Annotated in this window: 57 protein-coding genes (1 of these 57 cut by a window edge); 31 read left to right on the top strand and 26 right to left on the bottom strand. The window is 62.4% G+C overall.

Going from position 1 to position 56500, the window contains the following annotated elements; all coding sequences use genetic code 11:
• The 3 genes in view from EEB13_RS07130 to EEB13_RS07120 are tightly spaced (at most 51 nt apart) and all read left to right on the top strand, a layout consistent with a single transcriptional unit that may run on beyond the window.
• Positions 1-457: the 3' portion of a mycofactocin-coupled SDR family oxidoreductase gene (locus EEB13_RS07130; RefSeq protein WP_141484906.1), read on the top strand. Its footprint begins 335 nt before the window's first position; the window shows 457 of its 792 coding nt (coding positions 336-792); the start codon falls outside the window, past its left edge; the stop codon is at positions 455-457.
• Positions 458-461: 4 nt separating this feature from the next.
• Positions 462-1286, top strand: a complete 825-nt coding sequence (locus EEB13_RS07125; RefSeq protein WP_141484905.1) for a mycofactocin-coupled SDR family oxidoreductase — start codon at positions 462-464, stop codon at positions 1284-1286.
• Positions 1287-1337: 51 nt separating this feature from the next.
• Positions 1338-1640, top strand: a complete 303-nt coding sequence (locus tag EEB13_RS07120) for a hypothetical protein (protein WP_045064128.1) — start codon at positions 1338-1340, stop codon at positions 1638-1640.
• Between the two features lies 1 nt (position 1641).
• Here the strand turns inward: EEB13_RS07120 and EEB13_RS07115 are convergent, their stop codons facing one another.
• The 5 genes from EEB13_RS07115 to EEB13_RS07095 all read right to left on the bottom strand — a co-directional run bounded on the left by EEB13_RS07115 (position 1642) and on the right by EEB13_RS07095 (position 6197).
• The gene (locus EEB13_RS07115; protein ID WP_141484904.1) at positions 1642-3084 is read right to left on the bottom strand and encodes an FAD-dependent oxidoreductase; all 1443 of its coding nucleotides are present in this window, start codon (positions 3082-3084) and stop codon (positions 1642-1644) included.
• 67 nt (positions 3085-3151) lie between these two features.
• Positions 3152-3397, bottom strand: a complete 246-nt coding sequence (locus EEB13_RS07110; protein WP_033235695.1) for a hypothetical protein — start codon at positions 3395-3397, stop codon at positions 3152-3154.
• A complete protein-coding gene (locus EEB13_RS07105) occupies positions 3397-3783 on the bottom strand; it encodes a nuclear transport factor 2 family protein (protein WP_033235694.1) in 387 nt (128 codons plus the stop codon). Before EEB13_RS07105 ends, EEB13_RS07110 begins: the two co-directional genes overlap by 1 nt.
• A gap of 144 nt (positions 3784-3927) precedes the next feature.
• The gene (locus tag EEB13_RS07100; RefSeq protein WP_033235693.1) at positions 3928-4428 is read right to left on the bottom strand and encodes a flavin reductase family protein; all 501 of its coding nucleotides are present in this window, start codon (positions 4426-4428) and stop codon (positions 3928-3930) included.
• A gap of 167 nt (positions 4429-4595) precedes the next feature.
• Complete coding sequence (locus EEB13_RS07095) at positions 4596-6197, bottom strand: PQQ-binding-like beta-propeller repeat protein (RefSeq protein ID WP_141484903.1); 1602 nt, start codon at positions 6195-6197, stop codon at positions 4596-4598.
• A gap of 44 nt (positions 6198-6241) precedes the next feature.
• Here EEB13_RS07095 and EEB13_RS07090 point away from each other — a divergent pair, with 44 nt between their 5' ends.
• Entirely contained in the window at positions 6242-6853 is a 612-nt protein-coding gene (locus tag EEB13_RS07090) for a TetR/AcrR family transcriptional regulator (RefSeq protein WP_141484902.1), read from the top strand.
• A gap of 73 nt (positions 6854-6926) precedes the next feature.
• Positions 6927-7613, top strand: a complete 687-nt coding sequence (locus tag EEB13_RS07085) for a PadR family transcriptional regulator (RefSeq protein WP_033235691.1) — start codon at positions 6927-6929, stop codon at positions 7611-7613.
• Positions 7614-7649: 36 nt separating this feature from the next.
• On the opposite strand, the gene EEB13_RS07080 is transcribed toward EEB13_RS07085, so the two are convergent.
• Complete coding sequence (locus tag EEB13_RS07080; RefSeq protein WP_033235829.1) at positions 7650-8453, bottom strand: IclR family transcriptional regulator; 804 nt, start codon at positions 8451-8453, stop codon at positions 7650-7652.
• Between the two features lie 272 nt (positions 8454-8725).
• On the opposite strand from EEB13_RS07080, the gene EEB13_RS07075 reads away from it, so the two are divergent.
• Positions 8726-10066 carry an HNH endonuclease signature motif containing protein gene (locus tag EEB13_RS07075; RefSeq protein ID WP_141484901.1) on the top strand — a complete coding sequence of 447 codons (1341 nt, stop codon included), beginning with the start codon at positions 8726-8728 and terminating at the stop codon, positions 10064-10066.
• Between the two features lie 160 nt (positions 10067-10226).
• Here EEB13_RS07075 and bphC read toward each other — a convergent pair whose 3' ends face one another.
• The 5 genes from bphC to EEB13_RS07050 form a co-directional block, all read right to left on the bottom strand.
• Positions 10227-11138, bottom strand: a complete 912-nt coding sequence (gene bphC / locus EEB13_RS07070) for a biphenyl-2,3-diol 1,2-dioxygenase (protein ID WP_092802516.1) — start codon at positions 11136-11138, stop codon at positions 10227-10229.
• A gap of 18 nt (positions 11139-11156) precedes the next feature.
• Positions 11157-12338 (bottom strand): acyl-CoA dehydrogenase family protein, encoded by a 1182-nt coding sequence (locus tag EEB13_RS07065; RefSeq protein ID WP_033235689.1) that lies wholly within the window; start codon positions 12336-12338, stop codon positions 11157-11159.
• Positions 12339-12390: 52 nt separating this feature from the next.
• Positions 12391-13563, bottom strand: a complete 1173-nt coding sequence (locus EEB13_RS07060) for a Rieske 2Fe-2S domain-containing protein (protein ID WP_033235827.1) — start codon at positions 13561-13563, stop codon at positions 12391-12393.
• 106 nt (positions 13564-13669) lie between these two features.
• Entirely contained in the window at positions 13670-14878 is a 1209-nt protein-coding gene (locus EEB13_RS07055) for an alpha-hydroxy acid oxidase (protein ID WP_033235688.1), read from the bottom strand.
• 58 nt (positions 14879-14936) lie between these two features.
• A complete protein-coding gene (locus tag EEB13_RS07050) occupies positions 14937-15491 on the bottom strand; it encodes a hypothetical protein (protein ID WP_106939692.1) in 555 nt (184 codons plus the stop codon).
• A gap of 291 nt (positions 15492-15782) precedes the next feature.
• Between EEB13_RS07050 and EEB13_RS07045 the strand changes: the two genes are divergently transcribed.
• From EEB13_RS07045 to EEB13_RS07035, 3 genes are all read left to right on the top strand, one after another.
• Positions 15783-16607 (top strand): SDR family NAD(P)-dependent oxidoreductase, encoded by an 825-nt coding sequence (locus tag EEB13_RS07045; protein WP_141484900.1) that lies wholly within the window; start codon positions 15783-15785, stop codon positions 16605-16607.
• An 11-nt stretch (positions 16608-16618) separates the two neighbouring features.
• Positions 16619-18832, top strand: a complete 2214-nt coding sequence (locus EEB13_RS07040) for an arylsulfatase (RefSeq protein WP_141484899.1) — start codon at positions 16619-16621, stop codon at positions 18830-18832.
• Positions 18833-18940: 108 nt separating this feature from the next.
• The gene (locus tag EEB13_RS07035; protein WP_033235685.1) at positions 18941-20515 is read left to right on the top strand and encodes an AMP-binding protein; all 1575 of its coding nucleotides are present in this window, start codon (positions 18941-18943) and stop codon (positions 20513-20515) included.
• A gap of 154 nt (positions 20516-20669) precedes the next feature.
• Here EEB13_RS07035 and EEB13_RS07030 read toward each other — a convergent pair whose 3' ends face one another.
• Both EEB13_RS07030 and EEB13_RS07025 read right to left on the bottom strand, forming a co-directional pair.
• On the bottom strand, positions 20670-21338 hold the full coding sequence (locus EEB13_RS07030; RefSeq protein WP_141484898.1) for a response regulator: 669 nt from the start codon (positions 21336-21338) through the stop codon (positions 20670-20672).
• The gene (locus EEB13_RS07025; protein ID WP_261984458.1) at positions 21335-22978 is read right to left on the bottom strand and encodes a sensor histidine kinase; all 1644 of its coding nucleotides are present in this window, start codon (positions 22976-22978) and stop codon (positions 21335-21337) included. Before EEB13_RS07025 ends, EEB13_RS07030 begins: the two co-directional genes overlap by 4 nt.
• A 113-nt stretch (positions 22979-23091) precedes the next feature.
• Here EEB13_RS07025 and EEB13_RS07020 point away from each other — a divergent pair, with 113 nt between their 5' ends.
• Both EEB13_RS07020 and EEB13_RS07015 read left to right on the top strand, forming a co-directional pair.
• The gene (locus EEB13_RS07020) at positions 23092-24132 is read left to right on the top strand and encodes a Bug family tripartite tricarboxylate transporter substrate binding protein (protein ID WP_095886828.1); all 1041 of its coding nucleotides are present in this window, start codon (positions 23092-23094) and stop codon (positions 24130-24132) included.
• Positions 24133-24227: 95 nt separating this feature from the next.
• Positions 24228-25610 (top strand): CitMHS family transporter, encoded by a 1383-nt coding sequence (locus tag EEB13_RS07015; RefSeq protein ID WP_033235823.1) that lies wholly within the window; start codon positions 24228-24230, stop codon positions 25608-25610.
• Between the two features lie 6 nt (positions 25611-25616).
• On the opposite strand, the gene EEB13_RS07010 is transcribed toward EEB13_RS07015, so the two are convergent.
• Positions 25617-26801, bottom strand: a complete 1185-nt coding sequence (locus tag EEB13_RS07010) for a nitric oxide synthase oxygenase (protein WP_141484897.1) — start codon at positions 26799-26801, stop codon at positions 25617-25619.
• 236 nt (positions 26802-27037) lie between these two features.
• Here EEB13_RS07010 and EEB13_RS07005 point away from each other — a divergent pair, with 236 nt between their 5' ends.
• A complete protein-coding gene (locus tag EEB13_RS07005; protein ID WP_033235679.1) occupies positions 27038-28198 on the top strand; it encodes a globin domain-containing protein in 1161 nt (386 codons plus the stop codon).
• Between the two features lie 3 nt (positions 28199-28201).
• Here EEB13_RS07005 and EEB13_RS07000 read toward each other — a convergent pair whose 3' ends face one another.
• Entirely contained in the window at positions 28202-28948 is a 747-nt protein-coding gene (locus tag EEB13_RS07000) for an FAD-binding oxidoreductase (RefSeq protein WP_033235678.1), read from the bottom strand.
• Positions 28949-28964: 16 nt separating this feature from the next.
• The gene (locus EEB13_RS06995) at positions 28965-30143 is read right to left on the bottom strand and encodes an FAD-binding oxidoreductase (protein WP_233364085.1); all 1179 of its coding nucleotides are present in this window, start codon (positions 30141-30143) and stop codon (positions 28965-28967) included.
• 224 nt (positions 30144-30367) lie between these two features.
• On the opposite strand from EEB13_RS06995, the gene clpB reads away from it, so the two are divergent.
• The 5 genes from clpB to pyrE all read left to right on the top strand — a co-directional run bounded on the left by clpB (position 30368) and on the right by pyrE (position 36521).
• The gene (gene clpB, locus EEB13_RS06990; protein WP_033235677.1) at positions 30368-32920 is read left to right on the top strand and encodes an ATP-dependent chaperone ClpB; all 2553 of its coding nucleotides are present in this window, start codon (positions 30368-30370) and stop codon (positions 32918-32920) included.
• Between the two features lie 189 nt (positions 32921-33109).
• Entirely contained in the window at positions 33110-34006 is an 897-nt protein-coding gene (locus tag EEB13_RS06985) for a hypothetical protein (RefSeq protein ID WP_242484608.1), read from the top strand.
• 145 nt (positions 34007-34151) lie between these two features.
• A complete protein-coding gene (locus EEB13_RS06980) occupies positions 34152-35081 on the top strand; it encodes a hypothetical protein (protein WP_242484653.1) in 930 nt (309 codons plus the stop codon).
• Positions 35082-35130: 49 nt separating this feature from the next.
• Complete coding sequence (locus tag EEB13_RS06975; RefSeq protein ID WP_141484896.1) at positions 35131-35931, top strand: SDR family NAD(P)-dependent oxidoreductase; 801 nt, start codon at positions 35131-35133, stop codon at positions 35929-35931.
• 56 nt (positions 35932-35987) lie between these two features.
• Positions 35988-36521 carry an orotate phosphoribosyltransferase gene (gene pyrE / locus EEB13_RS06970; protein ID WP_141484895.1) on the top strand — a complete coding sequence of 178 codons (534 nt, stop codon included), beginning with the start codon at positions 35988-35990 and terminating at the stop codon, positions 36519-36521.
• A 43-nt stretch (positions 36522-36564) separates the two neighbouring features.
• Here pyrE and EEB13_RS06965 read toward each other — a convergent pair whose 3' ends face one another.
• Both EEB13_RS06965 and EEB13_RS06960 read right to left on the bottom strand, forming a co-directional pair.
• Complete coding sequence (locus EEB13_RS06965) at positions 36565-37014, bottom strand: MarR family winged helix-turn-helix transcriptional regulator (protein WP_033235673.1); 450 nt, start codon at positions 37012-37014, stop codon at positions 36565-36567.
• 63 nt (positions 37015-37077) lie between these two features.
• Positions 37078-37632 (bottom strand): TetR/AcrR family transcriptional regulator, encoded by a 555-nt coding sequence (locus tag EEB13_RS06960; RefSeq protein WP_141484894.1) that lies wholly within the window; start codon positions 37630-37632, stop codon positions 37078-37080.
• 64 nt (positions 37633-37696) lie between these two features.
• Between EEB13_RS06960 and EEB13_RS06955 the strand changes: the two genes are divergently transcribed.
• The 6 genes from EEB13_RS06955 to EEB13_RS06930 all read left to right on the top strand — a co-directional run bounded on the left by EEB13_RS06955 (position 37697) and on the right by EEB13_RS06930 (position 42463).
• Positions 37697-38377 (top strand): lysophospholipid acyltransferase family protein, encoded by a 681-nt coding sequence (locus EEB13_RS06955; protein ID WP_033235671.1) that lies wholly within the window; start codon positions 37697-37699, stop codon positions 38375-38377.
• A gap of 63 nt (positions 38378-38440) precedes the next feature.
• Entirely contained in the window at positions 38441-39151 is a 711-nt protein-coding gene (locus EEB13_RS06950; protein WP_033235670.1) for a lysoplasmalogenase family protein, read from the top strand.
• Positions 39144-39926 (top strand): SDR family oxidoreductase, encoded by a 783-nt coding sequence (locus EEB13_RS06945; RefSeq protein ID WP_141484893.1) that lies wholly within the window; start codon positions 39144-39146, stop codon positions 39924-39926. The genes EEB13_RS06950 and EEB13_RS06945 overlap by 8 nt, the downstream gene beginning before the upstream one ends.
• A 74-nt stretch (positions 39927-40000) precedes the next feature.
• Entirely contained in the window at positions 40001-40594 is a 594-nt protein-coding gene (locus EEB13_RS06940; protein ID WP_141485554.1) for a hypothetical protein, read from the top strand.
• Positions 40594-41274 carry a TrmH family RNA methyltransferase gene (locus tag EEB13_RS06935; protein ID WP_045064099.1) on the top strand — a complete coding sequence of 227 codons (681 nt, stop codon included), beginning with the start codon at positions 40594-40596 and terminating at the stop codon, positions 41272-41274. Before EEB13_RS06940 ends, EEB13_RS06935 begins: the two co-directional genes overlap by 1 nt.
• A 67-nt stretch (positions 41275-41341) precedes the next feature.
• Entirely contained in the window at positions 41342-42463 is a 1122-nt protein-coding gene (locus EEB13_RS06930; RefSeq protein ID WP_141484892.1) for a glycoside hydrolase family 76 protein, read from the top strand.
• Positions 42464-42468: 5 nt separating this feature from the next.
• Here the strand turns inward: EEB13_RS06930 and EEB13_RS06925 are convergent, their stop codons facing one another.
• On the bottom strand, positions 42469-43131 hold the full coding sequence (locus tag EEB13_RS06925; protein WP_033235666.1) for a DedA family protein: 663 nt from the start codon (positions 43129-43131) through the stop codon (positions 42469-42471).
• A gap of 31 nt (positions 43132-43162) precedes the next feature.
• Positions 43163-43897, bottom strand: a complete 735-nt coding sequence (locus EEB13_RS06920; protein ID WP_181317467.1) for a VTT domain-containing protein — start codon at positions 43895-43897, stop codon at positions 43163-43165.
• A gap of 182 nt (positions 43898-44079) precedes the next feature.
• On the opposite strand from EEB13_RS06920, the gene fbaA reads away from it, so the two are divergent.
• Entirely contained in the window at positions 44080-45117 is a 1038-nt protein-coding gene (gene fbaA / locus EEB13_RS06915) for a class II fructose-bisphosphate aldolase (protein ID WP_033235664.1), read from the top strand.
• Positions 45118-45197: 80 nt separating this feature from the next.
• Here fbaA and EEB13_RS06910 read toward each other — a convergent pair whose 3' ends face one another.
• The gene (locus tag EEB13_RS06910) at positions 45198-45983 is read right to left on the bottom strand and encodes a nuclear transport factor 2 family protein (protein ID WP_141484891.1); all 786 of its coding nucleotides are present in this window, start codon (positions 45981-45983) and stop codon (positions 45198-45200) included.
• A 123-nt stretch (positions 45984-46106) separates the two neighbouring features.
• Here EEB13_RS06910 and EEB13_RS06905 point away from each other — a divergent pair, with 123 nt between their 5' ends.
• The 3 genes from EEB13_RS06905 (at position 46107) to EEB13_RS06895 (ending at position 48669) form a co-directional block, all read left to right on the top strand.
• Positions 46107-46523 carry a DUF3151 domain-containing protein gene (locus EEB13_RS06905; RefSeq protein WP_033235662.1) on the top strand — a complete coding sequence of 139 codons (417 nt, stop codon included), beginning with the start codon at positions 46107-46109 and terminating at the stop codon, positions 46521-46523.
• Complete coding sequence (locus tag EEB13_RS06900; protein WP_033235661.1) at positions 46510-47655, top strand: FUSC family protein; 1146 nt, start codon at positions 46510-46512, stop codon at positions 47653-47655. The genes EEB13_RS06905 and EEB13_RS06900 overlap by 14 nt, the downstream gene beginning before the upstream one ends.
• Before the next feature lie 84 nt (positions 47656-47739).
• The gene (locus tag EEB13_RS06895; protein WP_095886820.1) at positions 47740-48669 is read left to right on the top strand and encodes a cation diffusion facilitator family transporter; all 930 of its coding nucleotides are present in this window, start codon (positions 47740-47742) and stop codon (positions 48667-48669) included.
• On the opposite strand, the gene EEB13_RS06890 is transcribed toward EEB13_RS06895, so the two are convergent.
• On the bottom strand, positions 48659-49123 hold the full coding sequence (locus EEB13_RS06890; RefSeq protein WP_033235819.1) for a pyridoxamine 5'-phosphate oxidase family protein: 465 nt from the start codon (positions 49121-49123) through the stop codon (positions 48659-48661). The two genes, EEB13_RS06895 and EEB13_RS06890, sit on opposite strands and share 11 nt — an antisense overlap.
• A 64-nt stretch (positions 49124-49187) precedes the next feature.
• Here EEB13_RS06890 and EEB13_RS06885 point away from each other — a divergent pair, with 64 nt between their 5' ends.
• Entirely contained in the window at positions 49188-50141 is a 954-nt protein-coding gene (locus EEB13_RS06885) for a helix-turn-helix transcriptional regulator (RefSeq protein ID WP_141484890.1), read from the top strand.
• Here EEB13_RS06885 and EEB13_RS06880 read toward each other — a convergent pair.
• Positions 50138-51079, bottom strand: coding sequence for a DUF808 domain-containing protein (locus EEB13_RS06880; protein ID WP_033235659.1), 942 nt, complete (start codon positions 51077-51079; stop codon positions 50138-50140). The two genes, EEB13_RS06885 and EEB13_RS06880, sit on opposite strands and share 4 nt — an antisense overlap.
• Positions 51080-51318: 239 nt before the next feature.
• On the opposite strand from EEB13_RS06880, the gene EEB13_RS06875 reads away from it, so the two are divergent.
• The gene (locus EEB13_RS06875) at positions 51319-51999 is read left to right on the top strand and encodes a class I SAM-dependent methyltransferase (RefSeq protein WP_033235658.1); all 681 of its coding nucleotides are present in this window, start codon (positions 51319-51321) and stop codon (positions 51997-51999) included.
• Positions 52000-52022: 23 nt separating this feature from the next.
• Here the strand turns inward: EEB13_RS06875 and EEB13_RS06870 are convergent, their stop codons facing one another.
• Positions 52023-53453 (bottom strand): MFS transporter, encoded by a 1431-nt coding sequence (locus EEB13_RS06870; RefSeq protein WP_141484889.1) that lies wholly within the window; start codon positions 53451-53453, stop codon positions 52023-52025.
• A gap of 58 nt (positions 53454-53511) precedes the next feature.
• Between EEB13_RS06870 and EEB13_RS06865 the strand changes: the two genes are divergently transcribed.
• Positions 53512-54009, top strand: coding sequence for a winged helix-turn-helix transcriptional regulator (locus EEB13_RS06865; protein ID WP_141485553.1), 498 nt, complete (start codon positions 53512-53514; stop codon positions 54007-54009).
• Positions 54010-54048: 39 nt separating this feature from the next.
• Here the strand turns inward: EEB13_RS06865 and EEB13_RS06860 are convergent, their stop codons facing one another.
• Both EEB13_RS06860 and EEB13_RS06855 read right to left on the bottom strand, forming a co-directional pair.
• Entirely contained in the window at positions 54049-54858 is an 810-nt protein-coding gene (locus tag EEB13_RS06860; protein ID WP_033235656.1) for an SDR family oxidoreductase, read from the bottom strand.
• Entirely contained in the window at positions 54855-55550 is a 696-nt protein-coding gene (locus EEB13_RS06855; RefSeq protein WP_245006078.1) for a hypothetical protein, read from the bottom strand. Before EEB13_RS06855 ends, EEB13_RS06860 begins: the two co-directional genes overlap by 4 nt.
• A 121-nt stretch (positions 55551-55671) precedes the next feature.
• Here EEB13_RS06855 and EEB13_RS06850 point away from each other — a divergent pair, with 121 nt between their 5' ends.
• Entirely contained in the window at positions 55672-56337 is a 666-nt protein-coding gene (locus tag EEB13_RS06850; protein WP_033235815.1) for a TetR/AcrR family transcriptional regulator, read from the top strand.
• The last annotated feature ends 163 nt before the right edge of the window (positions 56338-56500 follow it).

Here is a 56500-nt window from a genome sequence, read left to right as displayed (position 1 = left end):
CGACGTCAATCTGACCGGAACCTGGCACACCGTGAAAGCGTGTGTTCCGCACTTCGGCAACGGCGGATCTGTTGTTCTGGTCAGTTCGACGGCAGGAATCAAAGGCATTGCCGGAGCGGGTCATTACAGTTCCGCCAAGCACGCCGTCGTCGGACTGGCTCGAACCCTGGCCAACGAGTTGGGAGCGCAGAGTATTCGCGTCAACTCAGTGCATCCGGGTTCGGTGCGAACACCGATGATCATCAACGAACGGGTATTTGCGAACCTGTGTCCGGGCATCGAGAATCCCACGGAATCCGACGCCGCGGCCGTCCTGAGTGCTCGAAACTTGTTGCCAGTGCCGTGGGTTGATCCGGTGGACGTGAGCAACGCCGTGCTGTTTCTTGCGTCCGAGGAGTCCCGCTACATGACCGGTTGTCAGTTGGTGGTCGACGCCGGCCTGACCCAGAAGGTGTGAACTGATGAGACTCGAGGGAAAGATCGCGCTGGTCACCGGTGCGGCAAGGGGAATCGGACGGGCTCAGGCCGTGCGTTTTGCCGAAGAGGGCGCAGACATCGTCGCGGTCGACGTGTGTGGCTCGGTGGACACGACGCTCACGCCGCCGTCGACCGAAGCTGATCTTGCGGATACCGTCGCGCAGGTAAGGGCTCTGGGACGGCGCATCGAATCAGCGGTGGTGGATGTTCGTGATCTCGAGGCGCTGCGATGTGCTGTCGATTCGGCGGTCGGATCACTCGGTGGACTCGACATCGTCTGCGCAACAGCGGGTATCACGTCCTCGGACAGTGCCTTGGCGATGTCGGAAGACATGTGGCAGACGATGCTGGACGTGAACCTGACCGGCGTGTGGCACACCACTGTCGTCGCAGCGCCGCATCTGATCGCGCGGGGTGGGGGATCGATGACGCTCACCAGTTCCATCGCCGGGCTCAGAGGGCTCGTCGGTGTTGCGCACTACACGGCAGCCAAGCACGGCGTCGTGGGCTTGATGCGGTCACTGGCAAAGGAATTGGCGCCGCATAACGTGCGGGTCAATACGGTGCACCCCACCAACGTGGATACACCGATGATTCAGAACCCCGCGGTGAGCAGTAAGTTTCGCCCCGATCTGGAAAATCCGACGCGCGAAGAGTTCGCCGAAGCGGCGATGACGATGAACATGCTCGCGATACCGTGGATCGAGCCGGTAGACGTGGCAAACGCCGCGCTGTTCCTCTCCTCCGACGAGGCCCGCTACATCACGTCCGTCGCATTGCCCGTGGACGCGGGTAGCTCGTCCCGTTGAGATCCGTCACGGTGTGTAGCGTCGGTTCCACCTAACCGAAAGGCACACACCGTGACGGAACGACGCTATCTCGAAGTGACAGTCGGCCCGAACATCATCCTGGTGCTCGACCACCGCACCGTCGAGGTGTTCGACCGGACCGCGGCGAGCACCAGTGAGGTATGCCGCTGGCACGTCGAACACATTGGGGTGAAAGCAAAGCCGACGAAGTCAGGCCTGAAACTGACGATCGGCAATCGGCTTGCCGACGACTCCATTGCCGTCGCCGGAGCGCGTGCTTCTCTGACGGTTCCACCGGACGACGAGGCGGCCGTGATCGCGTTCTTCGACGCGGTCAAAGCCGCCCGCTCCTAGCTCAGGCGTCGGCGCTGACCCGGGTGGCCGCATGGGCACCGGCAACACGACCGAACGCGAGGGCGTCGGCGATGTGGAATCCGCCGTCTTTGGCTGCGCTGTACGTGGAACTGACGGTGCCTGCCGCGTAGAGTCCGGAAATCGGATTACCGGCAGTGTCGAGTACACGCGAGTGGCCGTCGCGGCGAGGGCCACCGTTGCTCCACCCCAGGAGCGGCGGCCCGGATACGGCGTAGAACGGCGCAGTGACAACGGGAGCCAACGTCGCGGGGTCCCGACCGAATGACTCGTCGACACCGGCAGTGCATGCCTCGTTGTAGCGTCGCACACTCGTTTCCACGACGGCGGGGTCCAGGCCCAGCTTGTCGGCGAGTTCGGCGAGTGTGTCCGCCTTGACGATCCACCCCTTGTCGATCTCGGTTTGGTTGTCTGCGCTCCACTCGTAGCCCTCGTCGAGAACTAGACGCCCGACAGCCAGTACGTCGCGGCCGGGGCTCAGTGGCCCGGCCAACCTCATGGATTCGTCGAACACGATGTTCATCGACCGCACCGGAAAGTGTTGGTAGGAACCTTCTTTGAACACATGGCCGTGGCGCATTTCGGCCGACTCGCAGGTGAATCGGCGTCCCTCCTGGCTGAGGAACACGTAGTTGTGTGCGTTCCACAATGCGAGGTAGTGCCCGGACGGATCGTCTGTGTCGCCGGAGATTCCGGTAATGGTCATCATGTTGTTCATGTGCCACAGGTCGGCACCAACTGCCTGGGCCATGCGATGGCCGTCGCCGGTTGCCGACGGTGATCCCCAGATTTTCGGGTTCTCGAGGCGGAGGTAGTCGCGGACCATGGCCGGGTTGGCCTCGAAGCCGCCGGTCGCCAGGATGACACCCCGACGCGCGTACATCTGCGAAGTTGTTCCACCCGAGACGGTTTCGACTCCGATCACTGCTCCGGACTCGTCCGTCAGCAGTGCGGTCGCCTCGGTGTCGAAGAGTGTTGTGATGCCGCGTTCCGCGAGGGCCGAGACGAGGAAGCGGTAGAGCAGTTCGTTGCCCATGGCCCCACCGATGGTGTCCATCCCTGCGTAACAAGAACTTCCGTCGAGCTCGGCGTACTCCGCCGTGGAATGGAACTCGCCGGACATCGACACCGGTGCATCCAGCTCGCGGAGCCAGTCCGAAAGCCCGTGTGTGTTCTCGGCCCACGCGTCGATCACGTCGTCGGCGACGGTGAACGAGCCGTTCAAGGCGCGCAGGAACGTTCGGGCTGCAGCGGGATCCTGGTTGACGAACCATCCACCGCCGGACAATCGGGTGTTACCGCCGGCGTTGTCAGGTCCGCACTTCTCCAGGATCACCACTGATGCGCCGTCAGCGTGTGCTTGCAAAGCTGCAGCCGATCCTGCAGCTCCCGAACCGATGACAATTACGTCGACATTGTTATCCATGTCACAAAGCTATGGCGCCGCAATTGCGTCGTATATGTAGCTTCCCAGTGAGCGAGAGAAGTCCTGTTCAGTACAGGGAGCCGGGAACGGGATAGCTGCGCTCGCTCATTTCGACGGCTCCGGCGTCGGCAAGGTCGTTGATGGTCTGACGCAACGACGAGCACGAACGCTGTGCATACGGATTATCCGACGGGCGCGCAAGTTCCGGGCAGACCTGCTCGGAATCCTCGAGCCACTGCACGCTGGTGTGCGCGTTGCTGTACTTCTCGATGAGTACTCGGTTGCCGCAATTGCGGCAGCTGACCTGCCGCATCAGCGTACGGCCATGTCCGACATCGCCCAGAACGCGCGCGTGCTGGTGATCTTGGCGTTCTCGTCGAAGGTCATCACGTCGATGGGGGAGACCTCGTAGATCTTGTCACCCATCGGTGTCACGACGCGGAAATGGAACGCCGCGCTGGAACCGCTGACACGCAGGGTCAGGAGTTCGATCTCCTGCGTGCGACCTTCGAGGGCACCGAAGAACGCGGCAATCGCCTCGCGGCCGACAACGGGTTCGCTGCCCACGGGATCCTCGAGAGTTCCGTTCTCCGCGTACAGGGCTGCGATGTCTGCGCTCGATCCGCGGGAGACCGCGTCGAGGTACGCGGTGACGGTCGCGGTGATCGCAGCGGTGATATCTGGTTCGACAGTAGTCATCGTCGTAATCCGATCAGTTGTGTCCCGGTGAGGTCGGCGGTGGGCGCCGACCTCACCGGACGTTATCGCTTCTGATCGTCCCTATCGTCGATCTCTCCCACGCAGCGGGACGTCCAGTTCAGACGTCCGTGGCTTGTCGGAGGCTTAGGCGTCGAAGCGACCGAAACCGCCACGGTAGAAGAGCAGCGGACCGTCGTGGCGCAGCACGGTCAGATCCGTGATGCGTGCAACGACGATGGTGTGATCGCCTGCATCGTGCTCGTTTTCGATGGTGGCTTCGATACGGGCCAGGGCGCCGTCGAGGGCAGGCGCGCCGTTGGAGCCTGCTTCCCAGTCGACACCACTGAACTTGTCAGTGCCGCCGCGAGCGAAAGCCGAGCACATGTCCTTCTGATCGTGCGCAAGAACGTTGATGCAGATAGATCCGGCTTCACGCAGTTTCGGCCAACTCGTCGACGTCTTGGCCGGGCAGAACGACAACAATGGAGGATCCAGAGAAACCGAGACCAAGGACTGGCACGTGAATCCGAGTGGGGATTCACCGTCGTGAGCGGTGATCACCGTGACGCCGGTGCAGAAGTTGCTCATCACGTCGCGCAGTGTGCGCCCGTCCAGCGCCGGCGGTGCGGCATTTTCTACGGACATGTGTTTCTCCTCGATCAAAGCTCGCAAACAGGGTGTGAGTCCCTACGATGTGGGGCAACGGCGAGGTAATCCAGCGCCAGTCCCACTCAATGGCAGCAAGAACACTTCTGCCCAGGATCCCGCTCCACCCGGTCGACTCAGCACTCCCGGTCAGTAGAAGCGCTGCCCTACGGGTTCGGGATGAACCCGTCGAGTCCGCCGGACGGTGCAATCAGTTCGAGTCCGTCCGGCAGCGTCGGGTTGATCATCGGCGCGAGTGGCGCAACGGCAGTCGACGTCATGACGCCCAAGGTCGAGAAGATTCGTCCGTCCGGAGTGACCGCCAAAATCCCTTCTGTGGTGTCGGTGGCGAAGCCGATGTTGCGCATGCCCTTTCCGGTGGCCGGATCGATGTCGACGATGGCGGACTTCACCGGCACCGAGACGGGGTAGCCCTGGATCGGGACGTCGTAGCCGTAGAAGACTTCGATCAGAATTGAGCCGTTCACAACCGTCGGGTTGCCGTTGCCGCGCACGATGGGCGCGCCGTACACGTCGCTGACTGGGAGCGTCGCGTTTGTCAGCTCGCTGAGATCGGCGTCCCAGAGCTTTGCGCCTGCGGCACTGTATGCAGAGAGGACGCCGGGATTGGTGAGTGCGTAGATAGATCCTTGCGCGTCCACGGCTACCGCGGCAGCGGCAGCGCCGGACGGAGCATTCCAGAGTTCCTTGCCGGATGTAGCATCGAACGCATAGAGGAGTCCCTCGTCGTCACACGTGTAGACGGTTTTGCCGTCGGGCGAGATAACGGGACTCGAACCGCTACCTGGGCCCATCTGCGCCGCAAACGCAATGGAAATCGAGCCGGGGGCACCGTTCTTCGGTGGGGTGATGTCGAGGCCGTAGAGCGCGCCCTTGTCTTGTTCCTTGTCGGTTGCCGCGACGTAGACGCGTCCGGTCACCGAGTCCACTGCGGGAGTGTTTGCGCTCTGGACTATGCCGCCCATGATGATCTGGAAGATGGGATCCTTGATGGCAGGGTCCATCATTCCGCCGGCCCACATGTTCGGTGACATCGGAGTTTTTGTGTGCCGCTTGGCTATTGAGCCGGGAAGCTGGAACACGGGTGCGCGCAGCTCTCCGGTGGCCCGGTCGACCACCATCACCTGACCGAACACGGTGGTGCCGAAAACTGCACCGTCCTTGGTGAAAGCGGCTGTGACAAAGGGATTGATCGCCCGCGATCCGTCGGCAAAGGGGTTGGGGCTGGGCGCTGCCGGTAGGTCGATGACCCAACGCAGGGCGCCGCCACTGGTGTACGACCACAGTTGATCGGCGTCGCTGACAAAGATGTTGCCGTCGGCGTCGATGATGGGGGAGGAGATGATCGCGGCCGAGTCGACGCCGGTCTTGCCGCTCCACGCCGGCGTTTCCCAGACGATGGTGCCGAACTTGTCGAGCACGTGGAGGTTGGCGCTGCCCTCGGCCTTGCCTGTGGTGATGGCCAGGTTTCCGTTGGGCAGCATTGTGGGAGCGGTGAGAATCGAGGCACCCTGCAGAGCTGTCCACCGGGTGTAACTCTGCGCGGGTTGAACCCCCAGTTGCTGACGACGATTGCCCGAATCGCCGTGCAGGGTAACCCAACCTGTGTCTGCATAGAAAGATGTGTCGGGTTCGAGGCTTCCGTCGATACTTCCGGTGCTGCTTCCGAACCCTGTCGCGAGCACCGTCGTAGCGGCAACGAGTAGGGATCCGAACCTGGCCGGGGTCATTGGTCTCAAGGGGCTCATTAATACTCCTTATTAGTAGTAATCGGAAAGGTACACTAAGCGCCATGAGTACGGGAGAGCTCTCGACCAAACAAAAACTTCTCGAAGTCGCGGAAGAACTCTTTGCCACGAAGGGGATTGAGGCGACCCTGGTCGGTGACATTGTTTCGGGTGCGGGCCAACGCAATCCGTCGGCGTTGCGGTATCACTTCGGCTCCCGCGAAGGCATACTCCAGGCGATTCGGGAGAAGTATCTGGTGCAGTTGGAGTCTCGACGAACCGTGATGCTGGCAAACTGGCAAGGCGATGTCACCCCGCGCGCGTGCGTCGAACTGATCGTGGCGCCGCTGGGGGAGATGCTCACCAGCGAAGCGGGCCGCAGATACCTGCGCATTCTCGGCCAGACCATTTATCAGCTCGAACCCGAGCAGATAGATCAGGTACCGCCGAAGTATCCCAGCCTCGTCAGATCCATCGAGTTGCTGCGCGAATCCATCGGCCACCTGCCCGGCCCGCTGGTGGACGAGCGTGTGCGCGGCGCAATTCTGCTTGCCACCGCAATGCTTGCCGTCCGGGCACGTGATCTGACCGGGCGCCGCCGATTGCCGCTCTCGGCGGCGGACTTTCAAGTGAACGTCATCGACATGACGACAGCAGCCTTGACCGCCAATTCGTGAAACTCTCCCGCTAAGCGGGCACCTCGGTTTGTGATGCACCTCACCTGGTCGTTCGATTGTTAGACTCCTGTCCGTGTCCGCAACCGAAGACGTGTCCAGAGGACTTCCCGCAACGAGTTGGGCGGTCCTCGGAACGCTCACGTTCGGTGAGGAGCTGACAGGCAACGATCTCAAGAAATGGGCCGACTGGAGTGTCGGGTTCTTCTACTGGAGTCCGTCCATCAGTCAGGTGTATGCCGAGCTCAAGAAACTCGAGAAAATCGGGTTCGTGGAATCGCGGGTCGTATCCGAACCGGGAGTGCGGGGTCGGCGCCTGTACGCGATTACCGAATCCGGAACCGAGGCAGTGCGCACCTGGTCACGCGAAGCTCCTGTGGAGGTTCCCGTACTCAAACACGGTGTCATGCTTCGACTTTGGATGGGGCATCTCAATGACCCGCCACGGCTCAAGGCACTTGTCGGTGCGCATATCGCCAATGTGGAGGAGCAACTACGACGCGCGGAGCTTCACGCAGACCACGCAGAAAACGAGCCCGCGTGGGCGTACTCCGTCATGACATTGCGTTGGTCGGTACGCTACTTCCGGGCTGAAATCGACCTTGCGCGTGAACTACTCGACGATATCGACCGGGCGTCGGCAGAATTTGCCAAGGTCGCCGAATATGATCCCCTCGGGTCGCCGATCCCGGTGTCGCCTGGCCGATGGAAGGACATCGAAGATCATGTCCTCTCACTCACCCAGGATCAGCGCGATATCTGAGTAACCAGCTGCCCTCGGTCATGACCAACGTGTTGCTCACGCCCTGGCAGCGGTTGGCAGGTTTCGAAGCAGCTGCCGACGCTGCAAAGTCGGTGTGACAGTGTGAGATCCACCGTCGATGGCACGCCAGATCGCAGACGCGGCCATGCGGACGGGTGCTGCACTGATGTGATCGTTACGTAGCGCCTTCGTCGGCCCACAAATCGACACTGCGGCAACTGCCCGTCCGGGCAGTCCGATCGGTGCCGCCAGACAGCTGAAGCCGGCCAACCCACTCCCACTTTCGAAGGCCACACCGGCCTCCCGAATCCGGGCACGCTGGGGATGCGTTGTGGATTGCGACTCGAATGCGAGCAGCGCCTGCCCCAAGGCAGTCGTGGGAGCATGACGCCGTTCCCCGACGCGCGTCGGGACAGCGGCGGCCAGGCGCCCGCCGATCTTCTCGAGATACACCACATCGGAGCCGTCGAGAATGCCGAGGTGAACAACAAATCCAGTGACGCGATACAGCTCGTGCAGCAGTGGCAACGCAGCTGTGTGCAGACGATCCTGGTGCACGGCGAGAGAGCCCAGCTCGACCAGGCGCATACCGAGCTCGTAGTCGCGGCCGTCGCGCCGTAGCCAGCGCATCGAGACCAGCCGCTCGAGTAGGCGGTGGGCGGACGACCGAGGAAGGCCGGTGCGGCGAACAATCTGGGCGAGCGTGAGGCGGCCAGGACCGTCGAAGGTGTCGAGGACGAGTGAGACGCGGTCGAGAACGGCAGTGGGTGTCGAGTCAACCCCCAGGTCAGCGGAATCTAGCTTCACGGTCGCTACTTGGGACTCCAGTGCCATAGTCATCGCGTCCACTACTCCTCTTCGATGAAAATCTGTGAGCTGGCTATTTCAATTAGAAATAGTGTCATATGACTCGCGATTTGTGAAGTGAATCACGTAAACGTCCTGCATCTGGGCGTAGGGGCGTGGCGCGTTCGGGTTTTTGTGGGCGCCATTCCTGTCGACTGGGCGATCCGGCGCGCATGCGTGTCGCTTCGGTTTCAGATGTGCCCGATATGTCTCTTGATTCGAATAAGTGTTCGAGTATCATTGTGGTCAAGGGTGGGGAGGCTCTGATGACCACGGTCAGCGATTTTGTTTCGGTGGGGGATGTTGTAGCCGGTTCGGCTGCGGGTGTGCGTGGCAGGTTGTGGCGGTTGCGTCCGGCCGAGGTTCGAGACGTTGCCGTCTGTGCGTCTGCGGAAATTCTTCGGCTGGAAGCGATTCGGGTTGCCGCAGTAGATGAGTTGGCGCTCAATCCTGATGAGCAGGTGCTGTGCTACCGCGGTGTTGGTCGGTGGTTGGCGGCGAACACGATGCTGCAGAACGCAGCCGGCAACAAAATCGCCGCCCTCGGTGCCGCGCTGCGGGGATTCCCGGACATTGCTGCCCAATTCGAGGCCGGTGATCTCTCGCTCGATCATGCGGCAATGATCGCCTCGTTCTGCGAATCACCACCAAAAGGCATGCCCGACAGGGCGTTACCGTCCTGTATGAAGACTCTGTTGGCTGCCGCATCCGGCGTGGAGACGACCACCGTCAAACTCCGCTACGCGATTGCAGTTCTCGAGCGGATCTTCGAATCCGACCAGGCACCGCCCGGTGAGGATGATGACCTCAATGTCTTGCGGATCGCGCCGACGCTCAACGGGCGGGTCGCTATCAAGGGCGATTTCGACGCGTTGACCGGCGAAATGCTGTTGTCGGCTCTCTCGGGTCTGTCGATGCCGAAACCGGCCGCCGACGGGACCCCGGATCAGCGGTCGGCTGCCAAGCGCACCGCGGATGCCTTCACGGAGTTGATCCGCCGCTACCTCGACAATGCCATGACCGGTGTTGATGGTGGTCAGCGTCCGCACGTGAACGTGCACATCACCGCGAAAGATCTTGCCGAGCATCGGGAATGCGCCACCATGCGTAGCGATGTCGCGGCGGATTTCGATGAGCCTGATCTCGAGGATCTTGTCGTCGGATACATGCCCTGGATGGGACCACTGAGTGTGAGCCTGACCCGCATGCTCGCGTGCGATTGCATGCTCTCCACCGTGTTGATGGACGGCAACGGCGCACCGCTGGATGCGACTCCACATAAACGCCTCGTCACGCCAGAACAGCGAACGGCACTGATCGCCCGCGACAAAGGTTGCGCCTTCCCCAACTGTGATGCCGTCCCGGCTTGGTGCGACGCCCACCACATAAAACCGTGGTCGGTCGGTGGCCTGACGGTGATGGACAACCTCACCCTCCTCTGCCGAAATCACCATCGGTTGATCCACAGCACCAGCGGGTTCCGCGGGATCTGGGAAATCAAGATGGGCGACGATCACAAACCGTGGTTCATCCCACCAGCTGCGATCGACCCGAAACAGCGACGCCGCCGCTCCACCACCCGCCAGGGACCAGTCCACCGAGACTGAATTCGGCTCTGCCGGAACTGAATACCGTGTGAGAGCTTCGCATCACCAGGAAAGACGATGTGAAGCCAACACGCATGCCTACGGGGTCCGACCACAGGAAAAGGGCTTGCGCACAAATGTGCGCAAGCCCTTCCCGGTAAAAATTTACATCGCTTGCAATTTACATCGCTGCCAGCGGTTCGCTGCCCGACCAGTCATGGCCCCAGTAACTGTCGGCGGTGATCTCCTCTGCCGAGTAGGAGTCCTGATCCACCTTCGATCCCTCGGTGCCGAACTCGATGTCCCAGCCGCCTGGCGCCCGGACGTAGAACGAGACCATCTTGTCGTTGGTGTGTCGACCCAGGGTCGAGGACACCGAGAATCCGTCCTTCACCACCCGGTCGAGTGCCTGGCCTACGGCGTCGAGTGTGTCGACCTCGACCATGATGTGAATCAGGCCGGGCGCGCCGCCGTGCGGGGCAGGGCACAGCGCCAAGCTGTGGTGGCGTTCGTTGACCCCGAGGAAACGGATGCGCAGGGGGCCGAACTCCGGCGGCGCGGGCAGGCGGAATGCGCCACGCGGATAGAAGCCGAGAACATCGGTGTAGAAATCGAAGCTCGCAGCGCTGTCCATGACCGGGAGAACAACGTGGCCAAGGCCCTGTGAGCCGGTGACAAATCGAGAGCCGAACGGCGTGACGACTGGGCTGTGATCGAGGATCGCGCCGTGGAAGATTTCCACATTTGCGCCGCCAGGATCGGTGAAGGTGATGACCTCTTCGACTCGGCGTGCGTCGGCCTCGGCCAGGGGAAGTTGCTCGACCGCGGTGCCGAACTTCTCCAGCGCGGCCTGAACGCGTCGTAGCGCATTGCGATCGGCCACCTCCCAGCCGATGCTGACGATCTCGTCGCGTTCGCCCTCGACGATGACGATGCGGGCGGCACGCTCGTCGAGACGCAGGTACAGCGCGTTCTCGTCCGGTCCGCTGCCCTTGGCGAAGCCAAGAACGTCGAATGCAAAAGTGCGCCAACGGTCCATGTCGTTGGTGGAGATCTTGACGTAGCCAAGTCCCTTGATGTCGGTGTGCGTCATCGTGTGTTGTTCCTTATGTCAGATCATCGCCCGCAGCGGGCCCTGCGGATCGGCGCCGAGGCGGCTGAGGGAGGCAGCGTGGAATACGGTGCCGGGGACGTGGATTGCGTGATGCTGGCCGGCATGAGCGTCGCGCCAGAAGCGCTGCAGTGGCTTGTCCATGCGAAGGGCGTTGCCGCCGCACCGCGGGTAGACCTGGTCGATGGCATTGATGGCACGCCATGCAGCCTGAACCTGGGTCTGCCGACCTTCGGCGCGCTGCTCGAACGTCACTTCCTTGCCTGCGTCCACGCGATCCCACATGCGATCGACATTGGCCAGCAGAGTATCTCGCGCCGCGCGAATATCGGCTGTTGCCTGGCCGATGGCGAAGAGCGTGTACGGATCATCCTTGATCGCGGTGCCCTGGGCATTGATGCGATCAGCCTGGTATTCGTTGGCGTGGAACAGCATTCCCTCGCAGATTCCGATGGTCGCGGCTGTGATCCCGAGTGGGAACATGTTCGACCACGGCATCAGGTACAGCGTCTCGGTGCGTCCGTACTTGCGTACAGCGGTACCGTCGATGACCTCGTCGCAATCCATGACGCGGTAGTCGGGAACGTATGCGTCCTTGACCACAAGATCTTTCGACCCCGTGCCGCGCAAACCCATGACGTCCCACGAGTCTTCGATGATCTCGTAGTCGGTGCGCGGAATGATCACGTGCAGCATGCGGGGCGGCATTTCCATGTTGCCGTCCTTGTCGCAGGCCATAGCGCCAAGGAACGCCCAATCACAATGGTCGGTGCCGGAGGAAAACTGCCAGCGGCCGGAGAACTTGTACCCACCGTCGGTGGGAATGCACATGCCGCCGGGCATATAGGGAGAGGCCATCCAGGTATCAGGATCGGAACCCCAGATTTCCTGCTGAACCTTCGGATCGGCAAACGCCAACTGCCACGGGTGAACTCCGACAATCCCGTGGACCCAACCAGCCGACGGATTCAGCGACGCCATCCGCATTACGGTTTCCGCGAACTCGCGCGGATGTGCCTCCATGCCGCCGTATTCCTTGGGCTGCAACATCCGGATCGACCCGGCGGCCTTCATCTTCTTGGCGGTATCGTCTGCCAACCGTCCGATTTTCTCGGCCTCGATACCTTCTTGGAAGATGTCGTCGGCCATCAAGTTGATCTGTTCGAGCACTTCGTAACTCATGGTCACCCTATGTTGTGTTGTGTCGTGTGGTCTCGGTCAGCACGGGCTCTGATCAGGACGTGGTCTGAGGTGCCTGGGCTTCCCGGGCTGCGACGTTCTCGGCAACTTCCTGCTTCCAGCTCGCCACCGCTCGGGTGGTGTCGATCTCGAACTCGAAGCGCTTGGTCATGTCTTCGGTGACGTCCTCGACATCGGTATAGAACTGGTTGTACCAACGCCGCAACTGATATACCGGGCCGTCTTCTTCGGAGAGAAGTGGATTGTCGATGGGAGCCTTGTTCTTCCAGATCTCCACGTCCTGAAGGAATCCCGTCTCGACGCCCTCGGTGAACTGCGCGGCCATAGCCGCAGTGTCCTCGTCGCTCATTCCGGGAAGCTTCTTCACCATGGCGCCGTACTGCAGCACGAAGGCGTTGTTCGAGATCGGGTAGTGGCAGTTGATCAGAACGGTCTCGATGATCTGACCGTTGGCCTCGCTCTTGAGCCAGTCGATCATGTACGACGGACCGAAATACGACGCGTCCGAACGAAGAACAGCGTTGGGATCGCCGTAGTTCGTGCCGCTGATGACATCCTCACGTCCCACCGACTCCATGTACTGGCTCGCGACATGACCTTCGAAGATGTTCTTGAAATACCGGGGGAAGGAGTAATGGATGTAGAAGAAGTGCGCCATGTCCACGACGTTGTCCACGATCTCGCGGCAATGCGAGCCTTCGATGGTGAGCGTGTTCCAGCTCCAGTCGCTCCACTCGCTGCTTCCGAACCCCTCGATCTCGGGGATGGTGACTTCTGCGGGCGGGGGATTGCCCTGGGGATCGTTCCAGACGAACAGCTGGCCGTTGCGCTCCAGTGTCGTCCATGCACGGGTCTTGGCCAGCGGCGGAACGCGTCGTGCGTACGGAATATCCGTACATTTTCCGTTACCGCCCCAACGCCAGTCGTGGAACGGGCACGCGATCGAATCGCCCTTGACCGTGCCCTGCGCCAGGTTGCCGCCCATGTGACGGCAATAGGCGTCGAGGATCTTGATGTCGCCCTTACTGTCGGCGAAAACAACCAGGCTGGTGCCGAAGATTTCGATCTGGTGTGGCGTTCCGTCGCGATACGTCTTGCTGAGTCCGAGGCAATGCCACCCCCGAGCAAATCGCGCCGGGGGAGCCGCCGCCTCGATTTCGCGAATTTCCTCGTCTGCCGTTGTGGGTGAGTCCGTGCTGAGCGACATGTCTTCCTCCGAGCCGCGTCCGACGACGCTGTCAGTGATGTGATCCACCCCATAGAACCGTTGGCGTGGTTGCCTCGGATACGGGCATTCCCGCTGGATGGAACACTTACTCTCGGGACCGGAAACTCGCCCCGCGTCGCATGATGTGGGAGCGATCGAGTTCGGCGATGTCACGTACGCCCATGAGCGTCAGAGTCCGAGCGATCTCCTCGCGGAAAATCTCGAGAACGTGCGCGACGCCGTCCTCACCGCCAACCGCCAGTCCATAGACGTACGGTCGGCCGATTCCGACCGCGGTCGCGCCGAGTGCAAGTGCCTTCACCACATCGCTGCCACGACGAATGCCGCCGTCCAGGTAGACGGGAACACCGCCGGATCCGCCCACTCGATCAACCACCGCAGGCAGTGCTTCGATGCTCGAGAGCGCGCTGTCGAGTTGGCGTCCACCGTGATTCGACACGACAATTCCGTCGGCACCCAGTCGGACAGCAGCAGCGGCATCATCCGGATCGAGAATGCCTTTGACGTACATCGGGCCGTCCCACAGATCGCGGATCTTCGCCAAGTCGTCCCAGCACAGTTCCGGTCGCAGGAGACTGACCTGCTTCTGCGCCGATCGCACTGCGGCGGCGGCGCCTCGCTCGTCGACCAACATGCGCGACGAGATTCGCTGGTGTTTGAGGAAGTTGTAGGCCCAGCGGGGTTTGCGGGCCGCGTCGAGGACGCGGGACGGCGAGAGAGTGGGCGGAATCCCCATGCCTCGCTTACGCTCCCCCTCCCGGTTTCCGGTCACCGGAACGTCAACCGTCACGAACAACGCGCTGTACCCGGCGTGGTGTGCGCGGTCGATGAATTTCTTCGCCAACGATTCCCCGGTGCGGACGCTGGTCCACGGGTAAAGCTGGAAGAAATGGTTCTCGGAGGTCGCGTCCGCGATCTCCTCCACGGTGTAACTGGATGCCGTCGAGATAACCGCGCGCGTGCCAACGCGTTCGGCTGCCCGAGCGGCAGCTCGTTCACCGGTCCACTGGATAAGTCCGGTCATTCCGGTGGGAGAGAGGAAAACCGGGAGATCGAGCGCTGTGTTCCCCACTTTGGCGGACAGCCCTTGACCTTCGTTTCCGGTCAAAACCCGGGAGCGAAGCGCCCACTTGTCGAAATCATCGACGTTGGCGCGCAGCGTCAGCTCGTCCTCGGCGCCGCCGTCGACGTACGCCCAGATCATCGCGGGCAGTGCCTTGCGGGCACGTTCGCGGTAGTCAGCGACGGTTATCGGTGACGTACGTGAGGACAGAGTGAATGCAATGGCCGACATGGAGACACTCAATCACCGGAGAATCGCCCGGTTGCTGCCTGATCCCGCTCGGTGGAACTTACCGATCCGAGTGAGCAGTCTCCGCCACGGTGACCCACGCCCTGCCCGCGGTTACGCCTGCGTCATCGGTTGCACTCACGATGAAATCGGAAACATACTCCGAATCCTTGAGATACCGGGCGACGGCAGTGCGGGTAAACGTGAGACGCGAGGCATCCGAGACGAAGATTCGGGTGCGGAATCGACGGACGCTGTCGGCATCGAACGAGGCGTCGACGTGCGCGGCCAGCGCGGACGAAGTGCTCGCGGCGACAGGACCTTTGATGTCGCAGGCGATTCCCGACGCGTACACCTCGGCAACCAAGTGCCCGTACACGTCGCGGTAGTCGATGGTCCGGGCGATCCGCGACGGGCCGCCGTCGGTGGACGGGATTCGTTCGAGTGAACGGATACTTCCCACAACAGTGTCCGTGGGGCGTGGCGGGCCGAAGAACACCACATCCTGTTCGTCTGTCGACGCGTCGATCAAGCCGGCGGATGCGTCGTACAGCGTCGAAAATGTCGGCAGCACCGCGTGCGCCAAGGGATTCTCGTCGACAAGCATTGCAGTCACGATAACCTCCGTTTCCCCCGGCCAGTCGGCCGTTCGAGTGGGTGATGGCAACGCTAGTGACCATCGCGGCTACCACAGCATTTGCTCCCGCTGATCGGGAATATGTGCAGAAGTGCCCTGTAGTGCGGCTGGGACGTAGCCGCGGTTTCGGTGGGCGAGACATCAGTTTCTGGTGGTATTGCGCTCGTTCCACCGTGCGGGAGATCCTCTGTCGAGCGGGCTGTAGGCCGAATAGTGTCACCCGAAAATTCGGCAGAGCAACGCGTCACTGCAGGTTGCGAAGGGAATGTGATGAAACTCGAAGAATTGCGCGACGGAACAGCAGTGATCACGGGAGCCGGAAGTGGAATCGGCGAGGGTCTGGCCCGCGAAGCTGTCAACCTCGGAATGAATGTCGTCCTGGCGGACATCTCCGCCGAGCGCCTCGAGGCTGTGGCGGCCGATCTTCGGGCAGACGGAGCCCACGTGCTGACCGTCCCGACCGATGTCACCGTCGCCGCAGATGTGGACGCACTGGCCGACGCGACCTACGCGGAGTTCGGTGCCGTGACACTCCTGGCCAACAATGCCGGCCTCGAATCCGTCGGGTTCACGTGGGACATTCCGGCTGACGAATGGCGCCGCGTCATCGACGTCAACCTGACCGGGGTTTTTCACGGCATCCGCTCGTTCGTCCCCAGAATGGGAGCCGACCCGCGGCCTTCCCACGTCGTCAACACCGTCTCGGTCGGCGGTGTGGCGATCACACCGAAGATGACGGCGTACGCGGCCTCGAAGCACGGCGTGCAGGCGCTCACCGAAAGCCTGTATCTCGAATGTGCCGAACAGTTTCCGCAGATCCGCGTCTCGGTATTCAGTCCGGGACAGGTTGCCACCAGGATTTTCGAGGACGTCGCGGTGCGCCCGCAGTCCGGGTCGGACACCGAGTTCTGGCGCGAGAACATCAGAGAAGGTATGTCGCCCGCGGCCGCAGCCAAAATCTACTTCGACGGTGTTGCGCAGGAAGAGTTCTGGATACTCACGCACCCCGATTCGTTCGACCGTCTGGCCGCAAAGCGGGCCCAGGTTCTGACCGGAAAACTACGTCCGGACGCACTGTTCGACGGCCGGAACTGAAAGGTATTGCTATGACGAACAAGGCACCTAACGTACTGATCGTCTTGGTCGATGACATGGGATTCGGCGCCACCTCGCCGTTCGGTGGGCCGATCGACATGCCCACGGCGCAGCGGCTCGCAGATGACGGCCTGAAGTACAACAGGTTTCACACCACCGCACTATGTTCGCCGACCAGAGCGTCGCTGCTGACCGGCCGAAATCCACACGCGGTGGGGTTCGGTACTGTCACCAACTTCGAGAGCACAGACCCCGGATACAACTGCACAAGGCCAGACAGCGCCGCAACGCTCGCGATGACTCTGCGTGAGAACGGATACAACACAGCAGCATTCGGAAAATGGCACCAAACTCCGGGTGTCGAAACGGGACCGGCCGGACCGTTCGATCGTTGGCCAACCGGGGAGGGGTTCGAGCACTTCTACGGATTTCTCGGCGGATCCACCGACCAGTACTACCCGGCTCTCTACAACGGCATCACCCCGGTTGACGCCCCAGCAGGTCCGGAGGAGGGCTACCACCTCTCCGAAGACCTCGCCGATCGCCTGATCGACTGGGTGCGCCACCAGCAAGCGGCCGCACCGGACAAACCCTTCTTCACGTATCTGGCTCTGGGAGCGACACATTCACCCCTTCAGGTCCCGGCGCAGTGGAGAGACAAATACGCCGGGAAGTTCGCGCACGGGTGGAACCGTCAGCGCGACATCACCGTGGCACGCCAGCACGAGTTGGGCGTCGTACCGGAAGACGGACAGCTGACGGCGTGGCTGGATTTCATTCCCCAGTGGGATTCGATGAGCGACGAAGACCGTCGCGCGGCGGAATTGCTCATGGAACTGTACGCAGGTTTTGCCGAGCACACCGACGCTCAGGTCGGACGGGTGATCGACGCACTCGACGACATGGCCGCGCTCGAAAACACCTTGGTTTTCTACATTCTCGGCGACAACGGTGCGGCCGGTGAAGGCGGCATGCTCGGCACCGCCAACGAGGGCATCCTGTTCAACGGCCTGAAGGACACGTCGGCGCGGATCATCGACAAGAGTGCGGAATTGGGTGGACCGACCACAGCGCCGCAATATCCGATCGGGTGGGCGCTGGCGATGGATACGCCCTACCAGTGGGTGAAGCAGGTCGCGTCGCATTACGGCGGCACGCGAAACCCGTTGATCGTGCACTGGCCGTCCGGCATCGACTCGGGTGGCGAGATTCGCGAGCAATGGCACTTCGTGTCCGACGTCGTTCCCACTGTTCTCGAGGCTGCGGGAATTGCGCAGCCAGAGACTGTCGGCGGCGTGGCGCAGCAGCCGATGGACGGAGTGTCGATGCTCTACAGCTTGAACGACCCGTCGGCGCCCGATCGGCGAACCACGCAGTATTTCGAAGTATTCGGCAACCGCGGGATCTACCACGAGGGGTGGGTGGCGTGTACCGCTCACCGCGTACCGATGCAGGCGGCATCCGGTGACAAGCCATTCGAAGACGATGTGTGGGAGCTGTACGACACGAATACCGACTGGACCGAGGCCGCCGACCTGGCGTCGACCCGGCCGGACAAACTTGCCGAGCTTCAAGCGGTGTTCGAACGCGAGGCGGTCCGAAACCAGGTCCTGCTCGACAACACTCGCATGCAGAGGATGCGCAAGGGGTCGGTGAAGCCGGCGCCGAGTTCGCACACCTATCCCGGGTCGATGCCACCCTTGCTGCCGGACGCGGCACCCAAACTGTTCAATCGTTCGCACGCGATCACGGCGAACGTCGAACTGTCGGAGGCGGGGCGAACCGGCGTTGTCGTGGCTCAGGGTGCTCGCGCCGACGGCGGATGGAGTCTGTATGTGCACGACGGCGCCCTGACGTACTGCAACAACGTCGCGGATCTGCATGTGCAGCACGTTCGTAGCCGGGTGGTGATCGAACCCGGCCATCACGACCTGCGGATGGAACTGCACTACGAGGGCGACGGATTGGGCTCCGGCGCGCAGATCGTGCTTCTGGTGGACGGCGCCGTTGTTGCGTCGGATCGGATCGAGCGGACGACACCGTTCTACATCGGCGGAACCGGCCTGCTGACAATCGGGCGATGCCACGGCGTCGCAATCAGTTCCGACTACACCGACCGAGATCGTTTTGTAGGGACGGTGCGATCCGTTCGGGTCGATCTGGATGATCTGCCTCCGCGCGAAACGGAAGCGGATCTCGCGCGGATTGCATTTGCGGTGCAGTAGGGCCGGAGGCCCCTCTGGAACCTGTTCCAGTTTTGTGCGATTGTGGATAACGTATTCGTGACCGGGAGCACATCTCGATGACGGCAGGCCAAGCAGAAGGAAGACCAGATGACAGACGAGTTTGCTGACCTCCACCGACCGATTTACGGTCCGGACCTGCTCATCACCGCCCTCGAACGGAACCACGACAAGCCGGCGCTGTACATCGGCGACGTTGTTCTCACCGGCGGACAGATGCGCGATCAGATCAGCTGCTTCGCCCAGGCACTCGCGTCGCTCGGAATCACCCAGGGCACCAGCACGGCGATGCTCTCCAAGAATCGACCCGAAGTACTCATCAGCATGGGCGCCACCATGATCACCGGTTGTCGCGCCAGCGCTCTCAATCCGATGGGCTCCCTCGACGACCACAAGTACATCGTCGACGACGCCGAGATCGAGACCCTCATCTTCGACCCCAACGCTTTCGAGGACAGGGCCGCCGAGTTGAAGGCGTCGTCGCCGTCGTTGACCACGATCCTGTCGATGGGCCCGTCGGAGATCGGCATCGACATTCTGGCTCTAGCGGCAACTTTCGAGCCGAAGCCGCTCAAAGCCGCGCACGTCGACGCCGAGGACGCCAGCAGCATGGTGTACACCGGCGGCACAACCGGAAAGCCGAAAGGTGTTATCGGGTCGTTCCGTTCGGGCGCGGCGCTCAACCAGATCCAGATGTCGGAATGGCAGTGGCCCGAGGAGAATCGCTTCCTCATCTGCACGCCGCTGTCCCATGCCGGTGCCGCGTTCTTCACTCCGACGCTCCTGCGCGGCGGCGCGCTGATCGTGCTGCCCGCCTTCGAGCCCGGAGCAGTTCTCGAAGCGATCGAGAAGTATAAGATCACGGCAACCATGTTGGTGCCCACCATGATCTACATGCTCATGGACCATCCGGATTTCGAGAAGCGGGACGTCTCTAGTCTGCAGACGCTCTTCTACGGCGCATCCGCGATGTCACCGGCCCGCTTGCAGGAAGGCATCAAGAAGTTCGGTCAGATCTTCTTCCAGTTCTACGGTCAGAGTGAGTGCGGCATGACCATCTCGGTGCTCCGCAAGGAAGAGCACCTCGCCGACGACCCGGTCCGACTTGCCACGTGTGGCCGCCCGGTGCCGTGGCTCGACGTCCGGCTGCTCGACGACGATCTGAACGAGGTGCCGCAGGGCGAACTCGGTGAGATCTGCGTCCGAGGTCCGTTGGTCATGAAGGGGTACTGGAAGAAGCCCGCCGAGACTGCAGAAGCCTTCCGCGGTGGCTGGCTGCACACCGGCGACATCGCGCGCAAGGACGTCGACGGGTTCCTGTCCATCGTCGATCGCAAGAAGGACATGATCGTGACCGGCGGTTTCAACGTGTTCCCGCGAGAGATCGAGGACGTGATCTCCGCGCACCCGTCCGTCGCGTCCGTGGCCGTGGTGGGTGTGCCGGACGACAAGTGGGGCGAAGCCGTCAAGGCGTGCGTGGTTTTGCGCGGCGGGCTCACCGTCAGTACCGAAGAGCTGGTCGAGCGGGTGAAGGCGGCCAAGGGATCAGTACACGCACCCAAGAGCATCGACTTCGTGGACAGCCTGCCGCTGACACCGCTCGGCAAGCTCGACAAGAAGGCTCTGCGTGCGCAGTACTGGGAGACCAGCGACCGCGCTGTGTAGTCGTAGGAGTGAGCTGGCAGTGGGAGTGAGCTGGCAGTAGGAGTGAGCACAGTTTTCCTCGAGTGAGCAGCCCCTGCAGCAGGATGCAAGGGCTGCTCACTTCGCAAAAAGGGTGCTAGCTCGCAGCGTCTCCGGACCTCAGCGTGTCCAGGTCTCAGCGTTTCCAGACGTAGCGTCGTTCCGGGCGGCCCACCACTCCGTACTTCAGGGACGTGGTGGACTGCCCGCTCGCGCACAGGTGCTCGAGGTAGCGACGCGCGCTTGCCCGCGAGATGCCGACGCGTTCGGAAATGTCTGTCGCCGAGACAGGTTCCGCTTCTCCGCGCAGTGCGGTCTCGACCAACTGCAGGGTCTCGGGACTCAGGCCCTTCGGCAGGGGTGCTGCCACAACACCGGCTACACCGAACGCTTCGTCGACGGCGGTCTGCTCGGCTTCACCCGCGCTGTCGAGGTTCGCGTACGTCGATCGGTACCGCTCGAGACGGTCACGGAGAACGTCGAATGTGAACGGCTTCATCAGATAATGCACGACGCCGCTGCGTAGTGCCTTCTTCACCGAGCCTGCCTCGCGCTCGCTGGTGATCACCAGAACGTCGAGTTCGGGCACCAGTTCCCGGAACGGAGCGATCAGATCGAGCCCTGTTGTTCCGGGCAGGTGGACGTCGAGAAGCACCAGATCGGGAACCAAATCTCCGACGGCAGCCAGCGCGGCCTCGGCGGAGTGCGCAACACCGCATACCTCGAAACCGTCTATCCGCGAAACAAATCCGCTGTGCACACGCGCGACCATGAAGTCGTCGTCGACTACCAGAACTCGGATCATTCGCTCTCTCCGTCATGTAGGACTGCGGTGAAGACGGTCCACTCGAGACCCTCCGCAGTGTGAGTGCTCACGGAGACGTCACCGCCGCGCCGCCGACATGTCAGGCGCACCAACGCCAACCCGAATCCGTGACCGTCGCTCGATTGTCCCTTGGTGCTCCAGCCCTGGCTGAACACCCGCTCTCGATTTTCGGGCGCGACACCGGGGCCGGCGTCCTCGACACGCACTTCGACGGAGGCGCCCAAACCGCGAATGGACAACCGAACCGTGCGCCGCTCCGTCTCCGACATTTCAGCGACGGCATCGACGGCATTGTCGACGAGGTTTCCGACCACCGTCGCCACATCGCGCCCGAGCGCGCGTTCGAGAGTGCCCAGATGCGAATCGGCAGACAAGTCGACGGTCACCAATCCCTGTGCCGCCGCGCCGATCTTGGCAATGACAAGCGCGGCGGTGCCAACATCGGCGATCTTGTCGGTGACCGCCGCGCTGATCTGCGCCCGCTCCATGGTCAAGCCTTCGACGTAGCCGACAACTTCGTCGTATTCGCCCAGTTGGATGAGGCCGGAGATGGTGTGCAGTTGATTGTCGAACTCGTGAATGTGAGCGCGCAGTGCGTCGGTGCTGGTTTTGGTGACGTCGAGTTCTTCCTCCACAGCCCGCAATTCGGTGCGATCACGGAACGTGGTGACCGACCCGATGGTGCGGCCTTTGGACTCGATGAGCACGGTGTTGAGAACTAGCAGCCGATCGCCGACCAGAACCAACTGATCGGATTCCGTTGTCCCGGAGGTCAGAACGCTCTGCAAGCGATCGTCGAGTCCTAGATCTCGGACGGATTTGCCCGCGCTGCCGTAGGCGATGTCGAGAAGTTGGTGGGCGCTCTCGCTCATCAGCACTACACGCCCCTGCGCGTCGAAGGCGATGACTCCCTCCTTGAGGCCGCGCAGCATTGCCTCGCGGTGGCGGACAAGATCGAGGATCTCGCCGGGCTCCATGCCAAGTGTCTGCCGTTTGACCCTGCGGGCCAACAGGATCGAGCCGACTGCGCCGATCACCGAAGCAACTGCGAGATACACCAGGAGGTTCGGCGCCGACTGCAGTAGGCGGGTCCAGATCGACGGGTACTCGATCCCGACTACGGCGCTGCCGATGATCGAACCCTCGTTGCCGAGAATCGGAACCTGCGCTTCGACGGCCTTGCCGGAGGACGTGTCGACCAGTCCCGTCTCGGACCGGCCCTGAGTCTGCGGCACGGCAGTGCCGACATCGCCGGGGCGGGTGGAAATGACAACGGTGCCCTCTCCATCGGCAAGAGACACGTACGTGACACCGGAGATTGCACGCACCGAATCGACAGATCCCTGCAGCCCCGAGCGGATACGGGTCTGAGCCCCGGGGAGTAGTTCTCGCACTGCCGGATTGGCGGCAAGCGACTCTGCTGCCGAAAGTGCGCGGCGCCCCTCCTCGCGCTGGAAACTCGCCGACGACTGCGCAAGCGAGAGTGCGGTCACGCAGAGAAGAACCGCCACGACGATCAGGAGTTGCAGTTCGAGTAGCTGTGTCGCCAATGTCTGTCGTCGACGGCGGAAGCGAGCGCGCAGCGGTATGCGTTCGGCCTGCGCGTTTCCTGTGGACACCTGCCAGACCATAGCGCGGTAGTCGGGCGCCGGGAAAGTGGCTGTTTGTGAGCACAATGAGCACAAAGCACTTTGCGTTCCCAATGGTGACTCCAGTCACAAAGTGCGCCAGTATGAAATCTGTTCACACATCGAACCAGGCAGGAAAGGGCAACATCATGAGTGCATCGACGCGGCTGAGCAGGCGTATCGCCCCGCTGGCTGCTTGCGCGATGGCTCTCGCGGCGGCGATCGGATGCACTCCGGTCGAGTCCTTCCTCGCTGGTGGCCAGGCAGGAGCCAGTTCCGAGGAATTGCGCATCCTGGTGCCGTCGGTTGCCGGTGGCGGTTACGACCTGACCGCCCGAACCATGGTGCAAGCCCTTGCCGACGAGGGAACCGCCACCGCCGACGTCGTGGTTCTGCCCGGATCGGGTGGCATCGTCGGACTCAACCGGTTGGTTCTCGAACGGGGGAACTCCGATCTCCTCATGGTGATGGGGCTCGGTGTGCTCGGATCCGTGGAAATTCTGCCGTCCCAGCACACGCTTGCCGACGCGACACCGATCGCACGGTTGATGGACGAACCGGAAGCTGTTCTGGTTCCGGCAGATTCGCCGTTCACAACCCTGGCGGATCTGACATCGGCGTGGACCCAAGACCCGTCGTCGATCTCGATAGGCGGGGGTTCGAGCGAAGGCGGACCGGACGGGCTGTTCCGGCTTCTCCTGGCGCGGGCCGTCGGCGTCGATCCGTCGCTGTCCCCGTCGCGCACGTACGACGGCGGCGGTGAACTGCTCCCAGCGCTATTGACCGGGCAGGTCGATGTCGCGGCAACCGGTCTCGGTGAATACCTGGATCAGATTGCGGCAGGAACGGTTCGGGTTCTTGCGGTCAGTTCACCGCAGCGCTCGCCGGCGGTGGACGCGCCCACCTTGGCTGAACTGGGCGTCGACGTCACCTTCACGAACTGGCGAGGCCTCATGGCGCCGCCTGGGCTGACCGACGATCAGCGACTGCGTCTGCAGACGCTGGTGACGGACTTGACGGCCAGCCCGCGATGGAACGAGCTTTCCCGCCGAAACGGTTGGAACAGTGCAGTTCTCACGGAACCCGAGTTCTCCGAGTTCCTGCAAGATCAATCCCGGTTTGTTGCTGCGACTTTGGACCGGTAGGGCGTCAACACCGAAGTTTCGTTTCACCCTCAGTAGGACATCAGCTGGATTTGCTGTGCCTTCTTCTCCTCGTTCCGTACGCAAAGGAGCTCACCATGCTCGTCACACTCGGCTTCCTCATGGTTGCGGTGTTCATGTTTCTCATCCTCACCAAACGTGCAACACCGGTGGTGGGGCTGACACTGGTTCCCGTGGCCTTCGGATTACTTGCCGGAGCGGGCCTCGGGATCGGCGACATGATCACCGACGGCATCAAATCGCTTGCCCCCACCGCGGCGCTCTTGTTCTTCGCGATCATCTTCTTCGGCATCATGATCGACGTCGGGTTGTTCGATCCGCTCGTGAAGTTCATTCTCCGGTTGGTGCGTGACGACCCGATGCGATTGGTGGTCGGCACCGCAGTTCTGGCGATGGTGGTCTCCCTCGACGGCGACGGTTCCACGACGTTCATCATCGTGACGTCCGCGATGTTGCCGCTGTACCTCAAACTCGGAGTCAGTCCGGTTGTGCTGACAGTGGTCGCCGGGCTGTCCAACGCGACGATGAACATCATTCCGTGGGGCGGTCCCACCGTCCGGGCCGCCAGCGCCTTGGGACTTTCGCCGTCCGATGTCTTTGTTCCGATGGTGCCGTCGCTGATCGTCGGATTGATCATGGTGCTCGGGTTTTCGGTTCATCTCGGGATCATGGAGCGTCGCCGGATCGGGACTTTGGTCCTCACTTCTGAACGCATCCTCGAAAAGGTCGGAAACGGAGGAACTTCCAGCGCCGGCAGTGATAACAGTGGCAATGCCGACGACAGTGACGACGGCGGCGACACCGGACGCTTCATCGACGGCCTCGACCCCAAGCGGGATACTTTGCGGCCGAAGCTCCTGTGGTTCAACGCCGCGCTGACGACTGTCCTTCTGGTTGTTCTCGTCATGGATGTGCTTCCCATCCCGGTGCTGTTCATGATCGCGTCGTCGATCGCTCTCGCGGTGAATTTCCCTGCCGTCAAGGATCAGGGTGAGGCGATTGCCCGGCACTCGGCGAGCATCGTGTCCGTTGTCGCGATGGTGTTGGCGGCAGCTGTGCTGACCGGCGTTTTTCAGGGCACCGGCATGGTCGAGGCAATGGCCGAATGGCTCCTGCAGGTCATTCCCGACGCGATGGGCTCCCACCTGGCCGTCATCACCGGCGTCCTGAGCATTCCGCTCACGTTCTTCATGACCAACGACGCCTTCTACTTCGGCGTACTGCCGGTGTTGTCGGAGACGGCGGCGCAGTACGGAATCGAGCCGGTGGAGATGGCTCGGGCGTCGATCACCGGGCAGGCAGTACACATGCAGAGCCCGCTGGTCCCGGCGATTCTGCTGCTCGTGACGTTAGCCGGTGTGTCTTTGGCGGATCACCACAAGAAGGTCCTGTGGCGAGCCGGCCTCATCTCGATCACGATGCTCGTGGTCGGAGTTGCGTTGGGGCAGATCCCGTTCTGAGCGTGATCACGTGTGGAAGGGGCATCGACCTTGGTCGGTGCCCTTTTTCTTCGTCACGAAGTTGGGGCGGATCGAGAGATCTGGCTCGTCGTAGAGGCGATGGAACGTCGGAGTGAGAGAACTGGACATCGGCGGGTTCACCCAGGACCAGTCCGTCGGGCACTTGCGTCCCGCCTTCTCTTCGCGCGCGATGTGGTCGATGAATTGTTTTGCGACAGTGTGGTGGTCGACCATGATGACGCCGGCCTTGCGATAGCTGTGAATAACTGCGCGGTTCAATTCGACCAGAGCACGGTCCTTCCACAGAGTGCGGTCGTGGCTCGTATCGAGTTCCAAATGCGCTGCCACGGCGGGAAGCATGTTGTAGCGATCGGTGTCGCTGAAGTTGCGTGCGCCCACTTCGGTACTGACGTACCAACCGCTGAACGGAGTGCAGGGGTAGACGATTCCGCCGATATCGAGATTCATGTCCGAGACTGCCGGAACGGCGTGCCATTTAAGGCCCAGGTCAGCGAACCACGGGTAGTCGGGATGCTCGATGGGTACCTCGAGGACAAGGTCTGCAGGCACGTCGAAGTACTGCAGTGGTTCGTCCGGAACCGAAATGAGCAGGGGTAGAACGTCGAACGGCGTTCCGGCGCCCTTCCACCCCATCGACGTAACCTGTTCTGTCAGGTCGACGTGCCACGGGTCGCCCAGAATTGTGCCGTCCGGCTGCCGGTAGCCGGCGTAGCGGATCAGTTGCGGGCTGAGGATGCGGTACTCCTGCCCGTCCTCGCGGGGAAGTGGTCCGACGGTGACGACGGACTGGAGTGCGCCGCCGTTGGTCGAGAGTCGCAGGTGTTCCCAACAGGCTTCCGCCAGTGCGTATGCGGTGACGGCATCGCGGGCGTCTATGAGCTTGAGGGTGCGCCAATGTGCGCGTCCGACGCACCGTGCGTGGTTGCGCCACGCGAGTTTGGCTCCGACCAGAAGTTCTTCGGCGGTGTGGGTGTACGTTCCGGTCCGATGCAGTTCCCGTAGCGCTTCGTGTCTTCTCGACGTCGGCAGGTGGCTCAGTTCCGGAGAGTCGAAGAACTCCACGCACTCGAGTTCGCGGCGTTGAAGATCGGTAGGCACCGGAGGATGTGATGCGAGCGGAGTTGAAGGAGCGCTACCTGTTGGCAATGCATCCGGTCGAACAATATCCACGGCACGACTCCTGTTTGGCTGGTTCGGATTTCGCTGGACGTTAGCTCAACTGTCGAGCGTGTCGAAACCCTTGCTTATTTTGCACCCCCCAGTGAAAAAGGGACGGGCGTACCGAAAAAATCGACGTGACGTGTGACATATATGGCCAAACATTTACGAGTTGGACATTTGTGACATAAGCTCCCCTCGGAAAGTTTGCGGCTGGTCTGCCGCGAAAAATCGGGACGAGGATAAGCGTGGATTCGCAAGCAATTTCTCTGGTCCGGTCGAGCTTCAAGTCCATCGTCGCTGAAGAAGGCGGCCCGGAGCGGCTTGCCCGGACCTTCTATTCGCTGCTGTTCGCGCGCTCACCGGAGACACGCGAGTTCTTTCCGGCTGCAATGGACGTGCAGCGTGACCGTCTGTTCACGGCGATAGCTTACGTTGTCGAACGACTCGACGAGACCGACGAAATTCTTGAATATCTCGCGCAATTGGGCCGCGATCATCGCAAATACGGTGTAACGGACGAGCATTACCAAGCCGTCGGCAATTCGATGATCGAAGCCTTCGAACTGTTCGGCGGCGCCGAGATGTGGACCGACGAGGTCGACAGCGCCTGGCGCAACGCCTTGGCTGTCATCTCCGCAGCCATGATGGACGCGGCAAACGCAGAAGACGGACCGCCCGCCTGGAGCGCCACGGTAATCGAGACGCGCACCGCGATCAGAGGAGTCGCGATCGTGCGACTCCAACTCGATCAGCCCATGGACTACCGACCCGGTCAATACGTCAGTGTGCAGGTTGGCGCGCGGCCCCGGATGTGGCGATACCTTTCCCCGGCCAATCCGCCGGACGGATCGGGAATCATCGAGTTCCACATCCGTCAGGTAACCGGCGGCTGGGTCAGCCCCGCAATGGTCACGCAGACCACCGTCGGAGACATCTGGGTGATCGGGTCACCGATCGGCGGTCTCGGAATTCCGGAGAACACCAAAGACTTACTGATGATCGCGTCGGGAACCGGCGTTGCACCGCTGCGCGCACAGATCCTGGAACTGATCCGTCGCGGCAATACTCGCAAGGTTCACTTGTTCTACTCCGGTGCGCATCCGTGCGATCTGTACGACCTCCCACATCTGTGGGCCCTCGCCGAGCGACATCCCTGGCTCACCATCGTCCCGGTCTCGGAAGACGACACCAATCCGTGGTGGCACACCGAGACAGAACCGCTGTCACCGATCGGAATGCCGAAGCGCATGACCGGAAAAGTCGGCAAGGTCGTCACATCGTTCGGGAACTGGGCGGGATGCGACATCCAAGTCGTCGGCAACGAATCCGTCGTGAACAGCACCAAATTCCGGCTCCGGGCCGTCGGCATCGACGCCGCGACCGTCCGCAGTGATCCCACGTACTGACCGTCAGTAAGGGTCGAAGCTTATGGCCTCGGCCGGAGTTCCCGTCGCAATCAGCCGATCTCGCGTCGAACGCACCATCGCAGCCGACCCACACACCAACACCTGGTGCTCGGTGAAGGCCCCGTACGACGAGACGACGTCGGCAAGCGTTCCCTCCACCAGATGATCCTCGCCGAAACCGATGTCGACGCCGAGCCTGTCGGCCCAGCCGTCGGGTGGGCCGGCGTCCGTGAGATCTTCGACGACGGGAATCGGTTGCAACCACGGCAGTTCGTGGGCGAGTATCCACAGCATGTCTGCCGCGTACAGATCGCGAAGCGTTCGACCGCCGAAAAACAGGTAGACCAGCGGCGGATTCGGCGACTGGGCCAGATCGAGGATGATCGACCGCATCGGCGCCAAACCGGTTCCGCCCGCGATCATGATGACGGGCGGACCGTTCTCGTCGACGGCAAGATTGCCGCGCGGATCGATGATCGTCCACATGTCGCCGGGTTGAGTGTCCTTGACTATCGCACCGCTCACCCAACCGCCGGGAACCGTCTTGACGTGGAACTCGAGCTTCCCGTCCTGCGACGGTGGCAGCGCGGGGGACAGCCGGCGAAGCAAGCGGGCATTCTGCGGCACGCTCACATCCACGTATTGACCCGGCCGGAACGGCACGACGTCGCCGATCAGGCGAACCACGGCCAGATCCTCACGCAGGCGGTGATGTTCGACGACAGTGCTGGTCCAGGATCGTGAAGTCATGGATGTCTCCTGAAAGTCAGTAGAGCGGGTCGTGCAGGATCTGGTCGATCGGAGTGCCACCGGCCCGCAACGCGTAGATCGTGGTCTTGATCATCGACGGTGACCCCGAGATCTGGATCTGACGGTCCGCCCACGAACCGAACCGCGCAACGACCCGACCGATAGGGCCGGTCAGGCGTGAATGCATACCGAATGGCGGCTCGAGTGCCGGCCCGCTGTGCCACCACGGATTCTCGGCTTCCTCGGACACCGGTACGACGGTCAGCCACGGGTTGCTGAGCGAAATGTGCCACAAGGTCTCGAGATCGTAGAGATCACACGGGTAGCGTCCGCCGACAAAAAGATGAACACGCGGATTCTGCGCTCGCTGAGACATTTCCATCACCTGAGCGCGCAGCGGCGCGATCCCGGTGCCCGAACCGATCATCAGGACGTCACGGTCGTGTGTGAAGTCCACTTCCAGACCGCCGAGCGGAGTGGACATGACCCATTGGTCGCCGACATTGGTCTCAGTGACGATTGCCGGGCTCACCCAGCCGCCCGAGACCTTGCGGACGTGGAACTCGAGTTGGCCGAAGGGATTGGTCGGAATGGCGGGGGAGTAGTACCGCCACATTCGGGGGCGTTGGGGTACCTGCACCCCGACGTACTGACCAGCGCCGTACGGAATGGGCGGGTCGGTTTCGAGGCGCACTATCGCAAGATCGTCGAGCACCCGTTCGTGGCTGACGACGGTTCCGCCCCACAGCGCCGGGGTTGTATCGGACTCGGCGCCTTCCGCCATCGTGCTCACGACGAACTCGGTGAACTCGGACCAGGCCTCTTCGAGTTCGGGTGTCCACTTGTACCGGCTGTGGGCGCTGGTCCCGTGCATCGATTTCACGGCGCGCCTCATCGCAACTCCGGCAGCCCGGTAGTGCTCGCGTTCGACACCGTAGCGACGATGGTCGAGGCCGAGTTGAGTCAGGAATTTCCGGATCCTGCGCTGCTGCGGCAGGTTCTTCACGACAAATTCGATAGCGGTGACAAACCTGTGGCCTTGGGATTCCATCCCGGCCGGGAACAATGAGCGGTACAGAGGATGTTCGGCAAAAAGGGCCGTGTAGAACAGAGCTGAAAAGTGGGCGCGAGAGTCGTCGTCGTCGGCCAGAGCGTCGAGGCTGGATTGCAGGCGGGCGATCACCGTCGGATCCAATCGACACCCCTTTCGCAACAGCTGCAACTCTCGTCCCAATTCTAGTACGGCTCGAATTGTTACAAACGATGGCGAACCCGCCTGGCCAAATCAAACTTGAGCGGAATAGACTCAAGTTTGTCCGCGTTGAGCATATTGACACGGCCGCACCACCACCCGGAGCGGCCCACAACTTCGACTTCGACGCGCTTGTGGCGACCGGAGCCCGGCCAGAAAGGTGACAAGTGGACTCGTTCACACCAACAACCAAGACCCAGGCTGCGATGACGGCTGCACTGCAGTCGGCGTCGTCGGCGGGTAACCCCGACATTCGACCGGCACACCTGCTGGTCGCACTCCTCGACCAAACCGACGGCATCGCGGGCCCGCTGCTCAAAGCAGTGGGCGTCGATCCCACCGTCGTGCATCGCGAAGCTCAGAGCATGGTGGATCGCCTGCCGAAAACCACCGGTGCGAGCTCCACGCCCCAGCTCGGGCGTGAAGCACTCGCGGCGCTGACCTCCGCGCAGCACCTCGCCACCGAGATGGACGACGAGTACGTCTCCACCGAGCACGTGCTGTACGGACTTGCCGACGGTGATTCCGACGTCGCGACCCTGCTGAAGAATCACGGTGCGACACCAATCGCGCTGCGTGAGGCGTTCACCACAGTTCGCGGGAGCGCGCGTGTCACCAGCCCGGAGCCGGAAGGCACCTACCAAGCGCTGGAAAAGTACTCCACCGACCTCACCGAAGCCGCACGCAGCGGCAAGCTAGACCCGGTGATCGGCCGCGACACCGAGATTCGACGTGTCGTGCAGGTGCTCTCGCGTCGCACCAAGAACAACCCGGTACTCATCGGTGAGCCAGGCGTCGGCAAAACCGCGATCGTGGAGGGCCTTGCCCAACGCATCGTCGCGGGTGACGTCCCGGAATCGCTGCGCGGAAAGACCGTCATCTCCCTGGACCTCGGGTCCATGGTGGCCGGTGCCAAGTATCGCGGTGAGTTCGAGGAGCGCCTCAAGGCAGTTCTCGACGACATCAAGAACAGCGCCGGACAGGTCATCACCTTCATCGACGAGCTGCACACCATCGTCGGCGCCGGAGCCACCGGTGAATCCGCGATGGACGCAGGCAACATGATCAAGCCGATGCTCGCCCGCGGTGAGCTGCGGCTGGTCGGTGCCACCACGCTCGAGGAATACCGCAAGTACATCGAGAAGGACGCCGCACTCGAGCGTCGCTTCCAGCAGGTACTCGTCGGTGAGCCCTCGGTCGAGGACACCGTAGGCATCCTGCGCGGCCTCAAGGAGCGCTACGAAGTGCACCACGGCGTGCGCATCACCGACTCCGCGCTGGTAGCAGCCGCTTCGCTGTCCGACCGCTACATCACGTCGCGGTTCCTGCCGGACAAGGCCATCGACCTCGTCGACGAAGCAGCGTCGCGTCTGCGCATGGAGATCGACTCGCGTCCCGTCGAGATCGACGAGGTGGAACGTACCGTCCGCCGACTCGAGATCGAGGAAGTGGCACTCGAGAAGGAAACCGACGACGCGTCGAAGGCGCGGCTCGAGAAGTTGCGCCAAGAACTTGCCGACGACCGCGAGAAGCTCAGTCAGCTCAGTACTCGCTGGCAGAACGAGAAGCAGGCCATCGACTCGGTGCGCGTGCTCAAGGAACAGCTCGAATCCCTGCGAGGAGAGTCCGAACGCGCTGAGCGTGACGGCGATCTGGGCAAGGCAGCCGAGCTGCGCTACGGCCGCATCCCCGCGTTGGAGAAGGAACTGGAAGCCGCAGCAGAGGCTTCCGGCGCCGCCTCCGACGGCGACGTGATGCTCAAGGAAGAGGTCGGTCCGGACGACGTCGCAGACGTGGTCGCAGCCTGGACCGGCATTCCGGCCGGCCGAATGCTGGAAGGCGAAACCGAGAAGCTGCTCCGAATGGAGTCCGAACTCGGCAAGCGCGTCGTCGGACAGACTGATGCCGTCGTCGCCGTCTCGGATGCGGTTCGCCGCGCCCGAGCAGGTGTCGCCGACCCCAATCGGCCCACCGGTTCGTTCCTGTTCCTCGGCCCGACCGGCGTCGGTAAGACGGAGCTCGCCAAAGCCTTGGCGGACTTCCTCTTCGACGACGAGCGCGCGATGATCCGCATCGACATGAGCGAATACGGTGAGAAGCACTCGGTGGCCCGACTCGTCGGTGCCCCTCCGGGATACGTCGGTTACGAAGCCGGCGGCCAGCTCACCGAAGCAGTTCGGCGACGCCCGTACTCGGTGGTCCTCTTCGACGAGGTCGAAAAGGCACACCCCGACGTGTTCGACGTCCTGCTCGCAGTGCTCGACGAAGGCCGACTCACCGACGGTCAAGGCCGCACGGTGGACTTCCGCAACACCATCCTGATCCTGACCTCCAACCTGGGATCCGGTGGAACACGCGAGCAGGTCATGGACGCGGTACGCCACGCGTTCAAGCCCGAGTTCATCAACCGTCTCGACGACGTGGTCATCTTCGACTCGCTCTCCGAAGAGCAGTTGGAGCACATCGTGGACATCCAGCTCGAGCAGCTGCAGAAGCGTCTGGCTGCGCGTCGACTCACCCTCGAGGTGAACGGGGCGGCTCGGATGTGGCTCGCGGTGCGCGGCTACGACCCGCTGTACGGCGCTCGGCCACTGCGTCGACTCGTCCAGCAGTCGATCGGCGACCAGCTCGCCAAACTGCTCCTGGCCGGCAAAGTCCAGGACGGAGACACCGTGAACGTGGGTGTCAGCGAGGACGCGGACCAGCTGGTTCTGTCCTGACCGTTCTGCCGCTGATGCGGTAACTGCAATGCCCCGTCGATCCATGCGGATCGGCGGGGCATTCGCGTTTTCTCTACCCTGGTTTTGTCGACGCTGGTTTTGTCGACGTTGTTTTTGTCTACGCTGAACGGCTGGATGCTCGTACGGCAGATGTGCGCACCCGTACGTCCGAAATGAAGGTGGCCAGGAATGACTGATCAGAACGATCCGCGTAAGTCGGACCAGCCGACCGAGCATTTCGAGATTCCCGAGCAGTACCAGAACCCCGAGCAGTACCAGAACCCACAGCAGTACCCCTACGGTGGGCCGGATCAGAACACCGAGTACCTGGGTCAGCCGAACCAGCAGGGCCAGCAGGGTCAGCCCAACCCGACGCAGGCGTTTCCGCCCTATAACCCGCAGTTCGATCCGCAAGCCCCACCGCCCGGCGCGACGCAGGCGTACCCGACATACAACGCGCAGCAGTACGGGCAGACGCAGCAGTACGGGCAGACGCAGCAGTACGGACAGACTCAGCAGTATCCGGTTGGCGGCGGAAGTGGCGGCGGGGTGCCGCCGGAGCAACCATTCTTGGACAGTGGGTCGCCGGATGGTGGGAAGCGACGCAAGCTCGGGACCTGGATCGCGGCGGGAGTTGTCGGCATCCTGGTTGCCGTCGTCGCGATCATCGGGATTTCGTTGTTCGGTTCCTCGGGTGAATCGGGAACGCAGACGGCATTTGTTCCGCCCACCAGCACGGTGGCGCCGACGACGCCCAAACCTACGACCACCGCACCTGCGCCGTCGCCTACATCCTCGCCGCTCGAAAACCTGCCTGGCGGACTCGGTGATGTCATCGGCCAAGCCGGCGGAGCTGTCGGCACAGTGGTGTCCAATGACGGCGGCACCCTGGTCATCAACTCGATCGGTGGATCTCAGACCACCATTCTCACCACACCTGAGACGACGCTGATCGCGTTCAACCGATCATCTGTTGCTGACCTGCAACCGGGTGACAACATCGTCGTCGACGGCACCCCGGTGGAGAACGGCACGATGACCGCAAAGACGATTCTCGATACTTCATTGCCGTCGTTCGGCAACTGAGCCAGCGTGTCGTCGCGCTTATGAGACTTGGATCGAGGGGTTTCGCCGCACCGAAGGTAACGCCGCCACACCGATCAGGTGACAGTTCTCGGGGTGTTGCGGGAGGTTGTCGTCGGAAGTCGCTAGGCTGGCTGTGATGACTGGAATGTGGTTCGGACTCGCATTAGTGGCACTCGCAGGCGCGGGTGCGCTTCTGTACGTCGATAGAACAAGACGTGATCAATCCGGCCGCGTACGTCAGATTTGGGCAAAAGCGCAGGGCTACACGTACACCGGTGCTGATGATCAGCTTGCCGGCGAGTGGCATCGCGCAGCGATGGCCAAGCAGGACTACCTGACCGCAACCGATGTTGTGCGTGGCACAAGACGTGGTGAGCAGTTTGTGCTCTTCGACCTCGAGGAAACAGCAACCATCGTGGCGGTTCGACGCGAAGTCGGGTCTGACGTCGACATTGATCTACGGCTCAAATCGACGGCACCGCCCAAGGACGGCGACCTCAATCTCCTGGGCGCAATCGGTCCGCGCGTCGTGTTTGCAACCGACCTCGAAATCGCTCGCCGGGTCTGTGACCAGCGCATGGTCGCCTTCACCGAATCAGTACCCCCGGCAATCAGCATGCTGTGGAGCGAAGGTCGCTGGACCCTCGGCTCCCTTCCGGTCTCGAGCACCGGCCGCGATTGGGATGCTGCCATCGAAGCTGTCGCACGGCTGTCCGGCATCCTGCACGTACTCCCTCCCGTCACGGATCCGCGTGAACTCGAAGTCGATCACGACCCGACCCGGCCCCGCCCCCGCAGCGACAAATCCGATGCACCGCTGAACCGCGAAGCGCCGCAGGCCGTTCGTAGTGCACCGCAGGCACCGCCGGTCGTTCGTGGCGCGCAGCAGGCACCACGCCGGGAGGCTCCGGAGTCGCAGCGTCGAGAGGCTCCAGAGTCGCAGCGTCGCGAGGAGTCGGACGTGCCCCGTCGAACCGCCCCGGAATTGCCCCGCCGGGAGTTTCCCGCCCCGTCGACCACGCCGAAACCCAACCCCGGCACACAGCGCTCGGGAACCGTACGCCCTGTCGATTGAGCCGCGTGTAAGCCCACCTTTCGAGGCCTGACGCACTAGCGTGGCCGGTATGTCGTCATCGAACTCGGATCGCCCTGCGCGTCCTGTAGCCCTGGTCACCGGTCCCACCTCAGGTCTGGGTGCCGGGTTTGCCAAGAAATATGCGTCGATCGGCTACGACCTGGTGCTTGTTGCACGGGACGAAGTGAGATTGCGTGATCTTGCCTCCGAGCTGTCCGCGATGTTCGGTACCGAATCCGAAATTCTGGTGTCCGACCTCGCCACGGAATCTGGCCGTGACGCGGTCGCCGACCGATTGGCCCGCGGCGTCGACGTTCTGGTCAACAACGCCGGGTTCGGTACCTCCGGTGAATTCTGGACCGCTGATCCAGCACTTCTGCAAGCTCAACTCGACGTCAACGTCACCGCCGTCATGCGCCTGACCCGTGCGGCGTTGCCCAGCATGATCGCGTCGGCGAACGGAACCATCGTCAATGTCGCAAGTGTGGCGGGATTGCTGTCCGGGCGCGGTTCGACGTATTCGGCCAGCAAGGCGTATGTGATCTCGTTCACCGAAGGTTTGTCCGGCGGCCTGGCCGGAACCGGCGTTCGGGTTCAAGCGCTGTGCCCGGGGTTCATCCGCACCGAGTTTCACGAGCGAGCCGGAATCGAAATGTCATCGATCCCGAAGCCGATGTGGTTGAGCGTCGATCAGGTGGTCGCGACGTCGATGAAGGACCTCGGCGACAACAAGGTCATCAGCATTCCCGGGATTCAGTACAAGATCCTCACCACTGCCGGGCGTCTGGTTCCGAAGGGCTTGGTTCGTAAGATGACCAACCTTGTCGGACGTGGGCGGGGTAGGACGTAGATACAGGTCGCGCGGAGATTATTGCCTCGGCGCTGTGGTCGGTAGGCTGAGCACTCATGAGCGATCGTGAGGATTTGGCTGCGCTGGTGCGCGAACTGGCTGTTGTGCACGGAACGGTGACGTTGTCTTCGGGCAAGGAAGCCGACTACTACGTGGATCTTCGCCGCGCGACGCTTCACCACAAGGCAGGGCCGTTGATCGGCTCACTGCTGCGTGAACTTGTTGCAGACTGGGATTTCGACGCTGTGGGCGGTTTGACGATGGGTGCAGACCCGGTCGCGATGGCAGTGATGCACGCGCCCGGCCGTCCGATCGACGCGTTTGTCGTCCGCAAGGCTGCCAAGGCCCACGGAATGCAGCGTCAGATCGAGGGACCCGATGTGGTCGGCAAGCGTGTTCTGGTTGTCGAGGACACCACGACCACGGGCAACTCTCCGCTCACCGCGGTGAAGGCACTTCGTGAAGCGGGCGCCATCGTGGTCGGTGTGGCAACCGTGGTGGATCGCGCGACCGGCGCCGACGCCGTAATCGGTGCAGAGGGCGTGGAATACCGCTCGCTTCTGGGCCTGGACGATCTCAACTTGGGCTAGCGCCCCCGTGCGCCTTTCTGGTAGTTCGCGCTACCGGAAAGGCTCACAGGGCCGAAGGCCTTGCCGACGTGATCATCGATCGCAGCTCGGCCAACCCCACGGTCAGGCGTTCGATCTGCTCGGGTTCGAGGTCCGCAAAATGCGGAATCAGGGCATCAGCGATGGCATGTCGACCGTCGGCTAGGGTCTTTCGTCCCACATCGGTCATCGCGACCAGTACGGCGCGGGCGTCGTCCGGATCCGGGCGCCGCTCGACCAACCCGCGCTCACCGAGTGTGCGCATCACCGCAGTTGCGGAGGGTTGTGAGCAGTGATCGATCTTGGCGAAGTCGCTGATCCGCATTTCGCCGTATTCCTCGAGCAACGCCAATGCGCGGAGCCAGGTCCGGGGGTAACGGTCGGCAGCAAGTGACGTCGCCATTTTTGTGAAGCGATGGGTATTGCTCACCAAGTCGACCAGTAGGTCGTGCAATCTCTGTTCCTGATCGGGCACGTTCGAATCCTTCCATAAGGTAATGATTGTGTAAACGAGTCTTTGGCGACAGTTGGTATTCGTTCAAGGGAGATGTGCAACCACAGTCGACCTGACCAATTCTTCGATGACGAGGTCTGGGGTCACGAGGCTCAGGCTGCGGTTCGCGGCCAACACTGCAATTCCGTGCGTTCCCGTCCAGATCTTCAGTGCAGTCGCGTTCGGATCCGAGGCTTGGTCTGCTTCGGCCAGAGTCCGCAGAGCCTCGAAGAGTGGAAGCGACGTTGCCCGGAGGTTCGCGCCGGCGCCTTCGAGTAGATCGTGGCGGAACATCAGCTCGAACATCGCCGGTCGCTCCTGCGCAAAAGCGACGTATTCGATTGCGGCAGAGATCAATCGGTGTCGCGCGGGCGTGGGTGCATCGAGTATCGGTGCGAGCCTTGCCCCCAAGTCACGTAGGCCCTGTGAGGCAATTGCCGCAAGTAGGCTGTTGTGTGTCGGGAAATAGCGTCTGGGCGCCCCGTGTGACACGCCGGCTCGACGGGTTATCTCTCGTAACGTCAGGGCGGCGAGGCCGTCGGTGTCGAGAATGTCGACGCCCGTGGCGACGAGGGTGTCGCGGAGTGTGGTGGCAGACATGGGAGACAGTGTCTACCATCTAGGACGGTAGACAGTGTCTACTCTCACTGATTGGGGTGTTGGCGTGCTGTATCGACTGTTCAAGTACATCTTGATAGGACCGGTTCTGTGGGTCTTCGGACGCCCCACGATCGAGGGGCACCGCAACATCCCGCGAAAGGGGCCGGTGATACTTGCCGGTAATCACCGGGCTGTCGTCGACTCGTTCTTCCTGGTTCTGAAAGTGCGCCGACGGATCACCTTTGTCGCCAAGAGCGAGTACTTCACCGGTTCCGGCATCAAGGGCGCGTTGCAGCGCTGGTTCTTCGGCGGCGCAGGTCAAGTTCCCATCGACCGCAGTGGCGCCGACGCCTCGCGGGCCGCACTGGATACTGCCGTCGGAATCCTCGAACGGGGTGGTGTGTGGGCGATCTATCCCGAGGGAACACGATCGCCGGACGGTCGCCTGCACAAAGGCAAAACGGGGGTGATCCGGGTTGCGCTGGAAACGGGTGTCCCCGTTATCCCGGTTGTTGTTCACGGCGGCGACGCGGTGAACCCGCCTGGCACCAGGATGTGGCGATTCAGCAAGGTGCACGTCAGTGTTGGCAAGCCGATCGACTTCTCCCGCTACCGAGAACTGCGGACCCATCAGGCTGTTGTGCGCGCGGCAACCGACGAGTTGATGGCGGCACTGTGTGAGCAGTCCGGGCAGGAATACGTCGACCTGTACGGGGCTGACGTCAAATCTCGTGATTCCCTCTGAATTACCCAGTACGGTCGTCTTGGACGCGTAACCAACTGCGCGCAACCAACAGGAGGACTGGGCATGGCAGGCAAGTGGGGCATCGAGCACGCGGTTTTTGCGGCGGCAACGGCGGCAACGGTGGCTGGGGCGGTGCTCGGCAACGAGCGTGTTCAGCAGATTGCCAAGCCGTTGATTGCGCCGTCGCTCGCGGTCAGGGTGCTGCGCAAGCGATCCGAGACCGACACCGCCGATACTGCGCTGCTCTTGGCAGGTCTTGCTGCGGCAACGATCGGTGATGTGTTCATGATCGATCCGGATAACGATGCTCGCCTGGTGAAGGGTGCGTCTTCGTTTGCCGTCATGCAGTCGAGCTATTCGGCGCTCCTGTTGCGTCGTGGTGCCAGGCCGACGAGGGCTGCGCTCAAGCCTCGGATGAGCGGGTGGTCCACGGCTTCCGGGTTGCTGCGTGCAAAAGCTCCCGAGGTCTCGATGCCGTTGACCGCGTACGGATTGCTGCTGGGAACCACGTCGACGTTGTCCGCAGATCCGGCTTTGTCGCCGGGGGCGAAGACGGTGCTGGACGTGGTGGTGCCTGGCGAGGAGCGGCGATCCTGGCTGGGTGTGGGCGGCGTGCTGTTCACCGCATCCGACGGTCTGATTGTGGTGCGACGCTTGTTCATTCGCGGCAAGGCCGGCCGCGCGGCCGCTGAGGGCGTGATTCTGGCGTCGTATGCGGCTGCTCAGTTGATGCTTGTCGAGGGAATGCTTGCTCTCGGTCGCAAAAATGCCTGAGCGGAGCATCTTCATCACCGGGGCGGCGTCGGGAATCGGCCGTGAGGCCGCGTTGTTGTTTGCGCGCAAGGGTTATCGGGTTGGCTGCTATGACATCGACGAGTCCGGGTTGACGGCTCTGGCCGCCGAGATCAACGGGTTCGGGGGTGTGGCCGTGACCGGCGCACTCGACGTGACGGACCCGGAGCAGTGGTCGACGCAGTTGGCTCACTTTGTCGGTGCGTCGGGTCGACTCGACATCCTGGTCAACAACGCCGGTGTTCTGTCGTCGGGGAAGTTCGAGAGTATTTCCCTTGCTGCGCATCGCCGCATGGTCGATATCAACGTCACCGGCGTTCTCAATGGGACACACACGGCGTTTCCGTATCTGCGCGATACGCCGGGTGCTCAGGTCGTGAATATGTGCTCGGCATCTGCTATCTACGGACAGCCCGAACTGGCGACATACGGGGCCACGAAGTTTGCGGTCCGGGGGCTGACAGAGGCACTCGACCTCGAATGGGCCGAACACGACATCCGAGTGATTGCACTGTGGCCTCTCTTCGTGCAGACGGCCATGGTCACCGGAATGGATACCGGTTCGACGCGATCGCTTGGAATCAAGCTCACTGCAACGGAAGTCGCGCAGGAACTCTGGGATGCGACGCGCGGCGCCGGACGCATGCCCAAGGTTCATTATCCGGTGGGAGGGCAAGCGAAAGTGCTTCTTGCCGCGTCGCGGTTCTCGCCTGCGTGGTTGTCGAGGTTGACGAACAAACGTTTAACCGGAACGTAATCGAACTCGCGATATAGTTCGGAATCGTTTTGTGGGCCGGGTTGAGGCAGAAGACATGGGTGGAGGTAGTCGCGGTGGTTCGTGTCCGGGTGGGATTGCTGTGTCTGAGTGTGGGTTCGGCGTTACTGCTCACCGGTTGTGGTGGTGACGCGCAGTCTGCGCCGACGCCGACTGCGAAACCCACTACGACAGTCTCGACCGCGCCCCAGGTAACCACGACGGTTCCGGTACCGGTCACCACGACGACGGTCGCGCCCACAACTGTGCCGCCGACAACCACATTGACGGACGTGCACTTCGAGCGCAACGAGTCCTACTACTTCACCACTCCGGACGGGAACTTCCAGTGTGGCATCATCAGATTGCCCACCCGCATCGAAGCCGGGTGTGAGGGAACGACATCTCCGGTGCCGCCGCGCCCGGACAGTTGCATGGTGAACTGGGGCAACGGAATTCGTGTTCAAGATGAGGGCGAAGGTGCCTTCATGTGCTCTGGTGGCCCGGTGTACATGTCCGGCGGACCCGAAGCTGATCCGGTGCTTCCGCCCGGAACGCCACTGTCTAAGCTGGGCTTCACATGTATTACCACGGCGACGGATGTCTCGTGTGTCAACGAGCAGACCACACACGGATTCACCGTGGCTGCCGATTCCAACGAGGTGTTCTGATGTCCGACGTGAGCGTAGAACCGGCCGACGAGGTCGGTCCGACAGAATGGGGCGAAAACCCGAACGGCGTCGGCCCGTGGGCGGAGTTTCACGGGACGGACCTCCCCACCGACGAGCGTTACGACCCGCTGCTTCTGCTGGAGGGTGACCGTCGAAACGTGTTGGACGAGTACAGGTACTGGACACGCGAGGCGATTGTCGAGGACATCGACTCGCGGCGTCATCCGATGCACGTGGCCATCGAGAATTTTGCGCACGACGCCAACATCGGCACCGTGGTTCGTACCGCCAACGCGTTTGCCGCAGCGGCCGTGCACATCGTGGGCCGGCGACGGTGGAACCGCCGCGGCGCCATGGTCACCGATCGGTACCAACACATCGTTCACCATGCTGACATCGGCGAGTTGGTCGAGTACGCCCGTGAGAATTCGCTCACTATCGTTGCCGTCGACAACACCCCCGGATCGGTACCACTCGAAACCGCGAGCCTGCCGAGAGACTGCATTCTGCTGTTCGGCCAGGAGGGTCCAGGAGTGACCGAACTGGCGAAAGAGGTTGCGTCCATGACGGTATCGATTGCACAATTCGGCTCGACCCGCAGCATCAATGCCGGCGTCGCGGCAGGTATCGCGATGCATGCCTGGGTACGGGAGCACGCGGATCTTCGTAACTCTCGCTGACCTTGTCGGAGTCTGTTAGCTGGGTAGGCGCTAGCGCCGCAGGCTCCGAGGGGACAGGATATGTCTTATGCAGCAAGTGTGGGCGGAACGCGCAGATGCGGCCGAAGGAGCCATTGTCAGTCGGCATCTGCGACGGTTGTGGGCAATGCCGAGAACAGCGCTGGGTGTCGTGGCGTGGCCGGCGGTGCGCCGCGAGCGCATGTTCCGCCCGTGGCATTACTGGTGGCAGGCGCATCTGCTCGATACTGCCGTCGACGCGCTCGAACGTGACCCGACGCCCAAGCGTCGTCGTCGGATTGCCAAGGTCGCCCGCAGCGTCCGGGTCCGCAACGTCAGGTCCTGGACCAACAGCTACTACGACGACATGGCCTGGCTGGGGTTGTCGCTCGAACGCGCCCAACGGCTGTTTGCACTGGACCATCGCAGCGCCGTGCAAGCTCTCGAATCTCAACTCTTCGACTCGTGGTCGCCGGAGGACGGTGGCGGAATTCCCTGGTGCAAGGGTTCAGATTTCTACAACACCCCGGCCAACGGCCCCGCCGGGATCATGCTTGCTCGGACTGGCAAGCTGTGGCGAGCTCAGGCGCACGCCGACTGGATCGAGGAGACTCTGCGTGATCCCGAATCGGGCCTGATCTTCGACGGTATCCGCCGCGACGGAACGCTCGAACGGGCCATTTACTCGTATTGCCAAGGAGTCACTCTCGGCCTGGAGACGGAACTGGCGACACGGTTGGGTGAACCGAAGCACCGCGAGCGGGTTCACGCCCTCGTCAACGCGGTCTACGACGGTTTGACCGATCACGGCGTCATCATCGGCGGCGGCGGCGGTGACGGTGGCCTGTTCAACGCGATCCTGGTGCGGTATCTGGCGTTTGTCGTGGTCAACCTGACCTGGGAGAGCAACGAGGACATTCGGGCGAAGGAGATCGCCGCGCAGATCGTGCTGGCGTCGGCGGAAGCCGCCTGGAAGAACCGCCTCGAGGTGGAGGGGTTACCGCTGTTCGGTCACGACTGGACTCGCGATGCCACACTGCCGAGGCTTTCCGGGGAACTGGCGACGTTCACGGGAGGTTCGGTGCGATCGTCGAGCGTCCCGGAGCGTGACCTGTCAGTGCAGTTGGGCGGCTGGATGCTGATGGAAGCGGCATACGTCGTCTCAGCGGCGGGGTATCCGCGTAAACGCTAAAGGCGTCAGTCGAGAACTTCCTCGACCTCGACGTCCTCGGCGGGGCGGGCCATTTCCTTGCGGTACTGCCAGATGCCGAGACCGGTGCCGACGACCAGGCTCACAGTCATCACGATCAGGACCGCCGGCAGGAGCCAGGGGACACGATCGAGGAACGAGCCGCCGTAGAAGCCGATCAGCAGCAGAACCGGCGCCCAGATGATTGCGCCGATGGTGCTGGCCACGGTGTACCGCGTGTGGTTCATCTTGGCTGCGCCCGCGACCATGGGGCACAGGGTGCGTATCCAGGGTATCCAGCGGGCGATCAGGACAGCCCAGAAGCCGTGTCTCTCCAGCAGGATGTTGACCCGGTGCAGGTTTTTCTCGGTGAAGTATTTGCCACCTTTGCGGGCCTTGATGTGGTTGCCCGTTCGGTGACCGATGACGTACCCGACCTGATTGCCGGCAATGGCGGCGATCATGGCACCCACCGAGAGAGCCCACACGTGTCCGGCGCCGGATTCGTGGCCGGCCAGCACAATTCCTGCGGTGATGAGGAGAGAATCGCCGGGAAGGAACAACCCCAGAATGATCGCGCATTCGATGAAGACGAATGTCACGACGATGATCCACACCAGCGCAGGACCAGCGGTTTCGAGGGGACCGAAACTGCCGGACGCGAGTGTCATGGTGGTCAGTTTCTTGCCTCGGTTCTGGTGATCAGTGAGTCGGTTCCTCGGTCACGGATTCCGTATTGTCCGTAGTTGAAGTATTCGCCGTTTCACCGCGTCGTGACGCGAGAAGGCGCTTTCCGATTTCGAAAACGATCGGCAGGACAGACACCAGGACGATCAAGATGAAGATGTAGTCGACGTTGTCGCGGATGAACTCGATCTGACCGAGGAGGTAGCCGAGCAACGTGACGCCCGCGCCCCACAGAATGCCACCGACGATGTTGTAGGTGAGGAAGAGTGAGTACTTCATCTTCGATGCGCCGGCGACAACCGGTGCGAAGGTACGCACGATCGGCACGAAGCGGGCCAGGATGATGGTGACCGGGCCGTGCTTCTCGAAGAACGCGTGCGACTCGTCGATGTACTTCTTCTTGAAGAACTTCGCGTCGTCGTTCTTGAACAGAGCAGTTCCACCCTTGGCGCCGATGTAGAAACCGACCTGGTCACCGAGGATCGCGGCAATCGGAATGGTCACCAACAGCACCCACAACGGCGCGAACGGTTCGATCTCGGTGGACTTGGACGCCGCGATCAACCCTGCGGTGAAGAGGAGGGAATCGCCGGGCAGGAGCGGAAACAGTAGGCCGGATTCGATGAAGACCACCAGAAGCAATCCCACCAGAACCCACGTTCCGAAGGAGTTCAAGAGGTTCACGGGATCGAGGAAGCCGGGCAGCAAGGCCAGGTTCGTCACGGATTCAGTTGCTGCCTGCACATTCACGGAGGCCAGACTACCGGGAGCGTCTGAGTGTTTCCCACCGCTGCAGGTCACCGCGTCGTCCACGTCACGGCGAGACCGCAAAGAGACGTGGCGACCACGACTTGCCATACTGCTAGGACCACACGAAGCGCTTTATACATCGTCGAGCGCTCCGAACGACACGTAAATGGAGGACTCCCGCCGTGCCTATCGCAACTCCCGAGGTCTATGCCGAGATGCTGAGTCGGGCCAAGGAGCATTCCTTTGCCTTCCCCGCTATCAACTGTGTCGGCTCCGAATCCATCAACGCAGCCATCAAGGGCTTTGCAGACGCCGGCAGTGACGGCATCATCCAGTTCTCGACCGGCGGTGCCGAGTTCGGTTCCGGTCTGGGCATCAAGGACATGGTTACCGGTGCTGCTGCACTCGCCGAGTTCGCGCACGTGATTGCCGCCAAGTACGACGTCACCATCGCGCTGCACACCGATCACTGCCCGAAGGACAAGCTGGACACGTTTGTGCGTCCACTGCTCGCCATCTCGCAGGAACGCGTCAACGCCGGCCGTAACCCGCTCTTCCAGTCCCACATGTGGGACGGATCGGCTGTCCCGATCGACGAGAACCTGGCGATCGCCAAGGAACTGCTTGCACTGTCGAAAGCTGCAAACATCATCCTCGAGGTCGAGATCGGTGTTGTCGGCGGCGAAGAAGACGGCGTCGAAGCCGAGATCAACGACAAGCTGTACACCTCGAAGGAAGACTTCGAGAAGACGGTCGACGCTCTGGGCGTCGGCGAGCAGGGCAAGTACCTCCTCGCTGCCACCTTCGGCAACGTGCACGGTGTGTACAAGCCGGGCAACGTCAAGCTCAAGCCCGAGGTTCTCGACGAGGGCCAGCGCGTTGCCGCAGCGAAGCTCGGCCTCGCTGCCGGCTCGCAGCCGTTCGACTTCGTGTTCCACGGTGGATCGGGCTCGCTGAAGTCCGAGATCGAGGCTTCGCTGAACTTCGGCGTCGTGAAGATGAACGTCGACACCGACACGCAGTACGCGTTCTCGCGTCCGATCGCGGGTCACTTCTTCACCAACTACGACGGCGTCCTCAAGGTCGACGGTGAGGTCGGAAACAAGAAGGCTTACGACCCGCGCAGCTACCTCAAGAAGGCCGAAGCAGGCATGACTGCTCGTGTCATCGAGGCGTGCAACGACCTGAAGTCGGCCGGCCGCTCGGTGTCCGGAGGCTAGAACTGCTCGATCGAAAAACTGTGCGCGCCCACGAAGTCGAAGACTTCGTGGGCGCGCACAGTTGGTTATGGTTCGAGTGTTTAACCGGTCTGGCTCGGGTCGCAGACCTTCCAGGTTCCGTCCTGGCGTTCCAGATCGAAGGTTCGCCACGACCGTTCCCCGGTTGCCGGGATGCTCGCCTCAACTTGGGCGATAGCGGTGTCGTCGGTGATTCGGACGGCGTCGACGGCGCTGACCTGGGGAATCGTCTTCTGCGTTACCGCATTCTGGTGGACCTGGGCAAAAGCGTCGTCCGGGACGGACTGGTAGTAGTCGGCGAGAGAACCACACGTTGCGGTGCGCAGAGCGGCAATGTCACCGGACGCGAGAGCGTCGACGTACGTGCTGATCGCCGTTTGGACCTTAGCTTCCGGTGAGTTTTCCCCGCTGCTGCTCTCGGACGAGATATACAGAGCGACGCCGATCGCGGCCACGATGGCGACAGCGGCTGCTCCCGCGGCGATGTACCACCCCTTGCCACCGCGCTTCGTCTGCTCCGGCGCGGCCGGCTCGATTCGAGTGGGAAGAGGCTGCTGCGGCGGAATTCCGGCTGCTACTCCGACGCGTTGCGGCGCGGCGCGGACCGGCTGTGGTGCCTTGGGCTGCGGCGACGGACGTGGCGGCGACTGACGTTGCGGTGCCTGGGGCGGCGGCATCTGGGGCTGCTGTGCCTTGGGAATGGCTACGGTTGCGGGCTCAGGCGCCGGGGGCTTCGGAGACGCCTTGGGGATCGCGACGGTGGCGGGTTCAGTCGGCGTCGAACTTTCCGGCGCGCCCTGTTTTTCCGGCGCGCCCTTTGTCGAGTTGTCGTCTTTCGAGTCCGGCACCGGTCATCCTTCGGTCTGGGGCAATTGACGTCCCCAGCGTAACGATCGGTCGAATCCGGTCGTAACGGCGACCACGGGTGAGGCGGTCCGGTGCCCACGGACCGCAGCGGGCACAATAAGCCCATGACCCAATTCGGTGACCTGCTCGGACCCAAGCCCACTCTGCTTCCCGGCGACGACGACGCGGAATCGGCCCTGCTCAACCACGCTGATCCGGCTCAGGTAGCGGCTGATCATCCCACTGCGTCCATCGCGTGGGCTTATCTGGCCGAGGCCGCATTCGAGAGCGGCGCAACCATCACCGCGTACGCCTACGCGCGTACCGGCTACCACCGCGGACTCGATCAGCTTCGTCGCAATGGTTGGAAGGGCTTCGGGCCCGTCCCGTACAGCCATGAGCCCAATCGCGGTTTCCTCCGTTGTGTAGCAGTGCTGGCCAAGGCCGCGCAGTCGATCGGTGAGACAGACGAGTATGCCCGCTGCCTGGACCTGCTCGAGGATTGCGACCCCAACGCTGCCGAAGCGCTTGGCGTCGGTTAGCAGTTTCCGTCCGAGCGCGTCGAGCATCAAGGACCGCGCTCGCAAGTCGGGGCGCCGGCTGAGAACGTCGGCGCTACCGATTCTTCAATGCGCACTGGCCGCAGGGTTGGCGTGGTGGGTTGCCACCACGGTGATCGGGCACCACGCGCCGTTCTTTGCGCCCATTGCCGCTGTCGTGTCGCTCGGGCTGTCGTTGGGTGCTCGCCTGCGTCGCTCGTTCGAGTTGGTGGCCGGTGTGACGGTCGGCATCGGTATCGGCGATCTGATCATTTCCGGTATCGGCAGCGGCGCGTGGCAGATCAGCCTGGTGGTGGTGCTGGCGATGTCGGTGGCGGTCTTGCTGAACAGCGGCCCCATCTTCTCGATGCAGGCCGGTAACTCGGCTGTGCTGGTGGCGACGTTGATTCCGCCAGGGGGTACCGGCGGAATCGACCGCATGATCGACGCACTGGTCGGTGGTTTGGTGGGCATCGCGGTGGTCGCCATCATCCCCACACATCCCGTGCGACGCGCTCGTAAGGATGCAGCGGCGATTCTCGCGACGTCGTCGGAGGTGTTGGCGTTGGTGGCCGACGGATTGCGAGCCAACGATCCGGAGCCGATAGTGAAGGCTCTCCGTAAGGCCCGCGCGACGCAGTCGGCGATCGACGGATTGCGCACCAATCTCAAAGGCGGGCAGGAGATCAGTCGGATCTCGCCGCTGTACTGGAACACTCGCCCGCGGCTCGAACGACTCATGGCGACAGCCGATCCCATCGACAACGCGATGCGCAACATTCGAGTTCTGTCGCGGCGTTCCCTGACGTTGGTCAGGGACGACGAAATTCTTGATCCACGTCTGGTGACCCAGGTGGAGAAATTGTCCAAGGCCGTCGACGTCTTGAGGGAAATGATCCTGGCGGAACCGGGGGAGCAGCCTGATCAGGCGGAGGCCGCCCGGGTGCTACGTTCGGTGGCCAAGGAACTGAAGCCGGCAATTGTGGAGACGGCCGGCCTGTCTGCGACGGTGGTGTTCGCGCAGATCCGCTCGCTGGTTGTCGACTTACTGCAGGTGGCGGGGATGAAGCGTATTTCGGCAATCGCTACGTTGCCGCCCACTGTGGAGAAACCGGCGTACCAGCCTGAACACTGACCTTTGTCCCGCTCACCGAGCAACCCGTTGTATATATGCGAATGTATGCATATGATCGGGAGAACTCAGGAGGTAAGCGGTCATATGGGGTCAGGGCACGGTCATTCTCACGGTCACACGGCGGCAGATTCGGTCGGAGTAGGACCGAGTCCGACGCGCATCCGGAAGATGGTGATCGCACTCGCGATCCTGGTTGCCTTCCTCGTTCTCGAGGCGACCGTCGGCTTGCTCATCGGCTCACTGGCTCTGCTCGCCGACGCCGGCCACATGCTCACCGATGTTGTCGGCATGGCCATGGGGTTGACAGCGCTCCTGCTCGCCAAGAAGGGGAGTACCACCGCTGCACGGACTTTCGGCTGGCATCGCGCCGAGGTCCTCACAGCGATGGCCAACGCGGCCATGCTCTTGGCCGTTGCGGCGTGGGTGATGTACGAGGCCATCGGCCGCATCGGTGACGAACCCGAGATTCCCGGCGGCGCTCTCATCATCACTGCCGCAGCTGGGTTGCTCGCCAACATCGTGGTCATGCTCATGTTGCGCGGCGACTCCAAGGACAGCCTTGCGGTACGCGGCGCCTACCTCGAAGTGCTCGCGGATGCCGTTGGCAGCGTTGGTGTTCTGATCGCCGGCGCTGTGGTCCTACTGTTCGGCTGGACGTGGGCAGACATCGTTGTCGGTGTGCTCATCTCGCTGTGGGTGGTTCCCCGCGCACTCAAGTTGGCGGCCGCGTCGCTGCGCATTCTGACGCAAGCGTCGCCGGCCGATGTCGATGTCGAAACCGTCGAAGCCGATCTGGCCGCACTACCCAACGTCAAGGGCGTGCATGATCTGCACATCTGGACCCTGACGACGGGGATGGATGTTGCCACAGTGCATTTGACCAGCGACGCCGATTCTTCGCACGTTCTCGAATCCGCCCGCGCGGTCTTGGAAAGTCACGGGCTTTCACACGCGACAGTGCAGGTGGAATCGTGCGCCAACGGCGAGCATTGCGAGAAGAACGTCACTTGGTGAACCGGGTGATCTCCTTTCCCGGCTTCCAGAGGTCCACGTACATATGTTCGTCGTCGACGGTCGTGTGAACCACCTCCTCGATGTCGAGGACAAAGAGGTGCAGGGGTTTCGGAACGTCGTAGGTGTAACTGGCAAGAACGGCCTCGAACTCGTCACCGGTCACCTCTCGTGCGGTTCCGGCGATCTTCGCGTCGCCGCCCTCCATCGTGTGCTCGCCGGGATTGCTGTGGAGGGCGTAGCGCCCGTCGCGGATGAGGTCCTTCGCCTTGAGAGCGCCGAACATCGATCCGAGCACCAGACGCCCGTCCAGCATTTCCACTTCGGTGCCACTGACCCGCGGTGAACCGTCCTTGCGCAGCGTTGCGAGCACGTGATGCTTGTGGGCCTTGAATCGAGCTTCGACGGCTGTGGCTAGGGCGGGAACTTCTTCGGAGAACTGCTTCCAGGTGACCATGACGGTCATTCTGCACCCCTATTCCTGACAACTTCTGTCAGTGATTCTCGGTAATGTTCGCTCCATGAGATCCGCGCGCCTGCTTCAGCTCATGTTGCGATTGCAGGGCAGTCGAGGAGTTGTAGCCGAGCAGTTGGCCGGCGAGTTCGGGGTGTCGGTACGGACGATCTACCGCGATGTGGCCTCGTTGTCCGCTGCCGGTGTGCCGATCTGGACCGAAAGTGGCCCGGGCGGCGGTATCCGCTTGCTCGACGGCTGGCAATCCAAGCTATCGGGAATGACAGACGACGAGACGTCGGCGCTGATGCTGCTGGGCGTGCCGTCCATCGCCGCCGATCTGGGCCGGACGGATTCCGCGGACGCCGCGGCCGCAAAACTGCTGGATACGATGCCGCCGAGCCTGCGGAAAGGCGCGCGGTTGTGGCAGGACCGCATTCTTGTGGACGTCCCCGGATGGTTCGGTGGCAGCGACGATATCTCGGCACTGCCGACTATTGCGTCCGCGGTGCTGGATTCACGCCGACTACGTTTCACCTACCGTGACAACCAACGGACGGTTGATCCGCTCGGTCTCGTGATCAAGGCCGGGGTCTGGTATCTGGTGGCACGTCTGGGCGGTCGAACTCTGTCGTTTCGGGTCGGCCGAATCACCGGCCCCGTGGTGTGTGACGAATTATCCGACAGGCCTGCGGATTTCGATTTGGCGACATGGTGGGCGGCATCCATGGCGGAGTTCGACCGTTCGCTGTTGCGTTTCAGTTGTCGGATTCGATTGTCGCCCAACGGTTGGCGCAGGCTCCCCGATGCGGTGGGAGTCGAGGCGTCGCGAGTGGTGCCAGGTCCGCCTGATTCGGCCGGATGGATGGACCTCGACCTAAGATTGGAAAGCCCTGAAGTCGCTCTCTCTCAGTTGATCGGTTTGGGCGCGGATATCGAAGTGCTGGAACCGTTGTCGCTGCGCGATGCAGTGTGCGCGGTGGCGGAGCAGATGGCGGCGCGCAACAGGCACATCGACTAGGCCGTCGCCGATCGCTTTGCCAGCACGCTCGTAATACCCAACTGCGCTGCGACGATCACCGCACCGACCACCAGGCCGAGAGCTGCAGATGCAAGAGTGTTGACGATCCATGCCAGGACTCCGCCGACACCGGCAATATCCTTGACCGCTTCTTCGCCGTGATGAACGGCGTCGTAGAGGGGATGGAAGCCGAGTTCGTCGATGCCGACCAGAAGAATGTGGCCACCCACCCACAGCATTGCGGCGGTGCCCACCACGGAGAGCACCGACATCACGTGCGGCATGCCGCGAACGAGCCCGCGCCCGACCTTGTGAGTGAAACCGGACGACGACTCGGCGATGCGCAAACCGATGTCGTCCATCTTCACGATCAATCCGACAACGCCGTAGACGACAACGGTGATCACCACAGCGACGACGGCAAGAATGATCAGTCGGCTCCAGAAACCTTCACCCGCGATGGTGTTGAGTGCGATCACCATGATCTCGGCCGACAGAATCAGATCGGTACGCACGGCGCCGGAGACAACGGCCTCTTCGTCACGAGGATGCTCGTCTGCGCTCTCGTGATGGTCGCCGTGGCCGAAAATCGCTCCCCAGATTTTGTGGACAGCTTCGTAGCTGAGGTAACAGCCACCCACCATCAGCAGGGGAGTCAGTAGCCCGGGGAGGAACTGGCTGAGCAGCAGCGCGATCGGCAGAATGATCAGCAGCTTGTTGCGCAACGACCCGATCGCGATGCGCTTGATGATCGGCAGTTCGCGTTCGGCCGCCAAGCCGCGCACGTACTGCGGAGTGACAGCCGCGTCGTCGATCACCACGCCGGCAGCCTTGGCCGTTGCCTTACCGGTCGCGGCAGCTACGTCGTCGATCGACGCTGCTGCCATCCGAGCCAGAGCGGCGACGTCGTCGAGCAGGGCAAACAGTCCGCCGGCCATCACAGACCTCCAGTGGAATCAGTGGAAAGGGGTGGCCGGACGGATCCGGTAACGCAGTTGCTTGATCGCACGAAGTCTCTATCCCATGAACGTCGGAGGCGGCGGCAGGTCACCTCGAACGATACCGGCGACTTCATAGCGTGAGTAGCGCAGACCCGACGTCAACTCTGCAGACATCGTTGCGTTAAGGGCTTCCGGGCTAGTTGTTCGCGTGCGAGACTGCACAGGGGATCGACCGAATGGGATCGACCGAATGGGGCATCATGCGCGAACCGGACACAGCACAGGTCGCCAAGAGTTTCGACGCGATGGCGACTCACTACGACCGACAGATCGGACGCTTCGAGCGCTTTGCACTCGGTGACGCACGTAGATGGGCAGTCGACAAAGCGCGCGGCCGCGTCGTCGAGATTGCCGTCGGTACCGGCCTGAACTTGCCGCTCTACGGTAAGGACGTCGACTACGTCATCGGAGTGGACATCTCGAAAGCGATGCTCGATCAGGCCCGCGCCAGGGTCTCCGAGGGTGTGAGCACCAGCGTCGACCTTCGGTACGGAGACGTGCAGGAACTGGATATCCCCGACGAGTGCGTCGATACGCTGCTGTCCACCTACGCGTTCTGCACGATTCCTGATCCGGGCCGAGCTGCAGTCGAGGCCTTCCGCGTTTTGGTGCCCGGCGGTCGATTTGTACTGGCGGAACACGGGCCGAGCACCAATGTTTTTGCGCGGGCCGTGATGAAGGTGGTCGAACCGCTTTTTGTGCGTTTCGGTTCCGACCACCTCACTCGCGATCCCATCGGATACCTCGAGGACGCGGGTTTCCTGATCGACGAAGTGCAGCGCAGCGGACGGGGCGGGGTCGTGTTTCGAGTAGTGGCGAGCAAGCCGGATCCCGAATGGACGGCGTTGGGTCACTGACTGACGGGCCGGACCTTGCCGGACTACTCGACGGGTATGCCTTGCCGCGGCACCGACTTCGTGCCGGCGGTCTCCGAGCTGGCGGTATCCGTGCTGGAGGTGGGAGTCATCCCGAGTGATGCGACTGCGGATGCAACAGCAATTGCGACGATGACCCACCAGGCTTGTCGGAAGGTGCTGTAGTCGACCGCGCTTCCGAGGACTGCGATCAGGATGCTCACGCCAAGCACAGTACCGATCTGCCGGCTCATGCTGATGACGGCGCTGCCGGTGGCCGATCGCGCAGCGGGTAGGTCGGCGGTTGCCTGCGAGAGGATGGTGGGCAGAGCGAGGCCGACGCCGATCCCGGTGATGATCCACCCCGGCAGCAGTTGGGTGGCGTAGTGCGGTGTCGTGTCCACCGACAGCAGGACAAAGAGTGTGCCGGCTGCCCAGAGCGCGCTGCCCAGAGCGGCTACTCGGCCGGCGGAGTATTTGCGGGTGAGGGCTCCGCCCACGATGGCAAACAACGGAACCATCATCGGACCGGGAGCGACGGCAAATCCGGTTCGCAGTGCCGAGTATCCCCAGACTTCTTGCAACCAAAGGATATTCGCGAGAAGTCCGGCCGCGAATGTGGCGCTGAACAAGATGGCGGTGATATTCGACCAGGCAAACGAGCGGACTTTCAGGAGATCCGGCGCGATCAGCGGAGCGGAGTGGCGGGAGTTGCTCCACCAGAACGCAATCAGAGTGACCGCGGCGAGTGCACAGGCAATGACGATGCGCGGGTCTGTCCATCCCCAGTCAGGACCCTGAACCAGTGCGAGAGCAAGAGCGCCGATACCGACGGTGAGGAGTGCGGCGCCGGCCAGGTCCATTCCTGCATCGGGGTCCTTCTCCGCGGCATCCGGGACAAGTCGAACGGCGAAGTAGAGCAGCACGATCCCGATGGGAACGTTGATCAGGAACACCCAGTGCCACGACGCCTCCACGAGCATGCCGCCGACAACGGGGCCGAATGCCGCTGCCGCAGCGCCGGAGGCGGCCCAGATGCGAACGCCGGATTGGCGTTTCGCGGCCGGGAGTGCGTTGATCAGAAGTCCGAGGCTGGCCGGGGTGAGTGCTGCAGCGCCCACGGCCTGGACGATGCGGAATGTCACGAGCATCCACAGTGACGGGCTGAAAGCGCAAGCGGCACTGGCGAGAGTGAAGAGTGCGAGACCGGCGATGAACGCTCGTTTGGGGCCGATGCGGTCAGCCCAACGCCCGAGTGGGATGAGCAGTGCGGCGTAGACGATTGCGTATCCGTTGAGGATCCAGCTGAACTCGCCGAGTGAATGTCCGGGAAAGCTCTTCGCGATGTCGCCGAAGGCCACATTGACGACAAAGAGATCGAGGCTCGCAACAAATGGTGCTCCCGACAGGATTGCCAGAAGTGGGCCCGTCCTGACGGGCTGACTGTTGAGTTCCATAGTCAGGAACCTAAACCCTGGCTATGGCAATGGCAAGTCAGGGAGTAAGGTGATGAGTATGGACGCAGTGCGACTGACCGGAGTCTTGGCGGATCGGGGCGCGTGGCAAGCCACGCATTGCTCGATCGGCCGCGCAATGGAAGTGGTCGGCACGAGGTCGGCGATGCTGATCCTGCGTGAGGCTTATTACGGCACAACTCGTTTCGACGATTTTGCGTCGCGGGTCGGTATCACCGAAGCAGTGGCGTCGGCGCGCCTGAAGGATCTCACTGCTGCCGGCATCTTCGAGCGTCAGCCATATAAGGAGCCGGGGAAGCGTACTCGGCATGAGTACGTGCTCACCGAGATGGGCCGGGATTTACTGCCGGCGGTGCTGGCGCTCATGCAGTGGGGCGACAAGTACCTGCACGGGGGCAGGGGTGGGCCGCTCAACGTTGCCGACGACAGCACTGGTGAACCCGTGACGGTCGACGTGCGCAACCAATCCGGCCACGTCGTGCCACTGGGGGAGTTGCGGGTGTCCGTGAACGGCGCTCGGGTGCGCGGCAACAGCTAATCGTCGAATATCGATTGGCGATCCTGTTGAGCAAGGTGGTCATCGGAGGATTCGGTCGAGATACGCGCGGCGCTGGGTGTCGTCGTAATCCCCGGGTGGCCGGTTGCGGGTGACGACACGCTTAGCGACTTGCAAGAGACGTTCAGGTGCAGCTTCCTCGAGCGTTCCTATCGGTGCCAGCCAGCGCGGGACTGTGACCTCGCGACCTGGTCGGCGTGCAGTGTCGGCGATGGCGCGACCTACCTGTTCGGGTTGCAGCGTGGGTTGCAGATCGAGCGAAACACCAGAGGTGAGTTCGGTGTTGACTGCCGCAGGCATGATCGTAGTGACCGTGACTGCGGTGTGGGCAATTTCGGCGCGCACAGCCCGCGACAGGGCGGCAACGGCGAACTTGGTGGCGCAGTACACCGCGATTCCTGGTGTGGTCACCTTGGCGGCCATTGATGCGACGTTGACGATGTGGCCGCAGTTGCGGGCCAACATGTCGGGGAGGAAGACGTGCATGCCGTTGATGACGCCGCCGAGGTTGACCGCCACCTCCTGATGATGGCCTTCGAGGCTTTGGTCCACGAACGGACCTAGCCGCATGATTCCGGCATTGTTGACGAGCATCCGAACCGGGCCGTCGGCGCTGGCGGCAGCCCAGAACTTTCGCAGACTTTCCCCTTTGGTGACATCGAGATGCATTGACTTGGCATCGATTTCAGCAGCGGTGCGGGCGGCCTCCTCAGTGTCGAGGTCACCGATCCACACTAGTGCTCCCCTGCGAGAAAGTTCAGCAGCAGTGGCACGTCCGATGCCGCGGGCTGCGCCGGTGACACAGACGACGGCCCCGTCGAGTTCGATCATGACCGCACCTCCTCGTTCTCGAAGTGGCGCAACGCAAAGTGGGCGATAGTACGAATCTCACCGGTGTGCATCGTGAGCAACGCTCTACCGAGGTACAGCCCTGGTAGCAACTCGACGATCTCGTCACGGGTGCGTTTGATCGGGAAGGTCCGCACACTCGGATTGCAGTACTCCTCGATGCCGTAGTCCAGCGCGATCACGGGAATCTTGGGAGTGACCAGTCCGACATCGGCGCTGTAGCGAAAGTCGAAGCCCACAATCTCCGGGCCGGCCCGACGCAGGCCGCGATAGAGCGGCGCGATCACCCGCATCGCATAGCGCGCCAACGGGATCAGTCGATTGAACCCCGTACCTGACTCGGCGTTGAACGTCTTGCCCTGCCACGTCGGGTTGATCGCGAGCAGCGGATTGGCCAACGCGGCCTCGGGAACATTGAAGAGTTTGCCCACGATCAAACCTTCGTAGGCACCGTCGAGCTGCGCGGGCCGTGTTCCGGCGGCAAACAACGCGCCGATCTGGTCGCGGCGGTCGGCCCTACTCAGCTCACGCAGGTACCGCCATCCCTCTACTCGCGCTCGACCCGGCGCGTGTTTGGAGAGCTCACGCAACTCGGCCAGTATCGGCCCGATCACCGCTGTGACGGTGGAGGGAAGTTGGGTGGCACCGGTAGCAGCAGGCGGTGTGGGTGACATCGATGAACGTCCTCTCGGTAGCCGATGAACTATTCTGGTACCAAACTGTGCCAAATATGGTCGACAGGTGTCAAGGGCCCTACGCAGCGAACGAGACAAGGCGAATGCCACTATGGCTGTCATGAGTGCCCAGCCTGCGCGGAGCTACGGCGGAATCGATGCCGGCGAGCGGGTGCGGGTTCGCCGCAACCAGCTCATCGACGCCGCGCTGGGAATCATGGCCACTGACCAGTGGCGCACCGCGACGGTCGCCAGGGTGTGTTCCACCGCTGGGCTGAACAAACGCTATTTCTACGAAAGCTTCGACACCCTCGATGCACTGGCGGCGGCCGTCGTCGAGGAAACCGCACGTCACGTAAGCGAGAGTGCCGTCCTCGCGTTCGCAATGTCAGCAAAGAAGTCCCTGCAGGAGAGGGCCTTTCAGAGCATCGACGCTGCGGTGCGAGCCCTGGTCGAGGACCCTCGTCGCGCCAGGGTGCTCTTCGACGCGGTTTCCGCGTCCCCTGCGGTGTTGGCCCACCGGGCCGCGGTCGTTCAAGGCCTCGCGACGATCCTGGTTCAACACGCCCGCGAAGTTCACGATGTAAAACTCGAACGAGACAGCCTGGCCCGAGTTACGCCGGCGTTCCTCGTCGGTGGCACCGCCGAGGCGATCATGAGCTGGCTCAACGGCACTGTCGATATCACCCTTGAGCAACTGATCGATGACCTGAGCACGCTGTGGCTGATCACCGGCAACGGCGCCGCCGACCACGCCCGCCGGCGACTGCCCGAGGAAAAGCCGTGAGCATTGCAGAGGCGATCCGCGTCATTTTCTTACCCAAGGGTGGTTTGCCTGTGATGTGACGGTTGATCCGGCCACCTACGGTGTCCCAAATTGAACTCCGCTGCGCTCCGCTCTGGAAAAGCACTGATTTGTTTAAGGGATGGCCGCCGCGGCGTTCTCGACA

Origin of the sequence: Rhodococcus sp. WS3, from assembly GCF_003797085.1 — a bacterium.
Taxonomy (GTDB): Bacteria; Actinomycetota; Actinomycetes; order Mycobacteriales; family Mycobacteriaceae; genus Rhodococcus_F; species Rhodococcus_F globerula.
The sequence above is the reverse complement of the archived record's forward strand: the minus strand, read 5'-3'. Positions and strand labels throughout refer to the sequence as shown.

Coding starts and splice junctions, on each gene's coding strand:
- EEB13_RS07115 (WP_141484904.1), bottom strand. CDS start 3,084: ATGGATAACAATGTCGACGTAATTGTCATCGGTTCGGGAGCTGCAGGA.
- EEB13_RS06975 (WP_141484896.1), top strand. CDS start 35,131: ATGTCGTCATCGAACTCGGATCGCCCTGCGCGTCCTGTAGCCCTGGTC.
- EEB13_RS07090 (WP_141484902.1), top strand. CDS start 6,242: ATGAGTACGGGAGAGCTCTCGACCAAACAAAAACTTCTCGAAGTCGCG.
- EEB13_RS06865 (WP_141485553.1), top strand. CDS start 53,512: ATGGACGCAGTGCGACTGACCGGAGTCTTGGCGGATCGGGGCGCGTGG.
- EEB13_RS06930 (WP_141484892.1), top strand. CDS start 41,342: ATGCAGCAAGTGTGGGCGGAACGCGCAGATGCGGCCGAAGGAGCCATT.
- EEB13_RS06980 (WP_242484653.1), top strand. CDS start 34,152: ATGTGGTTCGGACTCGCATTAGTGGCACTCGCAGGCGCGGGTGCGCTT.
- EEB13_RS06950 (WP_033235670.1), top strand. CDS start 38,441: ATGGCAGGCAAGTGGGGCATCGAGCACGCGGTTTTTGCGGCGGCAACG.
- EEB13_RS06925 (WP_033235666.1), bottom strand. CDS start 43,131: ATGACACTCGCGTCCGGCAGTTTCGGTCCCCTCGAAACCGCTGGTCCT.
- EEB13_RS06860 (WP_033235656.1), bottom strand. CDS start 54,858: ATGATCGAACTCGACGGGGCCGTCGTCTGTGTCACCGGCGCAGCCCGC.
- EEB13_RS07045 (WP_141484900.1), top strand. CDS start 15,783: ATGAAACTCGAAGAATTGCGCGACGGAACAGCAGTGATCACGGGAGCC.
- EEB13_RS07095 (WP_141484903.1), bottom strand. CDS start 6,197: ATGAGCCCCTTGAGACCAATGACCCCGGCCAGGTTCGGATCCCTACTC.
- EEB13_RS06945 (WP_141484893.1), top strand. CDS start 39,144: ATGCCTGAGCGGAGCATCTTCATCACCGGGGCGGCGTCGGGAATCGGC.
- EEB13_RS06895 (WP_095886820.1), top strand. CDS start 47,740: ATGGGGTCAGGGCACGGTCATTCTCACGGTCACACGGCGGCAGATTCG.
- EEB13_RS07000 (WP_033235678.1), bottom strand. CDS start 28,948: ATGACTTCACGATCCTGGACCAGCACTGTCGTCGAACATCACCGCCTG.
- EEB13_RS07020 (WP_095886828.1), top strand. CDS start 23,092: ATGAAATCTGTTCACACATCGAACCAGGCAGGAAAGGGCAACATCATG.
- EEB13_RS07065 (WP_033235689.1), bottom strand. CDS start 12,338: ATGAGTTACGAAGTGCTCGAACAGATCAACTTGATGGCCGACGACATC.
- EEB13_RS06875 (WP_033235658.1), top strand. CDS start 51,319: ATGGGATCGACCGAATGGGGCATCATGCGCGAACCGGACACAGCACAG.
- EEB13_RS06850 (WP_033235815.1), top strand. CDS start 55,672: ATGAGTGCCCAGCCTGCGCGGAGCTACGGCGGAATCGATGCCGGCGAG.
- pyrE (WP_141484895.1), top strand. CDS start 35,988: ATGAGCGATCGTGAGGATTTGGCTGCGCTGGTGCGCGAACTGGCTGTT.
- EEB13_RS07035 (WP_033235685.1), top strand. CDS start 18,941: ATGACAGACGAGTTTGCTGACCTCCACCGACCGATTTACGGTCCGGAC.
- EEB13_RS07110 (WP_033235695.1), bottom strand. CDS start 3,397: ATGCGGCAGGTCAGCTGCCGCAATTGCGGCAACCGAGTACTCATCGAG.
- EEB13_RS07105 (WP_033235694.1), bottom strand. CDS start 3,783: ATGACTACTGTCGAACCAGATATCACCGCTGCGATCACCGCGACCGTC.
- EEB13_RS07060 (WP_033235827.1), bottom strand. CDS start 13,563: ATGTCGCTCAGCACGGACTCACCCACAACGGCAGACGAGGAAATTCGC.
- EEB13_RS07075 (WP_141484901.1), top strand. CDS start 8,726: ATGACCACGGTCAGCGATTTTGTTTCGGTGGGGGATGTTGTAGCCGGT.
- EEB13_RS06880 (WP_033235659.1), bottom strand. CDS start 51,079: ATGGCCGGCGGACTGTTTGCCCTGCTCGACGACGTCGCCGCTCTGGCT.
- EEB13_RS06855 (WP_245006078.1), bottom strand. CDS start 55,550: ATGTCACCCACACCGCCTGCTGCTACCGGTGCCACCCAACTTCCCTCC.
- EEB13_RS07100 (WP_033235693.1), bottom strand. CDS start 4,428: ATGTCCGTAGAAAATGCCGCACCGCCGGCGCTGGACGGGCGCACACTG.
- EEB13_RS06905 (WP_033235662.1), top strand. CDS start 46,107: ATGACCCAATTCGGTGACCTGCTCGGACCCAAGCCCACTCTGCTTCCC.
- EEB13_RS07125 (WP_141484905.1), top strand. CDS start 462: ATGAGACTCGAGGGAAAGATCGCGCTGGTCACCGGTGCGGCAAGGGGA.
- EEB13_RS07030 (WP_141484898.1), bottom strand. CDS start 21,338: ATGATCCGAGTTCTGGTAGTCGACGACGACTTCATGGTCGCGCGTGTG.
- EEB13_RS06890 (WP_033235819.1), bottom strand. CDS start 49,123: ATGGTCACCTGGAAGCAGTTCTCCGAAGAAGTTCCCGCCCTAGCCACA.
- EEB13_RS06960 (WP_141484894.1), bottom strand. CDS start 37,632: ATGTCTGCCACCACACTCCGCGACACCCTCGTCGCCACGGGCGTCGAC.
- EEB13_RS06885 (WP_141484890.1), top strand. CDS start 49,188: ATGAGATCCGCGCGCCTGCTTCAGCTCATGTTGCGATTGCAGGGCAGT.
- EEB13_RS07015 (WP_033235823.1), top strand. CDS start 24,228: ATGCTCGTCACACTCGGCTTCCTCATGGTTGCGGTGTTCATGTTTCTC.
- EEB13_RS06985 (WP_242484608.1), top strand. CDS start 33,110: ATGACTGATCAGAACGATCCGCGTAAGTCGGACCAGCCGACCGAGCAT.
- bphC (WP_092802516.1), bottom strand. CDS start 11,138: ATGACGCACACCGACATCAAGGGACTTGGCTACGTCAAGATCTCCACC.
- EEB13_RS06870 (WP_141484889.1), bottom strand. CDS start 53,453: ATGGAACTCAACAGTCAGCCCGTCAGGACGGGCCCACTTCTGGCAATC.
- EEB13_RS06935 (WP_045064099.1), top strand. CDS start 40,594: ATGTCCGACGTGAGCGTAGAACCGGCCGACGAGGTCGGTCCGACAGAA.
- EEB13_RS07040 (WP_141484899.1), top strand. CDS start 16,619: ATGACGAACAAGGCACCTAACGTACTGATCGTCTTGGTCGATGACATG.
- EEB13_RS07080 (WP_033235829.1), bottom strand. CDS start 8,453: ATGACTATGGCACTGGAGTCCCAAGTAGCGACCGTGAAGCTAGATTCC.
- EEB13_RS07055 (WP_033235688.1), bottom strand. CDS start 14,878: ATGTCGGCCATTGCATTCACTCTGTCCTCACGTACGTCACCGATAACC.